The 57,671-nt window shown below is 42.3% G+C and carries 55 protein-coding genes and 1 tRNA gene (1 of these 56 running past the window's edge); 16 read left to right on the top strand and 40 right to left on the bottom strand.

The features are described 5' to 3' along the window. Together hcr and hcp are read right to left on the bottom strand one after the other, a co-directional pair. Nucleotides 1-658, bottom strand: partial view of an NADH oxidoreductase gene (gene hcr / locus PROVALCAL_RS17740; RefSeq protein ID WP_039862374.1) — the 5' portion only. It extends 347 nt beyond the left edge of the window; 658 of the gene's 1,005 nt are visible here — the first part of the coding sequence; it begins with the start codon at nucleotides 656-658; its stop codon lies off the left edge, out of view. A 51-nt stretch (nucleotides 659-709) separates the two neighbouring features. Continuing rightward, complete coding sequence (hcp, locus tag PROVALCAL_RS17735) at nucleotides 710-2,362, bottom strand: hydroxylamine reductase (RefSeq protein WP_039862372.1); 1,653 nt, start codon at nucleotides 2,360-2,362, stop codon at nucleotides 710-712. A gap of 285 nt (nucleotides 2,363-2,647) precedes the next feature. Between hcp and clcA the strand changes: the two genes are divergently transcribed. Continuing rightward, nucleotides 2,648-4,036: a H(+)/Cl(-) exchange transporter ClcA gene (gene clcA, locus PROVALCAL_RS17730; protein WP_006660723.1), complete on the top strand. Its 1,389-nt coding sequence runs from the start codon at nucleotides 2,648-2,650 to the stop codon at nucleotides 4,034-4,036. Between the two features lie 53 nt (nucleotides 4,037-4,089). On the opposite strand, the gene tehB is transcribed toward clcA, so the two are convergent. The 5 genes from tehB to PROVALCAL_RS17705 form a co-directional block, all read right to left on the bottom strand. Then, nucleotides 4,090-4,977 (bottom strand): SAM-dependent methyltransferase TehB, encoded by an 888-nt coding sequence (tehB, locus tag PROVALCAL_RS17725; RefSeq protein WP_006660722.1) that lies wholly within the window; start codon nucleotides 4,975-4,977, stop codon nucleotides 4,090-4,092. Between the two features lie 112 nt (nucleotides 4,978-5,089). Further along, nucleotides 5,090-6,169, bottom strand: coding sequence for a linear amide C-N hydrolase (locus PROVALCAL_RS17720; RefSeq protein WP_006661130.1), 1,080 nt, complete (start codon nucleotides 6,167-6,169; stop codon nucleotides 5,090-5,092). 225 nt (nucleotides 6,170-6,394) lie between these two features. Then, nucleotides 6,395-7,168 carry a hypothetical protein gene (locus PROVALCAL_RS17715; RefSeq protein WP_036961790.1) on the bottom strand — a complete coding sequence of 258 codons (774 nt, stop codon included), beginning with the start codon at nucleotides 7,166-7,168 and terminating at the stop codon, nucleotides 6,395-6,397. A gap of 278 nt (nucleotides 7,169-7,446) precedes the next feature. Next, on the bottom strand, nucleotides 7,447-8,025 hold the full coding sequence (locus PROVALCAL_RS17710; RefSeq protein WP_006660719.1) for a YceI family protein: 579 nt from the start codon (nucleotides 8,023-8,025) through the stop codon (nucleotides 7,447-7,449). A gap of 13 nt (nucleotides 8,026-8,038) precedes the next feature. Continuing rightward, nucleotides 8,039-8,596 carry a cytochrome b gene (locus PROVALCAL_RS17705; RefSeq protein WP_006660718.1) on the bottom strand — a complete coding sequence of 186 codons (558 nt, stop codon included), beginning with the start codon at nucleotides 8,594-8,596 and terminating at the stop codon, nucleotides 8,039-8,041. Nucleotides 8,597-9,028: 432 nt separating this feature from the next. Between PROVALCAL_RS17705 and PROVALCAL_RS17700 the strand changes: the two genes are divergently transcribed. Continuing rightward, entirely contained in the window at nucleotides 9,029-9,658 is a 630-nt protein-coding gene (locus tag PROVALCAL_RS17700) for a glutathione S-transferase family protein (RefSeq protein ID WP_006660717.1), read from the top strand. A 155-nt stretch (nucleotides 9,659-9,813) separates the two neighbouring features. Here the strand turns inward: PROVALCAL_RS17700 and PROVALCAL_RS17695 are convergent, their stop codons facing one another. Further along, entirely contained in the window at nucleotides 9,814-10,434 is a 621-nt protein-coding gene (locus tag PROVALCAL_RS17695; RefSeq protein WP_006660716.1) for a malonate decarboxylase holo-ACP synthase, read from the bottom strand. 223 nt (nucleotides 10,435-10,657) lie between these two features. On the opposite strand from PROVALCAL_RS17695, the gene PROVALCAL_RS17690 reads away from it, so the two are divergent. Next, nucleotides 10,658-11,635: an FUSC family protein gene (locus PROVALCAL_RS17690; RefSeq protein WP_006660715.1), complete on the top strand. Its 978-nt coding sequence runs from the start codon at nucleotides 10,658-10,660 to the stop codon at nucleotides 11,633-11,635. A 56-nt stretch (nucleotides 11,636-11,691) separates the two neighbouring features. Here PROVALCAL_RS17690 and PROVALCAL_RS17685 read toward each other — a convergent pair whose 3' ends face one another. Beyond that, nucleotides 11,692-12,384, bottom strand: a complete 693-nt coding sequence (locus tag PROVALCAL_RS17685) for a DAPG hydrolase family protein (protein ID WP_006660714.1) — start codon at nucleotides 12,382-12,384, stop codon at nucleotides 11,692-11,694. A gap of 104 nt (nucleotides 12,385-12,488) precedes the next feature. Here PROVALCAL_RS17685 and PROVALCAL_RS17680 point away from each other — a divergent pair, with 104 nt between their 5' ends. Next, entirely contained in the window at nucleotides 12,489-13,124 is a 636-nt protein-coding gene (locus tag PROVALCAL_RS17680; RefSeq protein WP_006660713.1) for a TetR/AcrR family transcriptional regulator, read from the top strand. Between the two features lie 88 nt (nucleotides 13,125-13,212). Continuing rightward, entirely contained in the window at nucleotides 13,213-13,854 is a 642-nt protein-coding gene (locus tag PROVALCAL_RS17675) for an NAD(P)-dependent oxidoreductase (RefSeq protein ID WP_006660712.1), read from the top strand. A 469-nt stretch (nucleotides 13,855-14,323) separates the two neighbouring features. Here the strand turns inward: PROVALCAL_RS17675 and PROVALCAL_RS17670 are convergent, their stop codons facing one another. Further along, nucleotides 14,324-14,578, bottom strand: a complete 255-nt coding sequence (locus PROVALCAL_RS17670; RefSeq protein ID WP_006660711.1) for a helix-turn-helix domain-containing protein — start codon at nucleotides 14,576-14,578, stop codon at nucleotides 14,324-14,326. 961 nt (nucleotides 14,579-15,539) lie between these two features. Here PROVALCAL_RS17670 and PROVALCAL_RS17665 point away from each other — a divergent pair. Next, a complete protein-coding gene (locus tag PROVALCAL_RS17665; protein ID WP_039862368.1) occupies nucleotides 15,540-16,424 on the top strand; it encodes a helix-turn-helix domain-containing protein in 885 nt (294 codons plus the stop codon). Nucleotides 16,425-16,497: 73 nt separating this feature from the next. Here the strand turns inward: PROVALCAL_RS17665 and PROVALCAL_RS17660 are convergent, their stop codons facing one another. From PROVALCAL_RS17660 to napF, 15 genes are all read right to left on the bottom strand, one after another. Further along, nucleotides 16,498-18,543, bottom strand: coding sequence for a TonB-dependent copper receptor (locus PROVALCAL_RS17660; protein WP_039862367.1), 2,046 nt, complete (start codon nucleotides 18,541-18,543; stop codon nucleotides 16,498-16,500). 181 nt (nucleotides 18,544-18,724) lie between these two features. Then, nucleotides 18,725-19,153 carry a DUF2946 domain-containing protein gene (locus PROVALCAL_RS17655; RefSeq protein ID WP_036978501.1) on the bottom strand — a complete coding sequence of 143 codons (429 nt, stop codon included), beginning with the start codon at nucleotides 19,151-19,153 and terminating at the stop codon, nucleotides 18,725-18,727. Nucleotides 19,154-19,549: 396 nt separating this feature from the next. After that, on the bottom strand, nucleotides 19,550-20,626 hold the full coding sequence (locus tag PROVALCAL_RS17650) for a cytochrome c-type biogenesis protein CcmH (protein ID WP_006660707.1): 1,077 nt from the start codon (nucleotides 20,624-20,626) through the stop codon (nucleotides 19,550-19,552). After that, nucleotides 20,623-21,180: a thiol:disulfide interchange protein DsbE gene (dsbE, locus tag PROVALCAL_RS17645; protein WP_006660706.1), complete on the bottom strand. Its 558-nt coding sequence runs from the start codon at nucleotides 21,178-21,180 to the stop codon at nucleotides 20,623-20,625. The genes PROVALCAL_RS17650 and dsbE overlap by 4 nt, the downstream gene beginning before the upstream one ends. Next, entirely contained in the window at nucleotides 21,177-23,108 is a 1,932-nt protein-coding gene (locus tag PROVALCAL_RS17640) for a heme lyase CcmF/NrfE family subunit (protein ID WP_006660705.1), read from the bottom strand. The genes dsbE and PROVALCAL_RS17640 overlap by 4 nt, the downstream gene beginning before the upstream one ends. Further along, nucleotides 23,105-23,584, bottom strand: coding sequence for a cytochrome c maturation protein CcmE (ccmE, locus tag PROVALCAL_RS17635; RefSeq protein WP_006661119.1), 480 nt, complete (start codon nucleotides 23,582-23,584; stop codon nucleotides 23,105-23,107). The genes PROVALCAL_RS17640 and ccmE overlap by 4 nt, the downstream gene beginning before the upstream one ends. Then, a complete protein-coding gene (gene ccmD, locus PROVALCAL_RS17630) occupies nucleotides 23,581-23,793 on the bottom strand; it encodes a heme exporter protein CcmD (protein ID WP_006660703.1) in 213 nt (70 codons plus the stop codon). The genes ccmE and ccmD overlap by 4 nt, the downstream gene beginning before the upstream one ends. After that, a complete protein-coding gene (locus tag PROVALCAL_RS17625; protein ID WP_006660701.1) occupies nucleotides 23,786-24,529 on the bottom strand; it encodes a heme ABC transporter permease in 744 nt (247 codons plus the stop codon). Before PROVALCAL_RS17625 ends, ccmD begins: the two co-directional genes overlap by 8 nt. A 137-nt stretch (nucleotides 24,530-24,666) precedes the next feature. Beyond that, nucleotides 24,667-25,269, bottom strand: a complete 603-nt coding sequence (napC, locus tag PROVALCAL_RS17620; protein ID WP_006660700.1) for a cytochrome c-type protein NapC — start codon at nucleotides 25,267-25,269, stop codon at nucleotides 24,667-24,669. A gap of 9 nt (nucleotides 25,270-25,278) precedes the next feature. Beyond that, entirely contained in the window at nucleotides 25,279-25,728 is a 450-nt protein-coding gene (gene napB / locus PROVALCAL_RS17615; RefSeq protein WP_006660699.1) for a nitrate reductase cytochrome c-type subunit, read from the bottom strand. Further along, entirely contained in the window at nucleotides 25,725-26,588 is an 864-nt protein-coding gene (napH, locus tag PROVALCAL_RS17610) for a quinol dehydrogenase ferredoxin subunit NapH (RefSeq protein ID WP_006660698.1), read from the bottom strand. The genes napB and napH overlap by 4 nt, the downstream gene beginning before the upstream one ends. After that, on the bottom strand, nucleotides 26,575-27,270 hold the full coding sequence (gene napG, locus PROVALCAL_RS17605; RefSeq protein WP_006660697.1) for a ferredoxin-type protein NapG: 696 nt from the start codon (nucleotides 27,268-27,270) through the stop codon (nucleotides 26,575-26,577). Before napG ends, napH begins: the two co-directional genes overlap by 14 nt. 6 nt (nucleotides 27,271-27,276) lie before the next feature. Beyond that, nucleotides 27,277-29,763 carry a nitrate reductase catalytic subunit NapA gene (gene napA, locus PROVALCAL_RS17600; RefSeq protein ID WP_006660696.1) on the bottom strand — a complete coding sequence of 829 codons (2,487 nt, stop codon included), beginning with the start codon at nucleotides 29,761-29,763 and terminating at the stop codon, nucleotides 27,277-27,279. Continuing rightward, nucleotides 29,760-30,023 (bottom strand): chaperone NapD, encoded by a 264-nt coding sequence (gene napD / locus PROVALCAL_RS17595; protein ID WP_036952105.1) that lies wholly within the window; start codon nucleotides 30,021-30,023, stop codon nucleotides 29,760-29,762. Before napD ends, napA begins: the two co-directional genes overlap by 4 nt. Next, on the bottom strand, nucleotides 30,013-30,504 hold the full coding sequence (gene napF, locus PROVALCAL_RS17590) for a ferredoxin-type protein NapF (RefSeq protein ID WP_006660694.1): 492 nt from the start codon (nucleotides 30,502-30,504) through the stop codon (nucleotides 30,013-30,015). Before napF ends, napD begins: the two co-directional genes overlap by 11 nt. 757 nt (nucleotides 30,505-31,261) lie before the next feature. On the opposite strand from napF, the gene nrfA reads away from it, so the two are divergent. The 7 genes from nrfA (at nucleotide 31,262) to PROVALCAL_RS17555 (ending at nucleotide 38,306) form a co-directional block, all read left to right on the top strand. Next, nucleotides 31,262-32,695: an ammonia-forming nitrite reductase cytochrome c552 subunit gene (gene nrfA / locus PROVALCAL_RS17585; protein WP_006661113.1), complete on the top strand. Its 1,434-nt coding sequence runs from the start codon at nucleotides 31,262-31,264 to the stop codon at nucleotides 32,693-32,695. Nucleotides 32,696-32,740: 45 nt separating this feature from the next. Beyond that, a complete protein-coding gene (gene nrfB, locus PROVALCAL_RS17580; protein WP_006660692.1) occupies nucleotides 32,741-33,313 on the top strand; it encodes a cytochrome c nitrite reductase pentaheme subunit in 573 nt (190 codons plus the stop codon). Continuing rightward, nucleotides 33,310-33,981, top strand: a complete 672-nt coding sequence (gene nrfC / locus PROVALCAL_RS17575) for a cytochrome c nitrite reductase Fe-S protein (RefSeq protein WP_006660691.1) — start codon at nucleotides 33,310-33,312, stop codon at nucleotides 33,979-33,981. The genes nrfB and nrfC overlap by 4 nt, the downstream gene beginning before the upstream one ends. Then, the gene (gene nrfD / locus PROVALCAL_RS17570; RefSeq protein WP_006660690.1) at nucleotides 33,978-34,934 is read left to right on the top strand and encodes a cytochrome c nitrite reductase subunit NrfD; all 957 of its coding nucleotides are present in this window, start codon (nucleotides 33,978-33,980) and stop codon (nucleotides 34,932-34,934) included. Before nrfC ends, nrfD begins: the two co-directional genes overlap by 4 nt. A 22-nt stretch (nucleotides 34,935-34,956) precedes the next feature. After that, complete coding sequence (locus PROVALCAL_RS17565; RefSeq protein ID WP_039862364.1) at nucleotides 34,957-36,738, top strand: heme lyase CcmF/NrfE family subunit; 1,782 nt, start codon at nucleotides 34,957-34,959, stop codon at nucleotides 36,736-36,738. Next, entirely contained in the window at nucleotides 36,731-37,804 is a 1,074-nt protein-coding gene (gene nrfF / locus PROVALCAL_RS17560) for a heme lyase NrfEFG subunit NrfF (protein ID WP_006660688.1), read from the top strand. Before PROVALCAL_RS17565 ends, nrfF begins: the two co-directional genes overlap by 8 nt. Before the next feature lie 100 nt (nucleotides 37,805-37,904). Next, nucleotides 37,905-38,306: a hypothetical protein gene (locus PROVALCAL_RS17555; RefSeq protein ID WP_006660687.1), complete on the top strand. Its 402-nt coding sequence runs from the start codon at nucleotides 37,905-37,907 to the stop codon at nucleotides 38,304-38,306. 36 nt (nucleotides 38,307-38,342) lie between these two features. Here the strand turns inward: PROVALCAL_RS17555 and PROVALCAL_RS19415 are convergent, their stop codons facing one another. Beyond that, nucleotides 38,343-38,600, bottom strand: a complete 258-nt coding sequence (locus PROVALCAL_RS19415) for a GDCCVxC domain-containing (seleno)protein (RefSeq protein ID WP_006660686.1) — start codon at nucleotides 38,598-38,600, stop codon at nucleotides 38,343-38,345. A 192-nt stretch (nucleotides 38,601-38,792) separates the two neighbouring features. Here PROVALCAL_RS19415 and yegD point away from each other — a divergent pair, with 192 nt between their 5' ends. Beyond that, complete coding sequence (yegD, locus tag PROVALCAL_RS17550; protein WP_006660685.1) at nucleotides 38,793-40,145, top strand: molecular chaperone; 1,353 nt, start codon at nucleotides 38,793-38,795, stop codon at nucleotides 40,143-40,145. A 41-nt stretch (nucleotides 40,146-40,186) separates the two neighbouring features. Here yegD and PROVALCAL_RS17545 read toward each other — a convergent pair whose 3' ends face one another. The 13 genes from PROVALCAL_RS17545 to PROVALCAL_RS17485 form a co-directional block, all read right to left on the bottom strand. Further along, on the bottom strand, nucleotides 40,187-40,858 hold the full coding sequence (locus PROVALCAL_RS17545) for an ABC transporter ATP-binding protein (protein ID WP_006660684.1): 672 nt from the start codon (nucleotides 40,856-40,858) through the stop codon (nucleotides 40,187-40,189). A gap of 30 nt (nucleotides 40,859-40,888) precedes the next feature. Then, nucleotides 40,889-42,592: an ABC transporter permease gene (locus tag PROVALCAL_RS17540; RefSeq protein ID WP_036961708.1), complete on the bottom strand. Its 1,704-nt coding sequence runs from the start codon at nucleotides 42,590-42,592 to the stop codon at nucleotides 40,889-40,891. Continuing rightward, nucleotides 42,576-43,622, bottom strand: a complete 1,047-nt coding sequence (locus tag PROVALCAL_RS17535) for a Fe(3+) ABC transporter substrate-binding protein (RefSeq protein ID WP_036961787.1) — start codon at nucleotides 43,620-43,622, stop codon at nucleotides 42,576-42,578. The genes PROVALCAL_RS17540 and PROVALCAL_RS17535 overlap by 17 nt, the downstream gene beginning before the upstream one ends. Before the next feature lie 297 nt (nucleotides 43,623-43,919). After that, on the bottom strand, nucleotides 43,920-44,846 hold the full coding sequence (locus PROVALCAL_RS17530) for a fimbrial protein (RefSeq protein ID WP_392397800.1): 927 nt from the start codon (nucleotides 44,844-44,846) through the stop codon (nucleotides 43,920-43,922). A 23-nt stretch (nucleotides 44,847-44,869) separates the two neighbouring features. Further along, the gene (fimG, locus tag PROVALCAL_RS17525; RefSeq protein ID WP_006661103.1) at nucleotides 44,870-45,379 is read right to left on the bottom strand and encodes a type 1 fimbrial minor subunit FimG; all 510 of its coding nucleotides are present in this window, start codon (nucleotides 45,377-45,379) and stop codon (nucleotides 44,870-44,872) included. 15 nt (nucleotides 45,380-45,394) lie between these two features. Next, the gene (fimF, locus tag PROVALCAL_RS17520) at nucleotides 45,395-45,979 is read right to left on the bottom strand and encodes a type 1 fimbrial adaptor subunit FimF (RefSeq protein ID WP_226890306.1); all 585 of its coding nucleotides are present in this window, start codon (nucleotides 45,977-45,979) and stop codon (nucleotides 45,395-45,397) included. Continuing rightward, entirely contained in the window at nucleotides 45,942-48,578 is a 2,637-nt protein-coding gene (locus PROVALCAL_RS17515) for a fimbrial biogenesis usher protein (RefSeq protein WP_006660678.1), read from the bottom strand. Before PROVALCAL_RS17515 ends, fimF begins: the two co-directional genes overlap by 38 nt. Before the next feature lie 86 nt (nucleotides 48,579-48,664). Beyond that, nucleotides 48,665-49,363, bottom strand: coding sequence for a fimbria/pilus periplasmic chaperone (locus PROVALCAL_RS17510; protein WP_006660677.1), 699 nt, complete (start codon nucleotides 49,361-49,363; stop codon nucleotides 48,665-48,667). Nucleotides 49,364-49,426: 63 nt separating this feature from the next. Next, nucleotides 49,427-49,963, bottom strand: a complete 537-nt coding sequence (locus PROVALCAL_RS17505; RefSeq protein ID WP_006660676.1) for a fimbrial protein — start codon at nucleotides 49,961-49,963, stop codon at nucleotides 49,427-49,429. A gap of 77 nt (nucleotides 49,964-50,040) precedes the next feature. Continuing rightward, a complete protein-coding gene (fimA, locus tag PROVALCAL_RS17500; RefSeq protein WP_006660675.1) occupies nucleotides 50,041-50,589 on the bottom strand; it encodes a type 1 fimbrial major subunit FimA in 549 nt (182 codons plus the stop codon). Between the two features lie 145 nt (nucleotides 50,590-50,734). Then, on the bottom strand, nucleotides 50,735-51,010 hold the full coding sequence (locus tag PROVALCAL_RS17495) for a helix-turn-helix domain-containing protein (protein ID WP_006660674.1): 276 nt from the start codon (nucleotides 51,008-51,010) through the stop codon (nucleotides 50,735-50,737). A gap of 1,078 nt (nucleotides 51,011-52,088) precedes the next feature. Beyond that, nucleotides 52,089-54,377 carry an FdhF/YdeP family oxidoreductase gene (locus PROVALCAL_RS17490; RefSeq protein WP_006661099.1) on the bottom strand — a complete coding sequence of 763 codons (2,289 nt, stop codon included), beginning with the start codon at nucleotides 54,375-54,377 and terminating at the stop codon, nucleotides 52,089-52,091. 567 nt (nucleotides 54,378-54,944) lie between these two features. Next, nucleotides 54,945-55,021: transfer RNA gene (locus PROVALCAL_RS17485), tRNA-Arg, on the bottom strand. Nucleotides 55,022-55,209: 188 nt separating this feature from the next. Between PROVALCAL_RS17485 and folD the strand changes: the two genes are divergently transcribed. Together folD and ybcJ are read left to right on the top strand one after the other, a co-directional pair. Beyond that, nucleotides 55,210-56,067 (top strand): bifunctional methylenetetrahydrofolate dehydrogenase/methenyltetrahydrofolate cyclohydrolase FolD, encoded by an 858-nt coding sequence (gene folD / locus PROVALCAL_RS17480; RefSeq protein ID WP_006660671.1) that lies wholly within the window; start codon nucleotides 55,210-55,212, stop codon nucleotides 56,065-56,067. 17 nt (nucleotides 56,068-56,084) lie between these two features. Further along, nucleotides 56,085-56,297, top strand: a complete 213-nt coding sequence (gene ybcJ, locus PROVALCAL_RS17475) for a ribosome-associated protein YbcJ (RefSeq protein WP_006660670.1) — start codon at nucleotides 56,085-56,087, stop codon at nucleotides 56,295-56,297. A 64-nt stretch (nucleotides 56,298-56,361) separates the two neighbouring features. Here ybcJ and PROVALCAL_RS17470 read toward each other — a convergent pair whose 3' ends face one another. Beyond that, nucleotides 56,362-57,420, bottom strand: a complete 1,059-nt coding sequence (locus tag PROVALCAL_RS17470; RefSeq protein ID WP_039862359.1) for a protein-tyrosine phosphatase family protein — start codon at nucleotides 57,418-57,420, stop codon at nucleotides 56,362-56,364. Between the last annotated feature and the right edge of the window lie 251 nt (nucleotides 57,421-57,671).

Raw genomic sequence — 57,671 nt, 5'->3', positions numbered from 1 at the left:
GAACATTTTTCATATAAGGAACGGGTCCACAGGTCATCACCACTCGCTCATGAATATCCGGCACTAACTCCAGCAATTTCTCTTGGCTTAAGCGACCTTGTGCAACTCCCCCGTTATCCGGTGTTTCCGGCATGATGCAAAGCTGTAAACGCTGAGGATATTGCTGAACCAATTTTTGCCATTCACTCGCAAAGATAACCTGCTTTTCATCACGAACATTAAACAGCACTTTGACATTTGTTTCTGGTCGATTCGCCATCAACCAGCGGGTCATCGACATAATCGGAGTGACACCGCAACCTGCCGCCAGCATTAAGTATTGGTTGCTTTGCACATTTGCACAGGTAAATTCACCTTGCGCCTCAGATAACCACAGGTAATCCCCTGGTTTCACTTCCCCCGTCAGCCAACAAGAGCCTGCACCCTCGTCTAATCGCCTCACGGTAATGGAGATAAAACGGCTTTGTCCCGGAGATGAAGACAAGGTATAAGCGCGCATGACTTCATCACTGTTTTTGATACTCACGAGCGCATATTGCCCCGGTTCGTATTGGTAAAAATCATGATTAATTAAGTTAATAGTCCAAACATCAGAGGTTTCTTGCACAATTGAGTGAATTTGCATTCTGTTTGGACATAAGCTTGTTGGCATGGTCATGAGTGACTCCTTGCAAGGAGGAAGCCCCTTCCTCCTTGGTTTCCTTCCGTTTTATGCAGGCAGAATTTCCGCCAAATCTTGTTCAACCGTGGTAATGCTGCGCATACCAAATTTTTCATTCAGAATATTCAGCAAGTTTTCAGTTAAGAAGCCTGGCGCGGTTGGTCCGGTATAAATATTTTTCACCCCCAAAGCCAGCAAGGTTAACAAAATAACAATCGCTTTTTGCTCAAACCAAGAAAGGATCAGGCTCAGCGGTAAATCATTCACACCACAACCTAATTTCTCTGCTAAGTTCACCGCTAACATAATGGCGGAATAAGCATCGTTACATTGACCCACATCCAGCAAGCGTGGTAAGCCTTCTAAGGTACCAAAATCCAGTTTATTGAAGCGGTATTTACCACATGCCAATGTCAAGATGAGGCAGTCTTTTGGTACGCTACGTGCGAAATCTGTGTAGTAACTGCGCTCACCACGGCTACCATCACAACCGCCGACTAAGAATACATGACGCAGTTTTTTCTGAGCCACTAAGTCAATCACTGCATCTGCGGCGCCAAGTAATGTCTGACGACCAAAACCAACAGTAATTTTGTGTTCAATTTCTGTGTATGGGAAGCCTGACATTTGCTGAGCTTGAGCAATCATGTCAGCAAAACTGTCTCCTGTGATGTGTTTGGCACCTGGCCAGCCCACAATACTGCGAGTCCAAATACGGTCTTTATATTCACCAACATCAGGGTCGATAATACAGTTAGAGGTCATTAATACAGGACCTGGGAATTTGGCAAATTCCACTTGTTGATTTTGCCAACCGCTGCCGTAGTTACCGACTAAGTGTGAATATTTTTTCAGTTCAGGATAACCGTGAGCAGGTAACATTTCACCATGGGTGTAAATATTGACGCCGGTTCCTTCAGTTTGTTCTAACAGCATTTTTAAATCTTTCAGGTCATGACCTGAAATCAAAATACATTTACCTGCTACAGGGCGTACATTCACTTCAGTTGGCACCGGATGACCAAACTCGCTAGTCTCACCTGCATCCAAAATTTCCATGATTTTGAAGTTCATCATGCCGATAGCCATCGCATTATCAAGCAGCTCATTCATGTCTGCAGGTAACGTTCCTAACCACGCCATTATTTCATGGTATTGGGCATAAATTTGATTATCAAATTGCCCCAGAACGTGAGCATGTTCCATATACGCCGCTGCCCCTTTTAGACCATACAGGCACAGCATTCGTAAACCATGAATATCATCACCAATTTGGGCTTTATCAATATCTAATGCAAATTGTGCCGCTTGTTGTTGCAGTGATTGAATATCTTGCCCTGCTAGTTGCAGGTTAATCAGTGGGTGATTAAATGCCACTGCGCTATTCACAGATAGGCAGTGTTTGACTAATTTATCGCGCAGATAAATCGCTTCACGGGCATAACCGATAATACGTTCAGAATCGAAATTCACGTTAGTTAAGGTCGAGAAAAAGGCACGCGGAGCAAAACTGTCCACATCATGATCGATAATGCCCAATTCACGCGCTACCACTGCACTTGCAGATAGGCTTTGCAGTACCGCGACTAATAAATCTTGCAAGTCTGAAGTTTCAGCGGTTTTTCCGCACATACCTTGCGAATAAGCGCAACCATTGGTTGCTGGAGTTCTAATTGTTTGTTCACATTGCACACAATACATGGAGAAAACCTCTTAAGTTGCATTTCATATACAACATTAAGATTACCCCTTTTATTTAAATAAAAAAGTGCCTTGAGATCCTATCTAACGGTTTGTTGATCTACATTAAGCTTTACTGTAAATAAGAATTATTCAATAGCGTACAATTATCCGTTCTACCTACCCAACTGCATTTTTCACTGGGGTTTCAAAACAGTATTGCTATACTATGAACAATTGTTTTTGTGTATAAGTTACTATTCATAAGTTATTGTTGTTAAATCATTTTAAGAGAATCAAAAAGCGATGATGCAGGCTAATTCGACTCCAAAATCAGACAACAAAACCCATTTTAGTTTTTTACGCCACCTAAAAGAATCTGATAAAACACCACTCAAAGTGCTTGTTTTAGCAGCTATTATTGGTGCTGTCGTTGGACTGATTGGTTCCCTATTTATGCTGGGTACGGAGTGGGTCAGTCATATTCGAGTCTCTTCCGTCAATCAGTACGTCACCAATAAATGGTTGATAATCCCCGCCATGTTCGTTGCCTCCGCGCTGTTAGCTATGCTCGGCTATTATTTGGTCAAGCGTTTTTCTCCAGAATCGGGTGGCTCAGGGATCCCTGAAATCGAAGGGGCATTGCAAGATTTACGTCCGGTACGATGGTGGCGAGTAATCCCCGTTAAATTTATCGGAGGATTGGGTACACTGGGTTCAGGCATGGTCCTTGGACGTGAAGGTCCTACCGTGCAACTCGGGGCGAACATTAGCCAAATGTTTTATGATTTATTTCGCCTTAAAGATAATGAATCTCGTCATACATTATTGGCGGCTGGTGCCGCTGCGGGTCTTTCCACCGCATTTAATGCGCCATTAGCTGGAATATTATTTATCATTGAAGAGATGCGCCCGCAGTTTAAATACAGCTTAATTTCCATCAAAGCGGTGTTTATTGGTGCAGTGACTGCCACCATCGTTTATCGGTTGATTAATGGCGAAGCCGCCGTACTGAATATTGGTCAATTCTCAGCAGCCCCAATGGAAACACTGTGGTTATATCTGATTTTGGGCATGCTATTTGGTGTCGTAGGAATTGCCTTTAACCGCTTCTTGCTCTATCTACAAAGCCGGTTTTTAGCGTTTTATCAAAACAAAATCTCACGATTCGTCCTGATGGGTGGACTGATTGGTGGCAGCTGTGGTGCTATCGGTGTATTTGCACCTGAAGTTGTGGGTGGTGGTTATAGCGTTATCCATCAAATGGTGGCTAATAGCTTCACAATCACTCTACTAATGGTGTTTTTTGCGCTGAGATTTTTAACCTCAACAATCAGCTTTAGCTCTGGCGCGCCGGGAGGGATTTTCTCACCATTATTAGCGCTTGGTACACTATTTGGTGGAATTTATGGTTACGCGGCACTTGAACTATTCCCTAACTATTCTATCGAAGTGGGTACTTTTGCGATTGCCGGGATGGGCGCGCTATTTGCCGCCACCGTACGTGCACCATTGACGGGCATTGTATTAGTCTTAGAAATGACCAGTAACTATCAACTTATCTTACCCATGATTATCACCTGTATTGGTGCCACGATGGTAGCGCAATTCCTTGGCGGTCGCCCTCTTTATTCCGTCCTACTGGAAAAGACATTAGAGCGCAGTGAAAAACAAGCTACCGCCTCAAATGCCTAAAGCAGATGTCAAAATGGGTTGCCTAAGCAACCCATTTTATCTTCAATCAATGACTATTTTTTCTTGGCAATCAGCGTTGCAAAGTTCAGTTTGATTCGGTTACCTTGCGCATCCGTTCTATGCAGATGACCTGGGTTTTCATTGTATTTTAAAATTTCCCAGTCTTGATAATACTGCTGCAATTCACCCGGTTTTAAGAAGCACGTGAATGGCACCCTATCCAGTGGCGCATCCGGCGTTTCTACCGCACATACCACGATGTTAATTCCGCCAGATAGCGTGTGTGATTGCATATCAGCCACAATATCAGCGATTTTGTCCCGTTGCAGGAACATCAACACCACCGTCGAAATAATCAGGTCATAATCACCTTGGATTTGGTGAGTATTAATGTCATATAAGGCAGTATGGATATTTTCAATACCCGATTGCTGTTTAACCGTTTCAATAGCTTGAATATGATTTTGGTTAATATCAACGGCGGTAACATCATAGTCTTGCTGAGCAAGGTAGAAACTATTGCGACCACGACCAGAGCCTAAATCCAAAACCTTACAAGGTTTAGCCAAGTTATTCTCACAAAGATAACGAACTTCTGAATGCGGGATACTGAGGTCATGCTGCTTATAAAACGCGATTTCAGGTCGGCATAAAAAAGAGAGCTGGCAACGTAAATCATCACTACAATCGGCAATACGATGCCAGACTTGCGGCTGGATCACTGGAGGCTGATTTTGTGTATCGAATGTAAATTTCTGCTCACTACCATCGTCACCAAAAATAATGAAATCGAGGGAACCTTGTAACACCTTCAATTGAGCGAACGTATCTTCTTTGGTGTTATGGCGGTCTTGAAACATTAATGGAATAGAAGCCTTGTCCCAAACAGGCATCGTTTTGTAGCACACTAAATCAGTCATGGAATCACCCTTAAGTTGCATTTTAAATACATCTTATGACGTTGAATTGAATAGTGCAACGTTTTCATGAATTGAAAAATGATGAATTGATATGTATCAACCCCCTGACATTCAGGAGGTTGATACCAAGATGTTAATAACCCAACTGTGCTGCACTCAACCCTAAAAATTCAAACGGTTTAGCATCAACATATTGCGCCGTCGCATCTCCTGAATAGATATGGCTTTGCTCTTCACCTAACTCTAATTTTTTCACTTTTCCAGTATCGCTGGAAAAATCAATTTTCTTTAAATCTGTCCAAAAAATATTCGGTGTTAATGCAGATTCGAAGAAGTAAAGTTGACGCTTATGGTCAACCAAAGTACGCCAACGAGTTGAAGAGATCTCTGGGGATTGCTCTGAACTTAGACCATAAGGAACTGAAACATTGCGGATCACCCCAAACACACTCGCAACCGCTTTATTCGGTGTGGTTTTTTGTGGAATCGCATTGATATAGAACTGTGCTCGAGCAAAACGATCCGCTGAGCGGTTCGTTCCAGGTAACATCACCGTTCCACCAATCCCTTGCCAGTATTCTTGCATCGCTAGCTGTTTATCATAGGTTGGTGAGTTTGTCATAACTTGGTATTTACGACTATGGTGAATAACTTGTTTGCCATCAATGTATTCGATGATCGCGCTGTCGCCACTGGCATCCGAAAGGGATAAATGCAGTGTTGCTAAGCGATTTTGTCCCGGCACTTTATCCGTGGCGACAATCAATGGTGTTTTTTCTAATGCGGCAACGGCTTCCTCGACAGTGGCATAATTATCCAACATATATTGTGCCCACAGTGAAATAGAGAGTGCAGGCTTTTTATTGTCGAGCTCTGGATATTTAGATTCAGCCAACCACAACAAGTTAGCGACTAACCCTTTCTCGTTGATGCCATCTGTTGTCGAAATATCGTAACCTGAGGCAATCACGCTGCCATATTTGGATTTCCATTTGAGTGATTGAGGTCCTGCCACGCCATTTCGTTCCATGCCACGTGGGAAAATCCATAAATTGGTACCGATATCGTATTTCCAATCCATGGTTCTGCCAGTCATGATCTGCTGGTCTTCCCCGAGATAAACAACTCGAGTACAAGCCTGAGAAACCATGGCTGGAACATAGATTGCGGCGATGGTTAAGAGCGTAACAATGCTTTTCTTCACAAATCGCATCTTGCCTCCAAATGGTATTAAATTGATAGCGTAGCTAAGCCACACAAATGATAGACCACGCGAATAAAAATCCGACATTGATTTATGCAGTATATCGCTTTAGGGGTGTTATTTGAGCATAGATATTGCAACAAAATGCAACAAGGATTAACACCCTATACCAAACTCGATGAGTTTTACAGTGTGTTAATCCTATCAGTAATTCATTGCAGAGGTAGTCAGTAACTATTTTTTCGCAGGAGAGAACCAAGAACGCAATAATGCCGCTTTTGTCTGAGTGTCTGGAATGCTCAATGCCGAGTCATATAGACTGATCGAGATTTGGCATACTGTGGCTGGCGATTTTTTCCCTGCATTCACATCAACCAACATCGAAACATCATTTCCATACTTGGCGGTTAACTCAGCCCTGAGAGCCCCCATCATTTGTTGGTATTTTTCTGGGGATAACGGTGCATGCTCCTTGCCTGCTTCACTGGAAATCAGTAATGCATTAATCGCACTGACTTGTTTTAGCAATACATCTTGGCTTTTCTGAGGAGGGATAATGTCTGCAGAATCTCTTAATTGCGGAAATAATGCGTCGTAACACATTTTCCCTGATGGATCTTGTTCTAACAATGACTTGATATTATCGTTTACTTTCGCAGTGAAGTTAATGACAGTTTCATCAGACGCATAAGGCATACGCTCCACCACTAATTTCATTGATTGGCTGACAACTTGATCAAGTAACTGACGACGCAAATCTTCATTCGCAGGATCGTATTGAGACATTAAATGCTCAAAATTCTGATAAGTCATCGGACTCAATTTTTTGATCGTCACTAAAATGGGCAGTTCTTTTTCAACTTGAGCAATTGCTTCGGAGTGAATTTCGCTATTACTTTCCGTCGATAGCACGTTATTGTCTTTACTTAACCAGTAAAAACCCAGCGCAAAAATAATAAAAATAATGCTAACGACTAGTGCGGTTTTGCGTGAACTATTTGTATTCAAAGTGACTCTGCCTTTTAACAATAAAACCAATACTCAACCTAAGCCTACCTGACATTGCTAACCACTATTAACTTTAGTCAGTGTAATAAGACTCAGCAATAAACTCATTACGATTATTTTAGACGTGGACGAGATAATATCGCTATAGGAATAGGCGTAAATATAGAGTAAAAGTTAGGTGTTTAGCACTACGAATCAAATTAAAAACAAAAAACCGCAGATGCCTATTTAAACATCTACGGTTTAAGAAGTTGATAACAGTGACTCAAAAAAATGAATTACTTAACTTGAACACCTTCAACAGACAGCATTAATTCAACTTCTTGAGATTTTGGACCTAAGTCAGATTTGATATTAAACTCTTTCAGTTTAATGTTTCCTTTCGCTTCAAAACCTGCACGGTAACCACCCCAAGGATCTTTACCTTCACCCGTTAATTTTGCATCCAATGTGATGGGTTTTGTCACACCATTTAATGTGAAATCCCCTGTCACGAGGTATTTATCACCCTCTTTTTTCACTGCAGTCGAAACAAACTTCGCTTCTGGGAATTTAGCTGCGTTTAAGAAATCAGGGCTACGTAAGTGCTTATCGCGCTCTGCGTGGTTGGTATCGATGCTGCCAGTTTTGATGGTCACTTCTACTTTATCTTTCGCTGGATCTTTGGCGTCATAGGTAAAGTTACCATCGAAATCTTTAAAGCTACCGTATAACCAGCTGTAACCTAAGTGTTGGATACGGAACTCAATAAACCCGTGCTGCCCTTGTTTATCAAATTGGTAATTTTCTGCCAATGCAGATCCTGCTGATAATAGTAAAGTACCCGCAGCAAGACCTAAAATAGATTTCTTCAACATAACTCTCTCCACGTTATTTATCGGGATTAAAACCCAATATTCTTTTTAAAGTAATATCACCATCTAAGAAATGGTGTTTTAAAGCTGCAAATGCATGCAGAATTGATAGCAAAACAACAGCCCAAGCTAAATAAAGGTGAATTTCACCCGCGGTATCAGCCTGTTCTGCTGCACCTGTAAATAATGCAGGCACATCAAACCAGCCAAATACACTTATTGCTTGTCCATCTGCGGTTGAAATTAAATAACCGCTGATCAAAATCGAGAATAAAATAATATAAATTAAAAGCTGAACCGTAATTGAAGCAAATTTAGTTAATTTACTATAACTTGCTAACGGTTTAGGTGGCGGAGAAATGAATCGCCAAACCACACGAAAAAGCATAATAAAGAATAGCAACATTCCTATGCTTTTATGTATTTCAGGGGCTTGATGGTACCAGGTATCATAGTAACCTAGAGACACCATCCATAAGCCTAATGCAAACATTCCATATACGACAATTGCGACCAACCAATGAATGAGCAGCGACAGATGCCCATAACGCGTGGTGTTATTCTTCCATTGCATAATTTAAAAACCATATAGTTTTAAAGGTAATTACTTGTTTTACCAAGTAGGAATAATCATAAGGTTAATCAGGCTTTATTCCTATCCCAAAGTTAAACAAATATTTTGTCGAAGATATTCAAATAGTATCACCATCATTATGAAATAATAGATGAATTCTATTTTTCTTATTACAAGCGTAAAGCTTTAATAAAGAATCTTCTATTTATGTAAATACATGCTCATAATAAATTTTCTAATTTTTTAATCTGTTGATTCTTTATAGCGCATCTTAATATGATAGATGAATTTGTTATAAATATAGTCCAGCCTTTCTAAAATAAGTAGGCGATTTTTTCTTTTTATGAATAAATCACATTAATCCTTCCCAATCATGATTAAATTGATAATCTATTTATCGGTTACTTATCCATCACTTTAAGAGGCTGACGTATGTATACACTCTGGATTGCTAACAAAAATTACTCTTCATGGTCCTTAAGACCGTGGATCTTATTAAAAGCATTGCAGATCCCTTTTGAAGAAAATCTCTGTTTCTTCGAAAACGGCAAAAGTAGCCACGAAAAATTTCGTCGTTTCTCCCCTTCTGGATTAGTTCCTTGCCTCATCGATGGCGACAAAACTGTTTGGGATTCTCTTGCTATTTGTGAATATGTTGCTGAAGATTTCCCCCAAGTTTGGCCAACAGAAAAATCAGCAAGAGCATGGGCTCGCTGTGCTAGTGCAGAGATGCATTCAGGGTTTACAGCGTTACGCCAACAATGTCCTATGGACGTCATTCGAAATGAACCACTTCCTGAAATTTCCCATGACTTACAAGGAAATCTCAATCGCCTTCAGCAATTATGGAAAGAAGGATTTGATACATTTGGTGGACCGTGGCTAGCAGGAAAGAATTTTACCGCAGTGGATGCATTTTTCGCCCCGATCGCTTTTCGGATCCAGAGTTACCAACTTCCTGTGAATTCACAGACTCAGCAATGGGTCGAACGTATTCTTGCATTACCCGCGATGCAAGCATGGAAACAATCTGCAGAATTAGAGCCTCACATCCAGCACTAACGTTTTTAATAGGGTTATCACTAACCCTATTAAACCACTAGTTTTACTTGTGTCTTTTTGATTACTAAAAAAACACCTGCACGAGCATCAAAATTAATTTTCGAACAAATAGAACAAAAACAAACCTATAATGTGCTATTTTCTCCACAACTTGACTATAAATTGTCATCCCATGGATCTGCGGTCATCACATCCCCTGTCGGCGTATGGAGTGTCACCTGATCATTTTTAAACCATTCGGCTAAAGAGAATCCGCCTTTAGGCGTTTCTACATGAATATCAATAGGACAATAAGGTGTATTCGCTTTGATGGCAAACTGCGCAAAGTCTTCTTTTTGCTGCCGTGTTGGGCAGCGGATCACCACATCAAGGTCACAATCCGCCAGCATGCTTTGAATGTCCGTCGCCAACGTGTAAGCACAGCTACCCGTCACTCCCCATTTCCAAGGCCAATTATGCTGTGAAATAAGGAGTAAAACTTGAATAGGCGGCAAAGCAATAAACATCGAACGCTGTAGTTCAATTGAATTTGAAACGAGAGATTCCACATTCATAATGTGAGTAATCGCAGATTTTGAGATTTGAGTAGTAACCCGTTGATGAGGTTTAATACCTCGGATAGCAACCGTGAGTTGGTTATTATCTGCTTTTTCTCGGTACACAATAAGGGGTAGCTTACTATTCCATTGTGTTTTAACCCATTCAGGTAAAGTATCAAGAGGGACATCGCTATTACTACCGACCCAAACAAAATCATGGGGATTAATTATTTGCATTTATTCTTCCTTATCATGACGACAATTGCTCTAGCACCCCGCTATTATGCATTTTTTCTGTTCGATGAATACAATCACTCACATTCAACAGGAATAATTGCACCATAAAGCAGGAAAAAAGATACGTTATTGACGGCTAACATTTGTCTTCACATAACGGTATGTTATCATCGAATACTCTTAATAATTAAAGAGTTAGACAACGAATTTTGAGCATCATAATATGAAGAAAATCCCTGCTATCCATGACGGTATTCTGTTCAGTAGCTGCTTAGTTTTAAGTGCCCTTACTGCACTCGCTCTGATCGATGTTCAAGCCGCAATGTGGGCCGCCTTTTCGACGCTCTATTCATTCAACTTATTTAATGCAGCCAAAGAGTATAAAAATTATCTTTATACTGCATTTTGGTTATGCATGATTTTAGTTGCTATCTATATTGGTGATACCTTGCGCTTGGGAACGGGCTTTTACATTTATCTGGCTATTTTCTCATTCATTTATTATCAGCTTTATGGCACAGACCCCATCATGGATTTAACGATGAAATTCATGATTATTATGTCCACAATTGGCACTATTCTGCCTGAAATATCGAAAAGCCTAACCCTGGGCTTTTTAATTGGCAGTGGCGTAACCCTGATTACTTACTATGTACTCAGCCATAAAATGACTCGTCACTCCATTATTACGCCATTGGTTGTAGAAAAAAATCTATTCACACTACGCAAAAATATTATTCCGCGATCAATGACCTATGCAATCGGCTTGCTATTATCTTTAGCTCTCCCTCGTATGATTGACTTAGGACATTTCTATTGGACATTGCTAACCTTTGTTTTTGTATTACACCCTAAGTCTGAAAGTATCGTGCGTATCACATTCCAACGTGTGGCTGGCAGCTTAATTTCCGTGTTGTTCCTATTTCTCTTATTTAATACGCCGTTGATGCCGTATATCGGACTCGTTGCTATTTTAGTCTTCGCATTTTTACTCCCAATGAGTTTCCATCACGGCTATACCTTTATGACTTTTGTTGTCACCAGCTTAATTCTTTCTGTACTTGAGCAAGTGGTTTATTGGCGTCATCCCGCCTACACCTTATTATTTGATCGCGTTCTAGAAACCGCTCTTGGTGGTGCTATCGCTATTATCACCAGTATTATTTTGAAATTATTTAGAGAAAAAAGCCCAGAAAGCTAGCGCTACTCGGAGTTATAACGCTCACTCTCTAGGATTTATTTATACCTCGCCCTACCTCACCATGGTAATGGTACATTCTCCCCATTTGCGTGCTCACCGTAATACAAAGACGGTAAAAAGCGAGACAAGTAGGTAAATTCGTTATAGCAATGGCGCATCAGCTCTAGCCCTATGTCGTCGGATAACTGTGTTCGAGGATCGCTAAGAGATGCCCCCAATAAGAAACGACTGCGTAATACACAACCAAATTCAGTGTCGCGGACTAAGTGCATCATTTTTCCATCAATAGGATAACCCTGCGAGTCCATTTCAACTTGCTCACCAAAGCCAATAGAAGAACACACTGCGCCAGAAATATGTCCATCCTTGATTGCTTTTTCAAAAGCTGAAGCATCAAAAAAGTCGGTCGGTTCTCTAAATTTCAGTTTTGCTGCTACCGGTGGAATAGCGCCGAGAGATTCAATGGCGTGAATGGAAGCACCAATAAAGCTCTCCCCTTTTTTCCATTTTTCATCCCACCCATAATGGGCAACATGGTCATGAGGGTGCCACCATCGAATATGTTGTGTCGTCTCAAAAAAGGTAAACCACCATGCCAACATTCTTCCTTTGCAACCATACAAATCTGTACGTACTGCCACGGTTAGTAAGCCATTTTCATCTCGTTCAATGCCCATTTCCATGCGTAAAGGATTAGGTAACAATAGCTGATTAACATCACTTACTGCCCATGTTTGATTTGTCTTCATGATGATCTACCTATATTAATTTATTAGGAAACTTATTTTGTTTCCTAATTAGTTTTAAGCTAAAATGAAATAATGTCAAGCTAGATAGATAAGGTCAGCCATTTATGCCAAATAACACCGAGAGCAAACAAACGCGTGGTCGCCCAAGTGTTCCTGAGGTCATTCTTAAAGAAAAAATCATGAATGCGGCGCTAGATTCGCTACTCGAAGATGGATACCAACTAACCAGTATTGATAACGTGGCTAAGCGAGCAGGCGTCGCCAAAAAAACCATCTATCGATTTATTGAAAATCGCGAAGCGCTCATAGAAAGAGTGGTTCTTAGCTGGACGGATAGCTTTGTCCCTCTCTTTGAACAAACCGCTACCACTCGGGATGAATTATTTCACTTGTTGCAAAATAACTTAGAACTCATTGGCAAAACCGTACTTTCCCAAAAAGCCGTTGGGCTATATCGCTTGTTGCAAACTGAATTCTTACATAAAGACGTGTTACTCGAAAAATACCAACAAAATGGGATTGAACGTAGTCGTCAATTACTGACTCAATGGTTAGCTCACCACGCTCAAGAAAAAATCATCGCACACCATGATTTTACGATTATCAGTGACCTTATCCTGTCCATGGCTATTGCTGAACCATTGAGACAAATTTCGTTGGGGCTTTCCCCCGCAGGGTTAACTTCACCATTGAAGCAACGAATCCAGCATGTCATCGATTTTTGCCGCTCGATAACTTAGAGAAAAACAACCAAATAAATTTTCATGCTCTATACTTTCATTAACATTCATCAAGCCTGTTCAATGAAAAAGGCAGCTGGAGCGAAAAATGAAAATATCTATTCTTGGCGCTACGGGTTTTGTTGGTAAAGCATTGGTCTCGGAAGCATTAATGCGCCAACATCAAGTCACTGCGATTTCTCGCCACAGTAATCAGCTTCCACAACATGCTCATTTAATTGCTGAATCTGGCGATATCTTAGATGTGCCATGGCTAACATCTCGACTTAAAGGTCAAGATGCAGTGATCAGCGCATTTAATGGTGGTTGGAGTAATCCTAATCTGTACAGTGATACTGTTGCAGGCAATAATGCCATTTTAGAGGCTGTTAAAAAGGCAGGCGTAAAACGGTTTGTCGTGGTAGGTGGCGCGGGAAGCCTAGAAATTGCTCCTGGTGTCTTACTATTAGATTCACCTGATTTTCCTGCTAACATCCGACCTGGCGCTCAAGCCGTGAAAGAGTTTAAAACCACATTGGAATCTATTGATACGTTGGATTGGACCTTTGTCTCGCCTGCTGCAATGCTTGAAGCAGGTGCAAGAACAGAAACCTTTCGTCTCGGTGGTAAACAATTATTAATGAATGGCAATACACCGGCAAAAATATCAGTGCAAGATTTAGCCGTTGCTATATTAGATGAAGTGGAGCATCCACAGTTTATACGCCAGCAATTTACAGCAGCATATTAGCGGTCAAAAAGTGGATAGCGAATAAATCATGACAAAATGTATCAATTTATTTGGTAAGCATTAAAACCAATTAAATTATTAACCCCAATAAAATGGGTATATTCGCGTAAGGATAAATATAGTGACTTACTCGTAATAGAACAATTTAAGATTATTATTATTTAAATAAAGTAAAATTTGGTAACCATTACAAATGAGACTTAAGTATTACTCATTCACAGTGAGACAAGCGTTTTATTTAACCTTGAATGTTATAATGCGACACTCACGTTATGATAATTAAAAGCCATTCATTAAGCCGGAAGAAACCATCTATATTAGTAAAATAGATAGATAACCTCTTCCGGTTAGATGATTAGAGTCATGGTGTCTCTTTTAAAAATTGTATTGAAATAAAAAACTCATTCATTCCTAAGTTTTATTTTACTTTTATATAAACGATTTAAAAAACTCTAACTCACTGAGATAGTTAGTGAATTGTACTACGGACTCCACTATTTACATTCACGACACCGTATAAAAATGATGCAGGTTCTAGGTTAAATAAATACGCGAACTGAAAAAGAGAATCAACATCAATGCAGCTTTCACCACTTTCGAAACGATTCATTTCATCCTCAGAAATACCTATTAGATCGGCCGCTTGCTGAAGGCTCATTTTATGGCTTTCTCTTTGCATGCGGATTTTGATCCCTAGTTTTTTTGCAATTTCACTTTCATTCATAAACGCTCCTTTTACTATAGATTGAATATCAATTATGAGGGCAAGTAAATTATCATTACGTCAATTTTAATTAATTGACCTGAATTAATAAAATATGACATACATCACGTCACTTAATGACACTCATAAATAGATAAATTTCATTTAAACCTGTAATTGGTTGATTTAAAATACAAATAAAACCAATAATCCTTGTAATTTAAAAATAAAATCGTGATATTAATCACATCAAATTCAGATTAATACCTGTGTATATTTACTTATTTAACTCATCAAATAATGAGCTTCATCTTTAATTACTCATTTAATGATAGTCAATTACATTGCTTATATTACAAAATCACAAAAACAATGATCAAGGATTATCTTCACTTTTTTCCAATAATGACAGATTACGTTTATACACTTAAATGTACTCTTATATTTAAATCATCAAGTAATGACATATTTACTTAAACCATAAGTAATAGAATAATAATAACCGACTAAACCCTCTATCACTATCAGAATAAACTTTTATCATTTACTTAACCTTTCAACATTAATCAAAGAATTCTTAAAAAAATGCATATTGATGAATAATAATTGAATTTCTTACTTACATCCTGAATCGAGTAACCTTTTGAATATTTAGTTTAATTTTATTTATGATTTAACCACTTTTGTTCTCTGTATGTGAATATTCTTTTCTTTGCATAACAGCTGATTTAACAAAAAATGCGTTATGTGCAATCAAAAATTCAGCATAGTCTTAAGTCTGCTGTCAGTTTAATAAGCCAACTTTCCCTGCATTTAATGGGCTCTTCTGTAATTAAAACTTACCTAACTTCACATTGCTTATAAAAAAGTTGTCAGTAAACATGCTATCCTACATACAATTACGATGATTTTTATCTAAATTTAATGCTCAGATTTGGCGCTTAAAATAACGCCTGTTGCAAAAGTGACTGGAAAGGTAACCATGCTACAAGAAAGTGTTATCAGGGAAATCATTCTCTGGATCGAACAAAATTTAGAGTCGCGACTCTCTCTCGATACTGTTGCTGATAAATCTGGGTACACTAAATGGCACTTTCAACGATTATTTAAAACCCAAACAGGTCTCGCATTAGGTGCCTACATTCGTGCCCGTCGTTTATCTTGCTCCGCAGTAGCTCTACGTTTAACTAACGATAGCATCATGGATATTTCACTTCGCTATCGCTTTGACTCACAACAAACCTTTTGCCGCGCATTTAAAAAGCAGTTTGGCGTGACTCCCTCAGAGTACCGAAAACGAACAGGCTGGCATATCGAAGGTTTTCGGCTGCCATTACGTGAAAGTAAAGAACTTGAAGCCCATGTGCAATTGGTTGAGTTAAAAGACATTCATTTAGTTGGTATGACTCATCGTTATACTCAAGGTATTAATGAATGGAATTTAAAAACTGAGGAATTACGACGTCAGTATTGGAAAAACTTTTTAGATAAAAATAAGCTTGTAGCCCAAAATTTGTATGCTATCCATGGAGTTGACACAACTTCTGATGAAGAAGGTCGCTTTCTCTATTCCACGGCATTTGAAGAAAATGCTCTTGAAGTCATACCGCCATTGACTAAAAAACTCATGGTTCCCGCAGGGAATTACTTGCAGATTAAATTTAAAGGTAGCCTTCAAGGTACTGACTACAATGACATTATCTATACTGTTTATGGAAAAGTGCTGGCAGAAATGGACATCGCCCGAGGTTTAGGGGCTGATATTGAACACTATGCGTTAAAATCAGCGCCGACTTATGAGGACTTTGTTAGCCACCCTCATGATTACATCCAAGAACTTAATTACTATATTCCTGTTATCGTATAGAAAATCATAATCTATTTGACTAACAACCCGTTTTTACACGGGTTGTTAATTTAATGATGCATCACTAAGTCGATTAGAACGTCACGTTTAATTTCCCCCAGAACGTTCTACCTGGCTCATTAACAGGGCTATTGGATGAGTACCCAAACCCACTATTTCCCGCCAAGTTCAAATGCTCGCTGTAAGTTTTATCAAAGAGATTATCGACACCTGTGCTTAATTTCATATTTTCATTGATACGATATGCTGCATTCATCGAAAAGACGGTGAACCCAGCACTTTCACTAAAGTCTTTACCGACGACGTTACCTTCATTGATTGCAACTCGATCCTGACGGCTAACCATACGAACTAACCCAGTCGTCGTCCAATCCCCCTTTTCCCATGTTAAACCTAACCGGCTTTCCAAAGGTGGCATTTGAGGCAACGCACGCCCATCCGTTCTATTTCTCCCCCATGAGTATGCAAGGCTAGCGTCCGCTTTCCATTCATCACTCAATTGGTAAGCCACGCCCATCTCACCGCCCATGATCATGGCATTAACGTTCTCGACTTGGCTCATTCTGGCGTTTGTTGGACTATAACGGAATAAAATAAAGTCATCCACACGACCTATATAAGCAGAGACCCATGCATTAGCTTTCTCATCACTGTATTTAGCGCCGATATCTAGCTGAGTTGTTTTTTCTGTTTTGACGTTATCAAAAACATTTTTGTCACCATTGGGTCCCATTTTAGGTGAGAAGAGCTCCCAATAATCAGGGAATCTTTCCGTATATCCCACGCCGGCATACAACATCACCGGGGTCTTCGGTAAGGCATGCTCATAACGAACAAAACCTGCTGGCATGACGGTATTACGACCTGAAGAGCCCACTCCAGTATAATTATCAACCAGCACTCGGTCTAAACGCCCACCCCCGATCACTTTACCTTGCTCACTCGCGACCCAAGTCACCTCACTAAAGAGACCATAGTCTTGGAATTCAGCGTCTTTTTTCCAGCTATTATTGTTATTTTTTCGGTGCTTATTGGTTTGCATGTCAGCGCCAGCACGCAGTTCATAGTCGCTCCACAACCACGTCCCCATTACGCGGCCGCCCATGGTTTCACGATCAACACGCATTTTCATTGGCATGTTCATCATCATTCCATGACCGCCATGCCCGCCTCCCATGTGTCCACCACCTGAACCTATACCACTTGTTGGGCTACGTAATGAATAGTTATCCATAATATGGTCTGCGTAGTTGTAATAGACATTCCCTTCGACTTTATCGAGCACATCACCAATGTTGCTCTTTTCAAAACGCAGCCCTAAGCTTTCGCGTTTAAATTGGGAGCCATCCATTCCACGCCCAGCATAGCGGGCTTCACCATCGCCTTTCCCTGCAGAAAGTTCGAGTAGCGTATACTCATCAGGAGTCCAACCCACGGCGACATCAGTGTTCCATTTATCCCATTTCGATGGCACTTTATCCCCATTGCCATCCTTATAATCATCAGAACGAGATTTATTGCCAATCAGACGCACATAACCCTTTTCATTTCCTAAGCTAATATCTGCGTTGCCATCCCAACGGTGGTTTGATGCGGTTAACGCACTGGCATTACCTTGAATCCCCGCCGCTGTAAAAATAGGTTTTTCACGTTCAAAGCGCACCGTACCTGCAGAGTTTCCAGGTCCCCATAAAACTGTTTGTGGTCCTTTCACCATGGTTAGCAAATCGAAGTTTTCTGGAGAAATATAGGATGTAGGAGCATCCATACGAGAAGGACACGCACCCAACATTTCACTGTCATTTGTCATAATTTTAAGGCGAGAGCCAAACATACCCCGGAAAACAGGGTCACCATTCGTGCCACCATTACGAATTTGAGAAAAGCCGGGGATAGTTTTCAAATAGTCAGAACCATCACTCGCAGGTACGGGCTGTCTTGGTGTTTTTGGCGAGGTTGAAATCATTAAGGGTGAATCCACAGGCGCAGTCACAATCATCACAGAACTATTACTGATAGACGATTGTTTCTCTTCTTCTTTTGCAAAAGTCGATGTGGAAGTGATAGCCGTGACCACCAATACTGCGACAGGTGAAAATTTATAATTCATTGAGTTCATTTTTTGCCTATTTTTATCTGTTTCTGACCGCTTTTAATTCAATGTACACGTCATCATTAGCTATTTTTTGGCAATAGCTTAACCTCCTGAAAATGAAGCTCAAATTTCAGGATCGGCAACGTGACTTTATGCATTGAAAGCAAAAGCAGTTTTAAATTACGTTAAATAAAGAAATGAAAAATTAATAAGCAGTAGGTGGAGCACGAGCTAAATGTAATGACCACGGACGAAAAAGTCGTAATTGGATACAACGCTCGAAAGGAACAAAGATGGCGAGTGTCGCTAATTGGCGAATTATCGCAGCAACAAATAGAACTAAAAATGGGAAGTGAACTAATAACTGGCAATAACCACAAGCAATATCTTCCATAGGTGATTGCCCGACACCCGTCATCAGCATGTGATTCATTGCACCGCTGTCTTCACAACCTTCAGACAATGGCATTTCATGATGCTGATGCATCGAATGCTCGGCCATTTCCCCCTGCCTCACCGTGCAACTGTTCATCTGTGACATTGATTTTGATATCAATGGTGCAACAAATAACATCGCAATAGCGAGTAAAGCAAGATAAGCGGCAAATTGTCGAATAACGTGACGTAAATGCAACGGTTTTCCGGTGTTTCACAACCAATAGATGGGCGCAGATTGTATCTTAATTGGAGGTCTATTGTTATTATTTTTTGCCATTATTGTTAAGGTGAAACAGAGCTCTCAATTCATATGAAAAAAATAACTTCACCGAGTTAAGAACTGCCCTCTAAGCATCCGTTAGTTTTTATCTATGTGTCATCCAACTCGTTATTTACTTACCAACACACCACCGTCCACATACAATGCCCCCCTGTCATGAAGCATGCTGCCCACAGATCGCAGCAATATCCGTATTAAGCGGCATAATCCACAGTACACCCTAAAGAAAAATGCCAACCCGCATCACTGATTGGCATTTCTCGATCTGACCAAACATTGAACATCGTTAATCATCGATGCCCAAGTGCTTCATTACTTTCCTTCTGGCGCATCTTTCTTCTCATGCAACATCATTAAAGATTGCTCGATACTTTTCTCAATAATGCCTCGGCGCTGATCATTTTCAGGCAGTAGCTTTAACATCATTTGCCAAGCGGAAATCGCTTCAGGGTAACGTGCTTGCTCAAATGCATTGAAAGCAAACAAGCTCAACGCTTTGACGTTAGTCCGGTTTTTAGCAATCAGCTTTTTGAGCAATTCATTGCCTTCTTGGTTATCACTTTGATCAGAAGAACGGGTTAATACCTCAGCATAACCGAGCGCTACGGCATCATCGTCTGGTGATAAACGATAAGCACGACCATAAGCATCGGTTGCCATGGTGGCATTACCTAGCACCATCCCGATACGCCCTAACATCACCCACCCTTCAATATTTTGCGGGTCTTCCTGTAAACGCGTACGCAGCCCAAGAGCCAAACGCTCCATTTCTTCATTATTCAGGGGAAGCTCATTGGCATTTAACGCTCTATCTAACAGCGCTGGTGCTTGCTGGTAAGCGATATTCCAATCTTTAACCTTACTGTAGTTGCCGACTTGGTAATATGCGGCTCCTGCCACACCCAGCGCAATCACGATACCCGGAAGGTATACCCAAGCGCTCGCACGGCTAGCTTCCGGTAATAATGCATCATCGTCATCAGACTGAGCAACTTGACTGGCTCTCACGCGTTTTTTAGAGCGCGCATAAATCAGCCATCCCCCCACCCCGATAGCAACGAAAGGTAATCCCCATAACATCACAGTCAGCGGTGTTAAGGGTGGGTTATATGTCACAAAATAGCCATAACGAGCCACCATATAATCGATGATTTCATCACGACTTTTCCCCTCTTGCATCAGCTCATACACTTTCTGACGCAAGTCGAGTGCTATCATTGAATTCGAGTCTGCAATACTGTTGTTCTGGCATTTTGGACAACGCAACTCTTCCGTCAATTTACGAAATTGTTGCTCTTGCTGCTCATTCTCGAAAGTGAACACTTCCGTAGACGCGAAACTGACGCCAGCACTCAATGCCCACATCATCAAGGCAATCACGTATTTCATTGAGTTGCCTCCTTGCTATAACGGTCCCACAATGGCTTCAATTCATTTTGCCAAACGCGCTCATCAACCGCGCCAGCATGGCGATAACGAATAATACCTTGCCCATCAATTAAAAAGGTCTCTGGCGCACCGTACACCCCCAAATCAAGTCCAAGCATACCTTGCCCATCGAATAAACTTAGCGCGTAAGGGTTACCCAATTCACGCAGCCAAACAATGGCCTTTTGGCGATCATCTTTGTAATTTAATCCCACAACACGAATACCCTGTGATGCTAGTTGGTTCAAATACTGATGCTCAGCACGGCACGTTGGGCACCATGTTGCCCAAACGTTCAATAAAATTGGCTGTCCTTGAATAAGGGCTTTTGTGTCATATTCTTGTCCCGGATTCTCCAAAGACTCCAAACGGAACACTGGCACGGGTTTGCCAATTAAAGCCGATTCTAGCAAACGAGGGTCATCCCCTTCTGCATTACGCACCAATTGCCACAACAGCACGGCAGCAATCGCCGCAAAAATAACAAAAGGAATTAAAAATACTTTGCGATTCATACAGATTCCCCTTGTAACTTGCGACGACGATAACGCGGATCAAACAGGCAACACAATGCGCCCACTGCCATTAGCACGCCACCAGACCAAATCCAACGAACAAATGGTTTATAGTACAAGCGTAATGTCCACACATTCGGAGAAATCTCTTCCCCCAGCGCTGCATACAGGTCACGAGTAAAGCCACCATCGATAGCCGCTTCCGTCATCACTGCACGGCTAGTGCTGTAAAAACGTTTCTCTGGGTGTAATGTCGTCAGCACTTTGTCATTTTCTTTTACGGTGATGGTACCAATCACGCCTTGGTAGTTTGGACCATCCGCTTCATGTACCCCGTTGAATACGAAGGTATATGCACGAATAGCAATGCTATCGTCCGGCTTCATTTTCACATCACGTTCAATACTGTAATTTTGACTAAAGGCGATACCCACGATGGTCACTGCCAAACCAAGGTGTGCCAGAACCATTCCCCAATAACTGGAAGTCAATTTGATTTTTTTACTGATGCGCACTTTCATTTCGGCAAAAGCCAAAATCACAATCCAGCATGCCATCATCAAGCCCAATACTGTCAGCGCTTCCACTCTGTCTTGCATTAACCAAGGCAGCAGGAAAGAGAGAATTAGCGTAAGCACTAATGCAATTATCAACAATTTACGGATAGCCGCTGGGCGGTCACGACCCCAACGTACTAGTGGTCCAATACCTAATAACAAGGCAAATGGCACCATTAACGCGATAAACATAGTGTTGAAGAACGGCTCACCAATCGAAATCGTCCCCAAGCCAATTTGCTTATGGACCAACGGCAGTAACGTCCCTAACAACACCACCAGCATTGCTGCTGTTAGAATCACGTTATTTCCCAGTAACAGGGACTCCCGAGACCATAATGCGTTATTGACCTTAGAACGCACTTTATGACCCCGTATCGCGAATACTAATAGCGAACCGCCAATCACTAGCACCATAAAGGCAAGAATAAACAACCCACGAGCAGGATCGGAAGCGAAGGCATGCACCGAGACCAAGACGCCTGAGCGGACTAAGAACGTACCGAGTAAACAGAGGGAGAAAGCAAAGATTGACAGTAACAATGACCACGCTTTAAAAGTGGCTCTCTGCTCTGTCACTGACAATGAGTGAATCAAAGCCGTACCGACTAACCATGGCATGAATGAGGCGTTCTCTACCGGATCCCAGAACCACCAGCCCCCCCAGCCTAATTCGTAATAGGCCCATGCGGAGCCCAACATAATACCCAGCGTTAAGAAGAACCATGCTGCTAATGTCCAAGGGCGTGCAAAACGCGTAAAAGAGCTATCTAAACGCCCGCTGAGTAACGCTGCTATCGCAAAGGCAAAGGCCACTGAGAAGCCGACATATCCCATATACAGTAGCGGAGGATGGAAAATTAACCCAGGATCTTGCAACAGAGGATTTAAGTCACGCCCTTCTATTGGGAATGCGGGTAACGTCCGCGAAAATGGGTTTGAGGTAAAAATAATGAATAGCAAGAAACCGACACTGACCATCCCCATAATGGCCAGCACTCGCGCCACAATATCGAGAGGCATACGGTAACTGCACAGTGCCACCGCGAATGTCCAGCCGCTCATTAATAACACCCATAGCAGTAGAGACCCTTCATGGGCACCCCATGTGGCAGCGACTCGATACCAAATTGGCAATTGCGTGTTGGAGTTATTAGCCACATAAGTGACAGAGAAGTCATTCACCACAAAGGCATTAACCAGAACTAAAAATGCCCCTGCGAGACAAAGAAATAGCAACCATGCTAATGGTCTAGATGCTGCCATTAAGCGGGTATCATTACGTGACACCCCCCATAATGGATAAAAAGAAAGTAATACGGCGATCCCTAATGATAAACACAGCAGGATATTACCAATCTCTGGGATCATGATGCATTGTCCTTATACATTGCAGCAGGACGTTTATGGTTTTCTTGCATAGCTTGCTCAACCTCTGGCGGCGTATAGTTTTCATCGTGTTTCGCTAACACTTCTTTCGCCATCACATGGTTATTCGGCTCTAACTCGCCTTGAACAACGACGCCTTGTCCTTCCTTAAATAAGTCAGGCAAGATACCGTCATAGCTCACATCAATTTCAGCTTCTGCATCATACACAGTAAAAGTCACTTTCAGGGAATCAGGGTCACGCACAACAGAGCCTGGCATCACCATGCCACCAACCCGCAAACGCTGCCCAACTTCAGGTACCTTATGGGTTTCCCGTTTACCATAAATCACTTCGCCTGGAGTATAAAACAGGTCAATACTGGAACTTAAAGCGTATAACACCAATGAAAATGTAAGCCCAACACCTAAAATAATCGATGATACTAACCACAATCGGTTACGGCGACGAATATTCACATCCCCTCCCTGCGCGCTCTGGCAGCTTTTTGTCTTGCTTCACGCGCTTGTTGCTGAACAATTGCGTTAAAAATCATTTTTCGTTGAATGTAGGTATGGATACACAGCGCCACTAACGGCAAAAGGGTTAGCGCAACGGCTAACCAGACATAAAATCCATAACCACCCATGGCGATGAAATCTCCCCAAGAGGTAAAAGCACTATTCATGGTGGTTTCCTCGCTTCATGACTAATTCCAGTACCCAAGGTCGATTTCGTTCTAATATTAACAGTTGGCTACGCAAACGAATTAGCGTTAATGAAATAAACAGGAATAAATATCCTAAAATAGCTAAACGCAATGGTGTACGCATCGCAGGATTAATGCTTTCTTGCATACGCGTAGAAGGTTGATGCAACGTTTGCCACCATTCCACGGAGTAGTGAATAATCGGTAAATTAATCACGCCAATTAACACTAAAATTGCCGCCGCTTTCCCCGCGGTACGGCGATCATCAAAGGCATGCCATAAGGCAATCACCCCGACATAGAGAAATAATAAGATCAATTCAGACGTCAAGCGTGCATCCCATACCCACCAAGCCCCCCACATCGGTTTTCCCCATGTGGCTCCCGTGACTAATGCGATAAAGGTAAATACAGCACCAACAGGTGCCATGGCGGCAATCGCTAACTCCGAAATTTTCATCTGCCACACAAGCCCCACAAAGGCAGTAATCGCCATTGTGGCATAAATGCCCATTGACCACATTGCAGCAGGGACGTGAATATACATGATCCGGTAGCTATCACTCTGTGTTTTGTCGGTTGGTGCAAAACCAAAGCCCCAAACCCAGCCGACAGCCAGAAAGATCACACTTAACACAATAAACCATGGAGCAAGCCGCCCACATAATCGATATAGGTTCATTGGAATCGCTAATTGGTGAAGCTTTTTCCACATAGTTTAATAGCCCCGATTTGTCTCGCAAAAATGCTGTGCTCTAATATTAGCTACAATACACAAAAACCACGTAATTTTATTGATTTATCACAAATACAACTTAGGCTAGTTAGCCAAATGACCAACTAGCCTATTTTCTAGAAGCCTGGTTCGACTTCCCGCATATCCGGTAGTTTATGCGCAATACCCTTATGGCAATCAATACATGTTTTTCCGTCTTTTAAAGCTTGGTCATGCATTTTTGCTGCCACGCTTTTTTGAGCGGTGAAGTCCATATAATCGAAGTTATGGCAATTACGACATTCTTGGGAATTATTATCCTTCATCCGTCGCCATTCGTTCTGTGCCATCTCTAAACGGTGAGCCTCAAATTTTTGAGGCGTATCAATCACGCCAAAAATCTTACCGTATAACTCTTTACTGGCTTTGATTTTTCTTACCATTTTAGGCACAAACTCGTGCGGTACGTGGCAATCAGGACATGTTGCTCTCACACCACTACGGTTCGTATAGTGGATGGTATCCATATACTCTTCATAGACGTTCTCACGCATTTCATGGCAGCTAATACAGAACTCTTCTGTGTTGGCTTTTTCCATTCCGGTGTTAAAACCGCCCCAGAAAATAACCCCACCGACGAAACCGATAATCAACAACGTTCCCAATGCTAAGCGGCTTGGGCGCCACCACCATTGCCAAATCCGGCGGATGAATCCCGGTTTATCACTTTTATTTGTCATGTCTGCCCCTTATTTCCCAAAGCCTTTAGATGGGGTAAAGGTATTATCGATAATCGGCGCAGTATCAGATTGAGGAACATGACACTGTAAGCAGAAATAACGATTCGGAGCCACTTCGCCTAACACTTTACCAGATGCATCCATAAAGTGAGTTGGGCTAATACGTGGTGCACCTGTAGTGCGATAGTTTTCAACACCGTGGCATTGTAAACAACGGTTAGTGTTAGTGGTAATTTGATACCCTTCAACACTATGAGGGATCATAGGTGGCTGGTTAACGTAGTTCAGCGCCATCTTTTCCTGCTCTTTAGGAATATGAATGCCACTTTCTGGTGTACCTGACACTTCTGGTGATTGAGCCAGATCGACGCCATTCGCCGACCATGCAAAACTGCTCACGACAACGGCCATACCCGCTATCCAACGGCTTAACGTTCTTTTCAGGACAGGGTTTTTCATGATTTAGCTCCCGAACTCCATTTTAGTGTTATTTTAAAAACGTCCTCAGAACAGACATCAATACAGCGACCACATGTCGTGCAGTCTTTCGCTGTGATCTGCGCTGGGGCTTGTTTATCAAGAACCGGAACGCGCAAAACTTGCGGTTCAGGGCAAACGTGGAAACAGTCCATGCAGCGATTACACTGCTCTTTTTTGTGGGCGGTCACCACTAAAGCCCCTTTACAGCCAGCCACACCATACAGCGCGCCTAGCGGGCATAAATGACCACACCAACCGTGTTCCACGACCAATAAATCAAATAGAAACAGTGCAATTAAAACTAAAGCGCCACTGCCAAAACCAAAAATCAGGCTGCGACCCATCAAAGAAACGGGGTTAATCCATTCCCATAGTAACGTTCCAGTTAATGCTGAACCCAGTAAAATAACACCCAGCAAAACATAGCGAATGTAACGAGGGATAGTAGCGGATTGGTTGAATTCGAATTTCCGGCGTAACCATGCCGCTGCATCCGTCACCGGATTAACAGGACATACCCAACTACAGAAAACACGTTTTCCTAACAGGGCATACACCCCGAAAACAATCCCAGCACCGATTAATGCAGAAATTCCCGGTAAGTAACCACTTGCTAAGCTTTCAAGAGTAATTAGCGGATCCGTTAGCGGGATCGTGTCGAGCAATAAACTGCTACTGTAATTACCATGCAAGATCCACACGCCAAACCATGGACCACTTAAAAACATGGCTAATACTAACAGTTGGCTTGTGCGTCTTAGCACCAACCATTTATGGCTTCCCCACCACCCTTTTTTCGCCAGAGCCTCACGTCCGGCATCGTGCTTACGATTTGCCATTGCTTCCCTCCAGCCAACCAAAACGGTAATGGTGACCTAATTCCCCTTTTGCTAGCGATCGCGGTAATACCTTGATTGCCGACTCTTCGAGCACACACGCTTGCTCACACTTACCACATCCAGTGCAGTAATTACTGTTCACAGTAGGTAAGAAACGTGCATGTTTACCCGTTCGATGGTTTTGCTCAAGTTCCAGTGTGATAGCTTCGTCAATGACAGGGCAAACTCGATAACACACATCACATCGTAACCCTTGAAAATTTAAGCAGTTTTCTTGATCGAGTAATACTGCCAACCCCATGCGTGCATCATTAATAGATGCAATATCCTTATCCAAGGCACCACTTGGGCACACTTTGGCACAAGGAATGTCTTCACACATTTCACAAGGATTTTCACGAGCAACAAAATACGGTGTTCCAGCTGCCATGCCTGACGCCAATGTCGCGAGTTTCAACATGTCATAAGGACAAGCCTGCACACATTGACCACAGCGCACACAAGCACTTGCAAAGGCACTTTCATCTAAAGCTCCCGGCGGGCGAAGATGGACTCCACTCGCTCGGGAGATTTGTTGCTGCAGCCCCAGTACCACACCAACAGCTGCCAGTCCACCCGCTGCGCGAGCAACATCACGCAAAAAACGGCGGCGACTATTCTGGGAACCCGGTTTCTGGGACATACGCAATTACACCTTTTCCAGTTTAACGGCACATTTCTTATAATCCGTCTCTTTCGATAACGGATCCGTTGCATCCAAAGTGAGGTTATTCACTAACTGAGATGCATCGAAGAATGCCATATAAATCAAACCTTTTGGTGGACGGTTACGACCACGGGTTTCCACCGTTGAAAGCACTTCACCACGGCGAGAAAGCACTTTGACTTTATCCCCACGACGCAAGTCTTTCGCTTTTGCATCCAATGGATTCATAAACACCACGGACTCAGGGAAAGCACGGTGCAACTCAGGGACACGGCGAGTCATACTTCCGGTATGCCAATGCTCAAGAACACGCCCAGTCGATAACCATAAATCGTACTCTTCATCTGGCGCTTCTGCCGCTGGCTCAAATGGCAGCGCAAAGATCACCGCTTTACCATCTGGTTTACCGTAGAATTGGAAACCTTGTCCGGCTTTAACGTAAGGGTCATTACCTTCGCTATAACGCCACTGAGTTTCTTTACCGTCCACAACTGGCCAACGAATACCGCGTGCTTTGTGGTATGCATCAAAGTCAGCTAAGTCATGACCATGACCACGACCAAAGCTCGCATATTCTTCAAACAGCCCTTTTTGCAGGTAGAAACCTAATTCACGAGACTCATCATTCAGTTGGTCTGCTGCCAATTCCGTAATTGGGAATTTAGCTACTGACTCGTTAGCAAACAGAATGTCGTACAGGGTTTTACCGCGGTATTCTGGTTTCTTCGCCAATAACTCTTCCGGCCAGACATCTTCTGCTTTAAAACGGCGAGAGAACAACACCATCTGCATTAAGTCAGATTTAGCCTCACCCGGTGCAGGAACTTGTTGACGCCAGAATTGAGTACGGCGTTCAGCGTTACCGTAAGCGCCTTCTTTTTCTACCCACATTGCTGTTGGTAAAATTAAGTCTGCAGACAGTGCGCTGACTGTTGGGTATGGGTCAGAGACCACAATAAAGTTACGAGGGTCACGCCAACCAGGCATGCGCTCTTCATTAATATTTGGACCCGCCTGCATATTGTTGTTACACATCACCCAATAGAAATTGAGTTTGCCATCTTTTAAGGCACGGTCTTGAGCAACCGCATGTAATCCCACTTTTTCAGGAATAGTTCCCGCTGGTAATTTCCAAACGTTTTCGACTTTTTCACGGTGTTTTTCGTTAGTGACCACCATGTCAGCAGGCAGACGGTGAGAGAACGTTCCCACTTCACGCGCAGTACCGCAAGCTGATGGTTGACCGGTTAAGGAGAACGGTCCACAGCCTGGTTGAGAAATTTTACCTGTCAGCAGGTGCAGGTTATACGCTAAGTTATTCGCCCAAACACCACGAGTATGCTGGTTGAAGCCCATCGTCCAGTAAGAAACCACTTTCACGTTTGGATCTGCGTACAGTTTCGCTAACGCTTCTAACTGGTCTTTTGGTACACCGGTCATTTCTGCCGTTTTATCGAGAGTATATTCCGCAACAAACGCTTTATACTCTTCAAACGTCATTGGATCAGACGCATCCGAACCAGGGTTTTTGGCTTGTTTCTCTAATGGGTGCGTTGGACGTAAGCCATAACCAATGTCAGTCACGCCACGGCGTAAGTTAACGTGTTTATCAAGGAAGTCCTGATTCACCGCATTATTTTGAATAATGTAGTTCGCGATGTAGTTGAGGATCACTAAGTCAGATTGTGGCGTAAAGACGATACCGTTATCTGCGAGCTCAAAACTACGGTGTTTAAATGTAGATAACACCGCAACGCGTACATCTGGGTTGGATAAACGACGGTTGGTAATGCGTGACCATAAAATTGGGTGCATTTCCGCCATGTTCGAACCCCACAGCACAAAAGCATCGGCATGTTCGATATCATCGTAACAGCCCATTGGCTCATCCATACCAAAAGTACGCATAAAGCCAACAACCGCAGATGCCATACAGTGACGCGCATTCGGGTCTAAGTTATTTGAACGGAAGCCACCTTTGAACAGTTTGGAAGCGGCGTAACCTTCCCATACAGTCCATTGCCCTGAACCAAACATCCCGATAGCTTCAGGACCTTTCTCTTTCAGGGTCGTTTTAACCTTCTCTTCCATCACATCGAAGGCTTTTTCCCATGTAATTGGCGTAAATTCACCGTTTTTATCGTACTCACCGTCTTTCATACGCAGAAGCGGTTGAGTTAAACGGTCTTTTCCGTACATGATTTTTGGTAAGAAGTAACCTTTAATACAGTTCAAACCACGGTTAACTGGCGCTTCAGGATCACCTTGGCTCGCCACAATACGACCGTTTTGTGTTCCAACTAAGACCCCACAGCCTGTACCGCAGAAGCGACAAGGTGCTTTGTCCCATTTGATGCTTTCTTGCTGACCAACCACTGCTTTCGCAATACTTGGTACGCCAACACCTGCCGCCGCAGCAGCGGCCGCTATCGCATTGGCTTTCATAAAGCTACGACGACTAAGTTTCATACTTTTTCCTCACATTGCTCATCCTGCTGGTGATAAACCAGTGAAACATCCAATACACCATCGATATCACGGATAAAATCGATAGTATCTAAAAGCGTTTTGCTGTCTTCCCCTTCTACAACCACAATTAACTTGCCATTTTCAGGCGAGGAAATAGCCACTTCGCAGTTGGGTTCTTGGTGTAATTCATCTGTCACAGCTGGAATGCGTTCACTTTTGACTTGAACAATCAAACTGCAAACTTGCCAGTTATTGTGCATCTTCATGCTCCATGGTAATGGCTGATACAGGACATCCCGCGACACAAGCGCCACAACCTGTACAGCCCTGCATATCTATTTTTGGCTGATAAATACCGGCCAGTGATGGACGAAAGGCAATCACTTGAGGCTCACAGCTGTCTTCACAGCGACGACATTCAATGGATTTGTACGCCAGACAGAGCTGCCCAATGGAAATCTTGATGCTCCAAGGCTGGGTATCTTGAGGAAGGAATATGGGTTCAGGACAGGCTTCTGCACATGCATAACAAAACGTGCATTCGCCACGCTGAAAATCGACCATGGGATAGCCACCAGGACCTGGTTGCAAAATCGCGGTTTCACAACTCTCGATACACTGGTTACAGCGAGTACACAGTTCAATAAAACGTGCCTCACTACCACTCCATGGTGGTCGAATTACGGGTGCGGCATTACGCCAAGCCCCCGTTAAAACTCCCCGACGGGTGATATCAACCATGTTTGTTTCCTTTACATTGCCCAACCAAAAACTGCTAAAAGAATCTGATAAACCGTACTTTTTATATGATTATTATCGTAAATATTAATTAGCTAACTATCAAAAATACATACTACCTAGTAGGTAATCTAATTTTCTGCATTATTATAGAAAAAGTAGTCATTCTTTGAGGTTTTACATCATCCGTGAAATGCAAATATCAAGAAATAAGGATTCAGGGCTGTTTTATAATTATTCATTAACATTTCATAAATATGATTTGCGAAATTAAACCTTATTTTTAATAGTCGATTTTATAATTAATGAAAATTAATACCACTAAAGTGGTATATGATGAGCACTTTTGCAAAAAACTATATTTACTTTTTTTGATTTTACGCACGTTTTAATTCAAAAATTGACCAGACCATTTACGAATTATATTGAATTTAGATTAATTTATTATAGATTTCAGTCAGATAAAAAACAACCTCAGGCAAATGACAATCATTCCCATTTAAAATGGTAAATTTACATAATTCTTTTAAAAAACCAAATTAGATATTTTTTTATTTATTAAATTCCCGCCATTTTAATTATTTCTCTTCGATTAAAAAGTAAACTCATTTTAATTATTGATCAAAGACAATATTTTTTGTGTGGTTTTTTGCTAATTATATAAGTTGGCGATTGTCTGATAGCAACAGTGCGATTGCTATCAATTATAAAAATAAATACAGCTAATGGGATGGCTGGCTTAAAAACACTCGAGGCCCTTATGGCAAAGATAAGAAATAATGCACTGTACCTACTTAGTGTGCTTGCAGGAATATTTCTGTTTACCTCTGTACAGGCACAAACTGAAACTAAAGATTCCGTAACAACCATTAACGCTCGAAACGAAACTTTCGAGGCAGCTCACCCAGATCAGTACCATTCATGGCGAGCCACCTCTGAGCAGTCACAACGGGAAGATGCGCTGGCTGAAGATCCCCGCTTAGTCATTCTATGGGCTGGGTATCCTTTCTCTCGTGACTATAATAAACCGCGTGGTCACGCTTATGCCATCATCGACGTGCGCGAAACACTTCGTACTGGTGCCCCGAAAAATGCGGAAGATGGTCCCCTTCCTATGGCATGTTGGAGCTGTAAAAGCCCTGACGTCGCAAGGCTCATTCAAGAACATGGCGAAGATGGCTATTTTAAAGGGAAATGGGCGAAAGGTGGCCCTGAAGTTGTTAACGTACTCGGTTGTGCAGATTGCCATAAGACAGACTCACCAGAGTTTGCAAAAGGCAAACCAGAACTCACACTTTCCCGTCCGTACGCTGAGCGCGCAATGGAAGCCATTGGAAAACCATTCGACAAAGCAAGTCGCTTCGACCAACAATCCATGGTATGCGGTCAATGCCACGTAGAATACTACTTCTCAGGTGAAACCAAAGCGGTGAAATTCCCTTGGGATAACGGAACCAAAGTCGAAGACATGGAGGTGTACTACGATAATATTGCCTTCTCTGACTGGACAAACTCCCTTTCTAAAGCCCCAATGCTCAAAGCACAACACCCTGAATATGAAACTTGGAGCGCAGGTATTCACGGCAAGAACAATGTCACTTGTATTGACTGTCATATGCCGAAATTACAAAACGAAAAAGGTGAACTGTACACCAGCCATAAAATTGGCAATCCATTCGATAACTTTGATCAAACCTGTAGTAGCTGCCATACACAAAGCAAGGAACAACTCCAAAGTATCGTTGCTGAGCGTAAAAAAGCGATTCAGGAGATGAAAATCAAAGTGGAAGATCAGTTAGTACGCGCTCACTTTGAAGCGAAAGCCGCTTGGGATGCAGGTGCAACAGATGCAGAAATGAAAGATATCCTAGCTGATATCCGTCATGCGCAGTGGCGCTGGGATTTAGCTATTGCATCTCATGGTATTCACATGCATGCCCCTGATGAAGGGTTACGTATGTTAGGTGGGGCGATGGACAAAGCCGCAGATGCTCGAACTAAGCTCGCGCGCTTACTGGGTTCAAAAGGCATTACTCATGAAATTGCGATCCCTGATATCTCCACTAAAGAGAAAGCGCAACAAGCCATTGGCTTGGATATGCAAAAAATTAACGCCGACAAACAAGAGTTTTTAAAGACTGTGGTGCCTGAATGGGATGCACAGGCTCGTAAAAACGACCTGTTAGCCAAATAACCACCCACCCCAGTTCGCTGGGGTGCGACAACCAATGGAGTGAATATGGGCGTACTACGTTCGTTATTAACTGCTGGGGTGCTGGCGTCAGGCTTGTTATGGGCAATATCAGCGTCTGCAACACCACAAATGGCTGAAGAAGCCAGCAAGGATGGTCGCTGGCAGGTCACGCAACAGCGTAACCCAGATAATGCCTGCCTAGATTGCCATAAACCTGATAAAGAAGGCATGCATGGCACACATGCCGAGGTCATCAACCCGAATAATAATTTGCCGGTTACCTGTACCAATTGCCATGGCAAACCAGGTCCTAACCACCGTGAAGGCGTCAAGGATGTCATGCGGTTTAATGAGCCAATGTACAGCGTGGAACAGCAAAATAGCGTTTGTTTATCTTGCCACCTACCGGAACAGCTGCAAAAAGCGTTTTGGCCACATGATGTTCACGTTACCAAAGTCGCCTGTGCTAGCTGCCATGACTTGCACCCAAAACAAGACATGATGAAAGAGTTAAACGATAAAGGTAAGGTCAAAATCTGTGTAGATTGCCATTCAGATCAGCGAGATAACCCGAACTTTAATCCCGCTGCGGTCAATGTCCTTAAGGAGCAGCCATGAGTTGTTCTCGTCGTCAATTCATAATCTATTCAGGCGCACTGGCGGCGGTAGGCGGTGTGGCGGGGCATTCCCTCGCCAATACCATGAAGGTTGACGGGGTGCGTTATGGCATGATCCACGATGAAACACTGTGTATCGGCTGTACTGCCTGCATGGATGCATGTCGGGAAGTCAACCAAGTTCCAGAAGGCGTATCACGATTGACGATTATTCGCAGTGAACCAATCGGTCAATTTCCCGATATCAAATATCGTTTCTTCCGCCACTCTTGCCAGCACTGTGAACACGCTCCTTGTGTCGATGTTTGCCCAACCGGTGCCTCATTTATCGATAAAACAACGGGGATCGTGGATGTTAACCCTGACCTCTGTGTCGGCTGCCAATACTGTATCGCAGCCTGCCCTTATCGCGTCAGATTTATTCACCCTATTAGCAAAACCGCCGACAAGTGTGATTTTTGCCGTAAAACCAATCTCAAAAATGGAAAACAGCCCGCTTGTGTGGAAGCGTGCCCAACCAAAGCACTGGTATTCGGCAATTTAGATGACCCAAACAGCGCGGTTTCGTTAATGCTCAATGAAAAACCGACTTATCGATTCAAAATTGCGCTAGGGACTAAACCGAAAATGTACCGTGTTCCCTTTAAATACGGGGAGGTAAGCCAATGACAACCGCTTCCGCTTTCCATTTTGAATCCTTAGTTTGGGACTGGCCAATCGCCGTTTACCTCTTTCTGATTGGTATCTCTGCGGGCCTCGTCGTGCTGGCGGTTTTGATGCGCCAATATGTGCCTAACTCAGCCACCAGCACGAGCACAATCATGCGTACTACGCTGGTTTTAGCACCAACAACCATTATTCTTGGTTTATTGATCCTCATTTTTCACCTAACCCGTCCATGGACGTTCTGGAAATTGATGTTTCATTACAGCCCAACCTCCGTAATGTCTATGGGGGTCATGCTATTCCAAGTCTACATGGCGGTACTCGTCGTTTGGCTCGCTAAAATTTATGAGCAAGAGTTAATCGGATTACAACAAAAATGGCTACCTAAACTGACCATTTTGCCTCGGGTCTTAGGTTGGTTAAGCCGAGTCATGCGCGGGTTAGATATCGCTATGCTGGTTTTGGCGGTTTTATTGGGTGCTTATACCGGGTTCTTGCTATCTGCACTCAAATCCTATCCGTTCTTAAACAACCCGATACTACCGGCACTCTTCTTATTTTCGGGAATTTCGTCGGGGCTTGCCGTCAGCTTATTGGCTATCGCCCTGCGCTACCGTCAAAATATCCATAACCCAGAAACGGCCTTTTTGCATCGCGTAGAAAGTTTTGTAGTATGGTTAGAAATATTTTTACTAGCGGCATTCTTCGTCGGGCTGGCATTAGGCGATGACGGTAAACTACGCTCATTAGTCGCCGCGTTAGGTGGCGGTTTTTGGACGTGGTGGTTCTGGCTGGGTGTTGTGGGAATTGGCTTTATAATTCCTCTAGCCTTAAAGAAATGGCAACAAAAAGGCAGCCAAGCCTTTCGGGTTTTCGTGGTCAGTGGCGCTAGCTTAATTGGCGTATTTTTCCTGCGTTTCTTTGTGCTATACGCAGGGCAATTGACCGTCGCATAACCAAGCTAAATAAAGGTGATACTTGGAACTTTTCCTCCCCGAAATCGGGTTTATCAGTTTGCTACTGGCGCTGTGTATCACCAGTTATCACACCCTGCTGGGGTTTATTGGCGTTTTCCAGCACGTCCCAAGGCAAATGTCTCAGGGCGTGCTGTGGATCTCTTTGCAGTTCGCCTGTTTGCTCGTCGCATTTTTATGTTTAACTGCCAGCTTTGTTCTCAGTGATTTTTCTGTTGTTTATGTAGCACAGCATAGCCATAGTTTATCGCCACTGATGATCAAAATTGCTGCCGTCTGGGGTGGGCACGAAGGCTCATTATTACTTTGGGTGCTATTTTTCTCAGGTTGGAGTACCTTATTTGCATGGCGCTACCGCCGCCAAAACAGTGCATTTTTTCCTTTAACCCTCTGCCTTTCAGCCGCCATATGCACCGCTTTATTGCTGTTTGTCGTGTTCTATTCCAATCCATTTGAACGCTTATTTCCTCCTGCGATCGAAGGACGCGACCTCAACCCCATGTTGCAACATTGGGGACTAATTTTACATCCTCCCCTACTTTATCTTGGTTACAGCGGATTCATGTTGGTTGCCGCGTTAGTATTAGCCGCATTAATCGCCCCCCCAATGAAACAACCTGATGACGCAAGTCAGACCATTGCTCAACTGTGCTGGCGCTTTGCTGTTCCTAGTTGGTGTATACTCACTAGCGGTATCATCCTTGGTTCATGGTGGGCATACAGTGAATTAGGCTGGGGAGGATGGTGGTTTTGGGATCCTGTTGAGAATGCCTCTTTACTCCCTTGGCTTTCTGCCACGGCACTCTTGCATAGTTTATCGCTCACTCGACGGACGGGACGCTATCGCCATTGGAGTATGCTACTGGCGATAATGACCTTGATTTTGGCACTGCTTGGTACGCTCATTGTCCGTTCAGGGATCTTAATCTCCGTTCACGCCTTTGCCCTCGATAATGTGCGTGCCGCTCCGCTGTTTTTGCTCTTTAGTTTCTTAAGCCTTGGGGCGCTTTTTATTTATGGCTGGAAAGCCAAATTTCCCCCTCGTGACACCCAACGTAAAACATCGCGAGAAATCTATTTATTACTCACGCTCATCGTGTTTACTGCCGTTTTAGGCATTGTGCTCACTGGCACACTGTATCCAATGATTTATGGGCTACTGGGACTGGGTAAAATTTCAGTGGGTGCGCCTTATTTTAATCAGGCTTTACTGCCTTTTGGCTTAATCATGCTCGTGCTTATCGTGATATCGACATTCGGATATCGCCATATCACACACCAAGGCCACCATACATTACGTCAACGCTTCCTTCTTATTTTGAATCAAAAACTCCCCGCAATTGTCTCACACACTGGCGTTATTCTGTTCGCTATTGGTCTCGCCCTTTCAGCCACACAAAAAACAGAAACCAGCCAAAATATTGCCGTTGGGCAATCTATCTTTGTCGGTGGTTATCAGTTTCAATTTAAAGAATTACAATTGTCTGCCGAATCTAACTACACCACAGAAAAAGCCATTATCCATGTCAGCCAAAATTCAAAAAGTGGCTTTGATATTATAACGGAACGCCGGCTGTATATGGCTCGCCAGCAACTGATGATTGAGCCTGGGATTAGCTGGGGCTGGTTACGTTCTTGGTATGTGGTTCTGGGGGAAAAAACCGGTGATGACCGCTATGCCATGCGCTTTTATGTACAAGAAGGAATTCAGTGGATTTGGGGTGGTGGATTTATCATGTGTATTGGGGTACTGATAGGCTGGTTTAGGGAGCGTAAACATGCTTAAAATCATAGTCACGTTGCTCCTTTTGCTCAGTTCAATGAGCGTGCATGCACAAATTGTAGATACATGGGCATTTAACTCCAGCGAAGAACAGGAAAAATCCTTACACATAGCCTCACAATTACGCTGCCCACAATGTCAAAATCAAAACTTATTAGAATCTAATGCGCCAACCGCCGTCAGTATGCGTCATCAAGTATTTAAAATGGTTGCAGAAGGAAAAAACGAATCACAAATAAAACACTATATGACTGAACGCTATGGTGACTTTGTTTTATATAACCCACCGTTAAAATCCAGCACGCTTTTATTATGGTTACTGCCTTTATTCGCTGGCTTAGTTATTATTTTTATTCTGTGGAAAGCAGTAAAAAATAACAAAAAGACAAATAATACTGTTCCTACATTTATAACAGGATACAATCAGACTCACTCTGATACACAGTTATTAACAGACATAAATAATAAAAAAATATCCCAATATCCCTATTGGAATAGGATGAGTAATGTCGGTCTTGTCATGTTAATCTTCTTTATGATAGCGGGATATTTTTTATTTCCACGATTCAACTCAACGCTTGATCTGTATCAACGACAAAATGACCCTATTCAGCAATTTACGCCTCTAGAACAAGAGAGTCAGGCGCTAATACGCTTACAAGACGATATCCGCCAATCTCCTGAAAACAGTGAACTTTGGGCCGTTTTAGGTGAGTATTACCTCTACCAAAATAGCTATGATAATGCTTTAACCGCTTATGGCTATGCACTCAAATATCGGGGAGAAAATGCGCAACTCTATGCAGCAATGGCGACCGTGATGTATTACCAAGCGGGGCAAGTGGTTACAAATGACACACAAAAAATGATAGACAAAGCATTAAGTCTAGATAAAAATGAAGTGACCGCATTGATGTTATTAGCCTCAGATGCTTTTATCAATGCCAACTACACAACGGCGATTAGTATCTGGCAAAACTTACTTGATAGTAATAATCCTAGACTCAATCGTGCTCAAATTATTGAAGCCATTCACATGGCTAAATTAATGGAAAAAAGTGGAAAGTAATGAATAAAAAATAAAGCTTACTGAGCTTTATTATCTTTCTACATCCTTGATTGATAAAAAATAATAATAAGTTTAAATATTATAATTTAGAAAAAATATCATGACGAATAAGATGCTTGCTATCTCAGTGATTATTCTTATTGCAGGAGGATCGTTTCTTGCAGGAGTAATGACTAACTATACACCTGATTTAGATGTAATTAAGAAGTCAGAGAAGGCTGTCGAAGACCTTTTAAACTTCCCTAAAACAGTCGAATTTAAAGATGTTAAATACCATATAGTAAGGGAAACATTAGATCACGGTACGCTTGGCTATGTTTGTGGTCAAGTTCTCGTTTTTGATGCAAAAAACAGCTATACCTATAAACGTTTTATGGTAAAAACCTACCTGAATAAAGACGGCAGAAATATAGTTTCTATTCCGCTATTAGACAGAGACGAAATGGAGTTTCCACTCAAAGAATTTAATTATTTATGGCGTAAAAATTGCCAAAGTCGATAATTATACTTAATTGAATATTATCTATTACTGATGAAATTAATTATTCTTATCATTATCCTGTTTGTAGCAACATGAAAGTTTTCCTGTCATATTCGCCTCTTGGATAGGTGGACATTTTACCGTGCCATAAGAACAGAAAACACAGCAGTCGCCCTCTAATGGCTTCAATAATACGCCACAGTGAGTACATTCATAAAACCATTGGCAAGCATCCGTTGGCATTTCTTCTACTTTAGAAAATCCGCATTTTGGGCACGTAATTTCGGACATTAATTCAATATTCACTTGGCTCATGTTACATCCTAAAAAATATCCGTTTCTACTGTTCAAATATTTTATCTCATCTCATTAACCTTATTTTTGCGCTAAGTTAGCTTTGCAGTCGCTTCTATCGCCAAAAATAAAATGCGGTTCCAATAGCATTTCCTGCAAGGTTGATATAAAGTTTTCCACTTTTTTTAAAGCACCCTAAATTTTGGAGGCGAGATGTTTATTGGTTTTGACTACGGAACGTCCAACTGTTCCGTCGCAATCATGAAAGATGGCACCCCACAATTGCTACCCCTTGAAGGTAGCCACTTTTATATTCCATCGACCCTGTGCGCACCGACAAGAGAATCGGTTTCAGAGCATTTATTTCGCCATTTGAATATCTCCCCTTCAGATTCTGTAGGGCAGCAGATCCTACGACGCTCTATCGCGTTTAACCAAGATGAAGGCATTGAATTAGAACCCGAAGATATTGTCTTTGGGCAAGCTGCATTGGACCTATACCTTAGCGATCCCCGCGATGTTTACTATGTTAAATCGCCAAAATCTTTTTTAGGGGCATCGGGTTTACACGAAACACAGGTCAGCTTCTTTGAAGATTTAGTGTGTGCCATGATGGCAAATATTAAACACACTGCTGAAGCCTCAACTCAACAAACAATAACTGACACCGTGATTGGTCGCCCGATCAACTTCCATGGTCGTGGTGGCGAGCTTGCCAACCAGCAAGCAGAAACTATCTTATTAAAAGCCGCCAAACGTGCTGGATTTAAAAATATTGCATTTCAATTTGAGCCTGTTGCTGCGGGTTTGGAATATGAAGCGACTCTCACTCAAGACCAAACCATACTCGTTGTGGATATTGGTGGGGGAACCACCGACTGCTCACTGATCCAGATGGGACCGAGTTATCAGGGTAGCCAAGACCGAACCCAATCGTTGTTGGCGCACAGCGGTCAGCGGGTTGGCGGAAACGATCTGGATATTTTCATTGCCTTAAAACAGCTAATGCAGCTATTTGGTATGGAAAGCCAGTATCAGTCAGGGATCAAAATGCCACTGTTGCAATTTTGGAACCCGATTGCGATTAACAATGTTGAAGCACAAAAAGAGTTTTATTCCCGAGCGAACCTCAATGCTTTAATTCGCTTGCAGCAAGAGGCTCAAGAACCCGCACTACTCGCACGCTTACTTGAGGTTTATCATCAAACGTTAGGTTACAGCATTGTACGTAAAGCAGAAGAAGCCAAGATTGCTTTATCCGATGAACCGAATTACTTAGCCAGAATTGCACTGTCGAAAGAGCTACTCGAAGTGAATATTGGGCGTGACCAACTCATTGATGCGATTGAATCACCAAAAACCAAAATGATTGAATTAGTGAAAGAAGCGGTCACACAAGGCGGTGTACAGCCCGATGCCATTTTTGTCACAGGGGGGAGTGCTCGTTCACCTATCTTACATCAGGCAATTCAAGAACAACTCCCAAATATCCCAATTGTGCGTGGAGATGACTTTGGTTCCGTAACTGCGGGTCTAGCTCGCTGGGCACAAACCTGTTTTAAATAAGTTTATTCGCCAATGCCGCCTTCGCGGCATTGGATTCTTCGTTACTCTTCGAGCAATCGCCCTTCTTTTAAGTAACAAATTTTATTCGCCATCAGCTGAGCTTCATCTTCGCTATGAGTCACCAGTAATGCCGTTTGCCCTGCCGCACGTAAAATATCTCGGACTTCTTGTCCTAAACGTTTCCGGCTATCAGGGTCAAGGCTAGAAAGCGGTTCATCCAGTAACAATACCGCCGGCTGTGGGGCTAATGCTCTCGCTAACGCGATACGCTGTTGTTGCCCGCCAGACATTTCATGCGGGTAGCGCTCAGCGAGTGTACTCAGTTCCACCAGATTTAAAAGCTGCTGGACCCGAGCTTGCTGCTGATCTTTAGGTTGTTTTCTTAAGCCAAACGCCACATTCTGCGCCGCCGTTAAATGTGGAAACAATGCGTAATCTTGAAAGACCATCCCGACATTGCGCTGTTCAGGGGGTAAGTGAATATGTGGACCCGCAACACATCGTCCGCCCACATGGATAGTCCCTTTTTCAACTGGTTCAAACCCAGCAATAGCACGCAACGCCGTGGTTTTACCACACCCTGAAGCCCCTAATAAACAACCGATCTCACCCGCTGCAATATGCAAAGAGAAACCATTAAGTACATGGTTACGTTGATGTTTATTGCCGTAAGAGACATACACATTATCAAGAACTAAGGTTGAATCTGACACCGAATACGTTCCTTAACATAATGATTTTTATTAAGAAGACTGCTTTGACTGAGACGATGTGAGTTGGCTACGCGCCAATAAAATCACAGGTAATGTTCCCGCCAATACGATCAATAATGCTGCAATTGCCCCTTCCTCATAAGTGCCACGAGCCGCTTCCGCATACAATGAAGTTGCCAATGTTTCAAAATTCACAGGGCGTAAAAGTAATGTGGTCGGCAGCTCTTTCATTGCATCCGCAAATACCAATAGCGCACTGGTGACAAGCGCCGGACGTAATAGCGGAAGGTGCACACGAAAGAATGTTCGCAGCTCGCTTTCCCCTAGCAGCCGTGAGGCTTGTTCCATACTTGGCGGAATTCGGGTTAAACCCGCATCAATCGCACCAATGGAAATTGCCATAAATCGAATTGAGCAGCAGATAACCAATAAAATTCCCGTAGATAACAGCGGTAATCCTCGAAAATCCAATAGTTCCGCAAGAAAATTATCTAGCGCCATACCCGGAGTTAATAAGCCAATCGCCAACACGGTCCCGGGCACCGCATAGCCCAGCGAAGCAACTTTCATTAAGGTTCGACGCCATTCTTGAGACGAACCAGAAATCGCGCTCGCTCTGGCATACCACGCCACAACAATACTCACCAACGTCACAACAACGGTGACACCCACCGCCAGCAATAATGAATTTTGTAATGACTGCAACAGGCTGCTTGAAATTGTCATGCTGTCACTGATGCGTTTAATACTTTCCCATCCCAAGAAAAGAGCTGGCGCTAAAAAGCCTAATACGACGGGTAGCGCGGTGACGCACGTAGCTAATATGGCTCGCCATCCCGTCAATCGTGATGGCAAGATCCCACGCATTTGCCGTCCAGTACTGTAACGCTGATTTTTTCGACCGTAATATTCTAATGCTAACAACAAGATAATCACGGTTAACATCGAGCAGGCGATTTGCGCCGCAGCGGGTAGATCTGAGCGAGTCACCCACGTGGTGTACACCGTCACGGTGAGCGTATTCACACCCAAAAATTCCGATGCACCGATGTCATTAAGCGTTTCAAGCAAAGCAAGACTCGTTCCCACTACTAACGCGGGGCGCGCCATGGGCAATGCCACGCGAAAAAAGGTCCCTGTAGAACTGAGCCCAAGCGTTCGCGCCGCTTCCAATAAATGGGCGGGCTGGCTCATAAACATCGCCCGCATGGTCAGGTAAACATACGGATAAAGCACCAAACCCAGCAGCAAAATGGCGCCCGTCATCGAACGGAGATCAGGAAGGCGGAATTGGCGTGGAGAGTCATAGCCTAATACGCTACGGATAAACTCTTGAATAGGTCCAATAGGGTGTAGCAGGTCTAGCCATGCAAACGCCACAATATAGGTTGGCATTGCAAGAGGTAACAGCAGAGCCCAGCTAAACAACTTACGACCGGGAAAATCAAATGCCGTCACCAGCCATGCACAACCGGCACCAATGGTCATGACCATCGCGCCGACACCCAGCAACAAAACTACCGTATTCAAAGTTGCATCGGGTAACACATAACGCATCAAGTGTTCCCAATGATCTAACCCTGAGCTTGCTGCAAGACCCAATAAAAACAATAAAGGGGTCAGAACGCCAAGCGTAATGACCACCACAGAAAGTGTTAATGGCGAAAAACCAACGCGCGACAACCTGAAGGTGCCGCGCGCAGAGGTTGAGCCAGTATTATTGATCGAATCCAACTTTATCTACCAACTGGCTCGCTTGTTTACGGTATTTCACAATTTCGGTCAGTGGGAGAGTATCCACATTGATTTCACCGATCGCGTTATTGATGGTGGCATCTAATGGCACCCCTTTACGAATTGGGTATTCATAGTTTGCTTGAGCATACAGCTGTTGAGCTGGAACAGAAACCAGGTATTCCATCAGTTTAACGGCTTGCTCTTTATGTGGAGCATTACGCGCGACTGCTGCACCAGTGATGTTGACGTGTGTTCCACCATTGGTAAAGGTAGGCTGAACCACTTTGATAGCATCCCCCCATTTACGTGCGTCAGTGCCCTCTTTGGCATTTTTCATGTGACCCACATAATAAGAGTTAGCTAAACCGACATCACAGATACCGCCAAGAATATCACGCGCAACATCGCGGTCACCGCCTGTCGCTTTGCGTGCTAAGTTAGCTTTCACACCGCGTAACCAAGCTTCCGTTTTTGCTTCGCCGTCGTGGGCAATCATTGCAGCCACTAACGCCGTGTTATAAGGATGCTGACCTGCGCGGATACAAATTTTGTCTTTCCATTTTGGATCGGCTAAATCTTCATAGGTGATGCTCTTTAGCGGTAAATCTTTCTCTGCATACAGCACACGAGCACGCATCGATAAGCCAAACCATTGGTTATCTTTGTCACGTAATGAGGCAGGAATTGCATCAGTCAATGTTTTTGATTCAACAGGCTGAGTCACACCTGCTTCAACTAAATCGATAAGGTTCCCAGCGTCCACCGTCATTAATAAGTCAGCTGGCGAATTTTTACCTTCCGCTTTAACGCGCTCTAACATACCGTCTTTGACATAGACAGTGTTGACGTCAATAGCTGTTTCTTTGGTAAAGGCATCCAAAAGTGGCTGGATCAAACCCGGCTCACGCGTGGTGTATAACGTTAGGGAATCTTTTGCCATGGCAGGCAGTGCGCAGGTAACAATAAGCGATGAGGCCAGCGTAACTAAACGAGTTTTATTACGCAAAAAATACAGTTTTTTCAACATTTTGCTATCTTCTCCGAGGTGAAGTGATGCTTGAATTAGTTTATTGAGTATTTTTAACTGGTCGAAAAAAAGTATATTGATAATAAATCTCGTTTGCAAACTATTTTCATTCATTAATAATTATCGTTAATAACTATTGAAATTTATTTATATTTTATTATTTAAGATTCATTTTTAATGAATCGTTTTCCTGCGAGCATAAAAAAAGCATCTTAACGACGCCTAATCAACAAATATAATAATGAAAAGGCTCACGATATTCCATCATGAGCCTTTTCGTCTCTCTAGATTAAGTCACTAATCATACATAAACGTCACACCAATCACGGACTGCACTTTCCCTGCGGTGACCTGACCTTGAGTTCTAGAATATCGCGCGCTTAGCCCTAAGTTCACCGCTGAACTTCCTACTCGACCTAACTGCACGTTTTGGTTTGCAGGGATAGCATTACCATTGCGAACCATTTGAATTCCTACCCCTTTTGCAGCATTAGCGCCAGACAGTGTATTAGCAAAAATATTGCTGCTCGTATCCGTTGTACCGGTTAAATAATAGGAGATATTTTGGCTCGAAGCGCAATAGATAGATAACGGTACCGGCTGAGCACTTCCCGGATATTCCGGTAAATTGACGACCACATTACGCGAAGAAACATCACAACCACCAATTGGTACGACAACATCATTGTTAGCATACAAATTCCATGTAAAGGTTGATGTATTGACGTTCCCTCCTCCCACTATGTTGGAGCCAACTTGATACATCACCAATGTCGCAAAGTGGGTTCCTCGGTTAACCACTACACCACCCGCCGCAGAAATGGGGGTTAAATATAATTGAGTATTCCATGCAGTGTAATTGCCTGATTGAAAATCCTGCTGGTGAGTTGGGCTAGTCAAAGGGAACGTATAGCTTGAGCCATAATATCGTAATGAGCCTCGAAAGTTATTTAATACCCCACCATAAGCGGAACCACGGATCATATTCACTTGGTCACGTCGCGCTGATGGGTCATCGTTCTTACAAAATATTGAATTCGACAAATCGACCACTAAGTTTTGACCAGCTTGAACACTTGGCTGCAAGTTAACATACGCATTGGCGGTCACTGGGCTTTGTGTGTAGCTTAAAACGTTCCCTGTTGAGTCATAACAGGTAAACGCATATGCCGATGAAGCCCCGACAAAATAGATAAATAAGTTAAGAAAAATTAATCTAATCATATATTTTATATTCATAAAATGACTCACAGATAAGTGTAAGTGACATCAATCGCCGCTTGGATAGTGCCTTGTGTCGCACCACCTTTCACCGATATCGCCCTCACCTGTAAAGGAAAGCTAGTTGAAAGCGTTGCATCGCTCACCGATACGCGCTTTTGCGCACCGTTATTTAAATTATTGCCCGATGTATCTTGAAGTTGCAGCTGAATATTTCCTGCCGTGCCCTGATTTTTGTAGTATCCCACCGTGTCGGCAACACCTTTGAATGTCGCCATTACCACCGATGTTCCTACCGGACAATTGACCAAATCTAATGACACCGAATGCCATTCAGATGCAGAACCTGGGGAAACCAAATTGAATGTGTACAGATCGCCCAGTTCCACATTGGCAGTCGATGTTGAGACCGTGCAAGGTTTTGCCACGACACTGCCATTAACAGTTACAGTCACATCAGCCGCTTGCGTGGAAGTGATTGAAGCAGACAGCAACCCCAATAGTAGTGCCGTCGTCACCGTTGATTTATACGTCATCATCGCATCCTTTATTTACTGGAATTCGAGCGTAAACGTTGCCGTTGCTCGAATATGTCCCGCAGTGACTGGCAATTTTGACGCCATTAAACGTGCATTAAAATTGAGTGTATTGGCTTTTCCTGCGACTAATGGCGTCCATACAATGTTATTAGAGTCCGCATTGAGGACTAATGGATTCTTGGCACTATCCAAAATTTGAATCCCAGCTCCTGTTGCATTCGAGCTACCCGGTTCTATAGCAAGTAAGCTTTTATTATTTAAATCAGCGATACCAACAAACCCAACTTTTACCGCAGTCACCGCCGAACCACATGGCGTCAGTTCAATACGAAAAGGCACAGTAGGCGTCACTTCCCCTACGGAGTGCAGCTGTTTCACCGCATTGAGCAGTAAATCCACCACTTGATTTTGCGATCCAGGTGCTACCGCACAGGTATTATCCTTCACATTACCTTTAATAATAATGGTGCTATCCGCCGCAAAGGCACTGGTGCACAGGAGCAAAGAGGTCAGTATTGAGCTAAAAAATACTTTCGATTTATCAAACACAATTGGCTCCTTATTGGCACTCGGCACGATACTTACTGAGGATTTCATATTGGCTTTCCTCTGGCAGTGTGTAATTAACCGTACACTGAGCATCAGCCCCTTCCCCCCAACGTGCGATTAATCGACCCGTTAGCGGTAACCCCGTTAAATAAACTTGCCCATCTTCCGCCACAATACTGCCACCACCACTTTCATCAGAAGAGACGACGGAACCAAACGGTACTGGTTTTCCATGTCTCATCAACGTCATGAGAACTTTTATCCCAACTTTAGGTTGGAAATCAGCGCGAACCACAGCACCACGGGTTGGCACCACATTCATGACCGGATCATCAAGATCCACGTTATTCGCCAGTGTATTCGTATTCAGTGCAATACGGTTTTCACGGTACTCGGTGGCATAAGGCAATACAGCATAACCACGCCAGTCTGTCTCAACGCCCGTCTGGTTTTCAACTTTGACATGTCCCGCGCCCGGCGCTTTAACTAGCACGACAGTATCGTTCATCGGTTGACTCAATGTCAGCCCGTTTTCATGCGCTAAGATCCCGCCACTTACGCCGTAATAAACTTGGCGGATATTATCGGCATAGCTATAACCGACGTTGGCATTTCCATAAGCTCCACGATAGTTCAAAGAGGTATACCCTGTTCCCGAAGACTTACCATCGCCGCCCCCTGCATATCCTGCTTGAACGCTATAACTTAAGTTATTATCTTCCAGCAATGTGCCGTAAATACCTGCCGTATTGTTCACTCGTCCTTTTAGATCGTGTGAGACGTTATAACTTGCACTCGCATTACGCCAAATTGATTGGCTATCTGAACGTAACCAATGGCTAAACGGAATATTCACGTTCAATGCCAACATTTGGTCGTTACCTTCCTGCCATGAGTTTTTAGATAAGCTATAACTTAGGCCCCAACTAATACCTTGAATTAGGGTGTTGATACCAACCTGTAACTGTTTATCTGCCTTGTTCGTATTCCAATACGTCTCATGGCTTCCCGTCACATACATGGTGGATTGCTCACCCAATTGTTGCGTTAAGGTCAGCTGAATTTTTTCACGCTTGTTATACGCCAAGTTGTAATAGTCACTGAACTTAGGTGTAACGTAGATAACCCCGTCTTGAGTCGCAAGATTGTACCCTGACATGCGCTTATACGTGGTATCAGCAAATGAGTAATACCCTTTCGTTGAATACCGATAACCTGCTAACTGGATAATCGTTCCGGTTTCACTCATTGACTTGTTATACAAGAAACGGATTGACTGACCTTGATGGTTACTGTCATCCGGTAACTTGGCATTCGCATGAGTAATATCGATAGACAATGCCCCAAAAACACCAATATTTTTCCCGATACCTGCGTTAAATGACTGGTAACGATTGGCTAACTGAGTTCCACCATACAGCGTCCAGCCATAGGACAAACCATGCAACAGTGTGGTTTGTAAAAAGGTTGGTTTCTCCTGATTACCACTCCCTGAACGGTAATCCCCCACGGTCACGGCATATTGGGTATGCCCTTCACGTTGTAATAACGGCACCGAAGCGTAAGGTACGGTATAGCTTTGTACCGAGCCATCAGCCTCAGTGATCGTCACGTGTAAGTCGCCGCTATTCCCTGCGGCATAGAGATCATTAATCACAAACGGTCCAGGCGGAAACGTATTGCGATAGATCTCATAACCATTTTGCTTAATGGAGACATCCGCTGTACCACGGGCGATCCCACGGATCACTGGCGCAAATCCTTTTTGGCTTTCGGGCAACATATTGTCGTCCGAAGCGAGTTGAATACCACGGAAGTTAACGCTATCGAAAATTTCGCCAGGCGTGTAGCTATCACCAATCGTTAGACGGGAACGAATCACATTGATACCACGCTCAAGATAGGTATTGATATGTTCCCAGCGAGTTTCACTATTTGCTGTGCCTGAGCTGTGGCTCCATGTGGAGTTATCCCGTAATCGCCATGCGCCAAAGTTTAAACCACTTTGTAGATTCAAATAGTTATAGCTACTGTTCTTTCCGTCTTGGTTACGAGCACTGCTTCCCGTCAGGCTATAGTTTAAAATTCCTGCCGTGATCCCTGAATCCCAAAGCTCCGGAGGAATAAAACCTCGTGCTTTGTCTTTCATAAACAGTTGTGGAACAGTGATATATAATCGTTGCAAACCGACATCAAATCTCGCCGTTGAATCCTTCACGGTGGATGATAATGGTTCACAGGTATCTTTCGGTTTTGTTGTTAATTCTGGAATCGATAGCGTATTGATCCCCATTTTTGCCAGCTCATCAGGGGTAAAACAAGGGGATAATTGTTTATCATTTTTATCCAGAACAAAACGCACATCTCGCGTCAGTAAATACCCGTCATTAAGATAGACATCGACACGGTAAGTACCTTCAGGCACTTCTTGCCCTTGTTCAAATGCAGATAAATCTGCGACTGCCGAAGGGTCATCCGCTAAGAAACGAGGGTTAAAATACAACTCTGCCGTCGCCCATGTTGGATAAAGGCATGCACCTATCAAGAATGCCAGCGGAACCAAAGGAAAACGGCGCTCGAATCTGCATCCCAAAAATGATCCTTTTTTTGAAATTAATTGCCCTTTTACAGATGCCAGATGTGACATGCTCCCTCCGCTCAACAATGTTGCTCAGCAAATTTTCCAATTTGGAATGATGTTTAATTATTTTCGAGAAATAAAAACGTACGTTTTTACTGCATTTTTCCTGTCATTTTCGGCGTTAGTGCGCCGTAATCATTAATGGTTTGGTAGCTAATGGCACCATTTCCATTGGAAGGAACATTTACTGACGCATCACCAAATGGCGGAACAAGTACGTTATCCAATTTCGCTGATCCGATTTTTAAATCGGTGACAGTCGCAAAATAAGGCGTTGGGTTAACCACAATCAATGAGCTACCTTGGCGCTTAAAACGTAATTCTTCAGCCACTTTATCTGGTGCAATAGAGAGACCTGTAGGACGGTAATACAATTTAATGCGGCTAATAATCGCTAACTGTAACGTGTTTTCGCTCATGTTCGCTTTGTCCATTGCTGGAATCGCTTTCACATTCAGCCAAAACAGTGTTTCTCTATCTTTCGGCAGTTGGTTATTGGTCGCATCAATAATGCGCAGTGTATTTTCTTTAACACCTTTCATCGTGAAAAGAGGCGGTGTAATTGCAAATTGGCTATCTTTTTGACCATTGGCATTTTCGACCCATGACTGGATAAGAAAAACGCCTTTTTCATCATTGTTGGTCACGGCAAGTTGAACCTGCTTTTGATCCGCAGGATAAATCACTCGCGTTGCACCTAATGCAACACCTGCATAAACCTGAGTGGACACGGTCGAACAGAGTAAAAGTAATAAGGCGGTAATGAACTTATATGTTTTTCTGGTTTTCATGTTTACATCTGTCCTTTTTTACTAAAAAATTAAATAAATATGTCACTGGCTTTTTCGATATTTTTATTCATAAGTCAGTGAGAAGAGTGCTTGTGTATTCGCTTTTCCGCCCATGATGTTCTCGCTTGTCGAGCGATACTTCGCAACAAAATGCAATGTCATATCCCCATCACGCAGATTTGCCACTTTACGTGGAGCACTATTCACCGGAATTAAGGTATTTTTTGAATCAAAAATGGCTACTCCCACACCTTTCGCGGTGTTAGGTCCATCACCGATGGAAAAAATATCTGGGTTCCTTTCATTAGCCACACCGTTGAAGGTTATGGATACATACTCGCTAACTGCATTGCTACACTCTCGGAGGTGAAGATCAAACGCAGTCGGTGCTGAATCTTGACCTGGAGCCTTGAATGCATTAGTGCGCACTTGCCCCATATTCACGACTAAATTACGGTCTGAAGTTTCAACAGTGCAGCCTTCCGCAATTAACTCCCCTTGAAAGCGCATCCCGCCACCAGGAAGTTGGACTTTCCATTTATTTCCAGCTTGCAAAAATGGAGAAAACAGAAGGAGTGAAACTGCCAGCAGCTCTCTCATAAACTTCCACCTTTTGGTTCGTGAATAAAAGCCATCCTTGGCTTATCAAATGGGATATCCCTAATCCTTTTTAATGATTACTCGTATTGAACTGCGAAGGTTGCATCTGCGTTAGCAACACCAGCAGTTGTTGCACCCAGTGCAAAGTAACGTGCTTGGAATGGTAGTACGTTTGCACCATCATTCAGCGTGATAGGGCTGCTGAATGTTGCGCCATCCAGACCCAGAGGTGCGCTTTGACCATCTAAAATTTGGATACCAACGTTAGTTGCCGCACCTGAAGCTGAAGAAGCAACAGATAAAACAGTTGGGTTAGCTGCATTCGCTGCAACACCGGTAAATGCTACTTTTGCAGAAGTTGCAACAGTGGTGTCACAGTCGTTTAATTGAATGTTGAAACCTACAGAACCACTGGTATCACCTAATTTAGCTAATTTAGCAGTACGAACTTGGCCCAGACGAACAGTTTGCTCTACAGAACCAGCATCAACAGCACACGCTGCATTCACTAGCTCACCTTTAAAGTGTACCTGACCGCCGTTAACGGTTGTGGTTGCAGCCATTGCAGCAACTGAACCTAAAGATAAAGCTGAAATAACAACAAGTGCTAGTGATTTAACTTTCATAATATTTCCTTATGTTTATTTATTAAGTACATCTTGATAGAAAAAAATACAGACTTCATGACACCATAATTGAAACGATCGAATTTAATTAAATTACAAAGAGTAATTTAATTAAATTTGAATTGTTTTTAAGATTAAGACGCTATCACTCTATTTTCGAGTTTTTATAGACGCTAGAATCAAATAAATACTTCATTTTCTCAAAAAAAACATCGATATCTCGACTACTCATTTCAAGTGCATTAAATAATATAATAAGCTTATCAAATGATATATTATTCACGCCGTTTTCATAACGAGATATTTGTTGTTGGCTAACATTAATACGTTTCGCCAATTCACTTCCTGTTAATCCTGTACGCCTACGGTAGTCTTTTAACATCCTGCCAATATTATTTGATAGCTGTTCAGATTCTCGCATTTCAAACCTCTCAGATCATATTTCGCTGATTATTTTTATATATTATCGATAAAGGCAAATACTCTTCAGCTGTTATTAAGTTATAGAATTAGATGAGCGGTTAAAAATTGTTTTTTTCGATCGAAAAGGTAGGATTTGATATACGCAGGCTATCAATCAAGATTTTTAATTCATTTAAATCAATAAATAATCAAATATGAGTAAATATTTAACTATTCAAAATCAGATAGTTATAAAAAAACAAAATTATCGAAATAAAATATTAAAGATATTTGTTTAAATAAAATAAGCCCCATATAACACGGGAAACATGTGAAATAGAAACAATAATTTACAATAAGAACCAATATATAAAAACAAGAATACTAACTATTTAAAAATAAGAATCTCTTGTATCACAATTAATTCGCGTAGCTAAAAATAAAAACCAATCAAAAAAAGATAATCGGTATAGGATTACAAAAAAAAACATAAAATAAGCACATTAAAAGAAACAAATCGGTATATTTCACAAATTCTGGAAGCTAAAGCCAAATAATCTCGAAGAAAAACATAAAACTGAATTCATTATAGCTGAATATAGGAATATTCCTAGCAACAGAAAAATAAATATGTAAATAATTATTACCACGGGCTTCTTACCTTTAATTCGAGTTTTCCATCATAAGATTTAATTAAATTTTAAACATTTTATAACTTAAATAATTAAACTTTCCTAAAAAACATCAGTGAGCGTATTCATGAATTATCATATCTTTATTTAATCGTTTATTTGCCTCAAATCGTTAAGCTAATCACTCACGATACACATTAAAAATAGTTTAGATATCGTAATGTATTTGTTCAGCATAAATACTAAGTAATATTGAATAGATTATTTATAAAGCGCCTAGGAAAGCCGGCTCGTCAATGCCATATGCATTTAGTCGCTAACATTAGAGGATGACTGGATAAGAAAAGCAGTAAAGATGTTCGGCTTAGCAGAAGGGAAATCGACATCATTTAGACAAAATCGTTGATGTGCCTTTAGAGGGAAAAATAAACCACCCCCTATAGGGGTGGTTAAAATGTAAAATCATTAGGATGCAACACTTGCCTTCTCTAAAATGACTGGAATATTTTTATACGCCGGAATACCACATTGAGGATCAAAGTTATCGAGCGCTATCAAGTTATTTGCTTCTGGAAAATAAGTGGCAACACAACGATCAGCCATATCATAGATAACCACTTTTAGATTATCTAAACGACGTTTAGTCCTCTTTTGCTGTTTATCCAAGGCAATAACATTGACCCTATCACCCGCAGATAATTTTTGTTTTTTTGCCTGAGCTTCACTGATAAAGATGACGTCTCTCTGACCAAAAACGCCACGATAGCGGTCATTCATTCCATAAATTGTCGTATTGTACTGGTCATGGCTACGTATAGTTGCCAACACTAGTTCGCTATGTGTCGCAGACTCCGGATCCTCAATAACACCTTCCGTTGTTATAAAGTTTGCCTTACCTGATTGCGTTAACCACCTACGTTGAGCCGCTGCATTTGTTAAATGAAAACCGCCAGGAATTCGGATTCTTTTATTGTAATCTTCAAAACCTGGTAACACGGCTTCCATTGCATCACGAATTTTATCGTAATCATCAATGAAATCATCCCACTCGACTTTTGAGTTAGGGATTGTTGCTTTGGCAAGACCAGCAACAATTGCACATTCTGATTTTAAATATGGGCTAGCCGGTTTTAGTTTGCCATGTGAAGCATGTACCATTGACATAGAATCCTCAACTGTAATGCTTTGTGGACCTGACTTTTGAATATCAACTTCTGTACGACCTAATACCGGAAATAAAAATGTATGCTTTGCCGTCAACAAATGTGACCGATTAAGTTTGGTTCCAATATGAACAGCCATATCAAGTTTTTTCATTCCACTGTAGCACGCATCTTTATCCGGCATAGCAACAGCAAGGTTTCCCCCCATACAGATCAATGCATTTACTTTTCCTTCAGAGATTGCTTGCATGCTAGCCACGGCAGCGTGACCAAAAGCGATAGGAGGTTTAAAACCAAAGCGTTGCTCAATTTTATCGATAAAAGATTGGCTTGGTTTTTCGGTTATTCCGACGGTACGGTCGCCTTGCACATTAGAATGCCCCCTTAATGGACAAATTCCCGCACCATCCCGACCAATATTACCTTTCAATAATAAAAGATTGATGAGTTGCTGAATATTTTGAGTGCCATGCTGATGCTGCGTAATTCCCATGCCATAACAAATAATGGTGTTTTTTGCTTCAATATAAAGTTGAGCAATTTGCTCTATTTCATCGCGAGTCATGCCACTCACAGATAAAATATCATCCCAAGAAGTAGACAACACATCTTGCTTAAGTTTATCGAAACCAACGGTATGGGTACTTATAAATTCATTATCTAATATAGGCGCTTGACCTTTTGCTACCGCCGCATCGTGATACTCAATAATAGTGCGAATGACACCTTTAATTAATGCAGTATCTCCACCGATCCTAACTTTATAGTAATATCCCGCTAGAGGTGTGGACTCTAGCGTCAACATTTCAATTGGATCTTGCGGATAAGTAAATCGTTCTAATCCTCTTTCTTTCAAAGGATTAATTGCGATAATTTTGGCACCTCGTTTTGATACCTCACGAAGTGAACTGAGCATACGAGGATGATTAGTCCCTGGGTTGTGCCCAATACAAATCACTAAATCAGCCTTGTCAAAATCTTCAAGTAATACAGTCCCTTTACCCACACCTATTGAAGCTGCGAGACCAACACTTGTCGGCTCATGGCACATATTTGAGCAATCTGGAAAATTGTTAGTTCCATATTCTCTGGCAAAAAGCTGATATAAAAACGCCGCTTCATTTGACGTTCGACCTGAAGTATAAAACTCAACAGAATTAGGATCTGAGTAACTTGATAACCGCTGACCTATTTGAGCAAAAGCATCGTTCCATTCAATTTTTTCATAGCAATCTGTTTGCGCATTATATTTCATTGGATGAGTTAGACGACCTTCATTTTCCAAGTCGTAATCATCCCACGTTAACAGTTCACTCACTGTGTGTTTCGCAAAAAACTCAAGTGTCGTTCTCTTTGCTGTGGCTTCCCATGCCATCGCTTTTGCACCATTCTCACAAACATCAAATGATGCACTATGTTTAGGATCTGGCCACGCACAACCAGGACAGTCAAAACCTTGAGGCTTATTCATTTCAAACATAGTAATAATGTCGGGTACAACATCCATCTGCTCGCGTATAGCTTCAGCGACAGCTTTAACTGCCCCCCAACCTGCTGCAGGTCCAGTGTAATCTTCGATTTTTTCTTTCATTTTCATTACTCTTTTAAATTTAAATGTAACAAGAAATAAACTTTATTTTATTGCAGTGTCATTATGATTAATATTGAGCGACTAATTCCGACTTATCTTTTTATGAATATAATTCAAAAATAAAATCTTATTTCATAGATAACATATCAAATAGGATTAGTAATAATAAGGAATTATCATCCATTAATACTTTTTAATTCACTTGTTGCAGATAAAAATTCTAAAAAATCATTAAAATGATTAAACATCAATTAATTAAAGACTATTACTGCACTCACATTCTTACTTTATTTAAAAAACAGGACACTTTAACAATAAAATATAATCCAATTAATGAAGTGTTAAATAACAAAATGAACAGTTAGAAATTATATGGTTGAGTTTAAGCAGAAACTGCCGTATTCGTCATCGAACAAAGATATCGATAGCCAATTTTAGGTAACACGGGCGAATTACCTTATAGTTGAATAGGGAGACGTTAATTGAACGAAGAAAGGTTAAAATCAGCTAATTTACTGAATTTCAGGCATAAAAAAAGACATCGATTGATGTCCATTGACTTCGAAATGGTACGCCCTACAGGATTCGAACCTGTGACCTACGGCTTAGAAGGCCGTTGCTCTATCCAACTGAGCTAAGGGCGCATTATGTGCGCAGACAGCCTATCTGGCTGATGGCGTTGAATTATACGGTTGCTGAGCGCCGAGTCAATGGGTTTTCACTACTAAAATAACGATATGGTTACTTTATATAACAGATAGACCTGACATTACGAACAAGTTCTGACAAAATAGAGCCATCCCCCGCGTCTCATATATGGATTAAGTTACAGATGTTAGCAAAAATTATTGATGGGAAAACGATTGCGCAAGCAATTAGACAGGAAGTTGCTCAAAAAGTACAAACTCGTATTGCCAATGGTAAACGAGCACCGGGTCTTGCCGTGATTCTGGTAGGCGCTAACCCTGCGTCTCAAATTTACGTTGGCAGCAAGCGACGTGCCTGCGAAGAAGTTGGCTTTCTATCTCGCTCTTATGATTTACCAGACACGACCACTGAAGCCGAGCTTCTCAAACTTATCGATGACTTAAACCAAGACACTGACATTGATGGTATTTTAGTTCAATTACCACTCCCAGCGGGTATTGATAACGTTAAAGTGATTGAGCGAATTCACCCTGACAAAGACGTAGACGGCTTCCATCCATATAACGTAGGTCGTTTATGTCAACGAGCGCCTCGCTTACGCCCATGCACACCAAGAGGGATTGTGACCCTACTTGAGCGTTATGATATTAATACTTACGGTTTAAATGCCGTTATCATTGGCGCATCAAATATTGTTGGTCGTCCAATGAGCCTTGAATTATTATTAGCAGGCTGTACCACCACCGTTACCCACCGCTTCACTAAAGATCTCGAACAGCATGTCCGCAATGCAGATTTGCTCGTTGTCGCTGTCGGTAAACCTAATTTTATTCCGGGTGAGTGGATCAAACCAGGCGCTATTGTTATTGATGTGGGTATTAACCGCTTAGAAAATGGCAAGGTGACCGGTGATGTTGATTTTGATGAGGCATCAAAACGCGCTGCATGGATCACTCCAGTACCGGGCGGTGTTGGACCTATGACCGTGGCAACTCTGATCCAAAACACGTTACAGGCGTGCGAAGAGTACCACGATATTTAATGTAATTTGGAGTCACAATGGATATTTTTCATCTTGATGGTCATCCCCACATTGAGCTATGCGACCTATTAAAAATTGAAGGTTGGGCTGAAAGTGGCGCAATGGCAAAAGCAATGATTGCTGATGGCTTAGTGCAAGTTGATGGCGTTGTTGAAACGCGTAAACGCTGCAAAATTGTCGCAGGAAAAATTGTTTCCATGGGAAGCGAACAAATTCAAATTCAAGAATAGTTAGCCTAGGTAAGCTGAAAAATATCAGCTTACCTCCTCCTATCTGAGAAAGCACTTCAGAGTATTATTTCAGGTATTTCTGCAAATCAACCAGAGTATTGTATTGAGCCTCTGTCTGTACCATATCCATATTCCCTGATGTCCTGAGTCCAACCACAATGTCATCCACGGTCAATCTATTATCTTTTTTTGTTAATTGCATCGCCGCGGCTAAAACACCTGTGCGCCCTATCCCTGCTTTACAATGAATAACTGGAAGAGGTTTATTCCTCCCTTCAATATCTACACCCTGATATTTTTTTAATTTAATCAAACTGCCATGGGTCAGTATATCCACCATGCGACTCAATTTTTTCAATTCGCTCGTTGTGATCGTTTTTCCATCATCCCAATTAATAATATGAATAACGGGCAAATTATGGGCTCGACCCCGCCCTTTAATCTCCAATTTATATTGGCTAAACATTAGCGGCATCTTATCTTTTTGATCGACATTTTTATCTACCCGATAATTTACCCGCAACCTCAATGAGGTTACTTCAATGTCACCATATTGTTTTGAACCCATAAAATAGGCAGGTAGCCTCTGTTCTGCTCCAAACGAAGTATTAATTTCACTTTTTGAAGATAACACAACCAGCAATGGCGCTTTATTTTCCATCAACATGGTCAAATGGTTTTCAATCGCTTGAGTTTCGTTTTTAGGATACTGGCAGCGTATCGCAAGATTATCGCCTTTGATCTGTAATCGATTTGCCGATAATAAAATTCGTTGATAGGCTTTATTTAAAATCGATATCTGCGTTTGCTTCGCACTCCCAATATTCGGATACCGTTGTCCTCTATCTTGAGTGTCATATTCAATGTTTTTTTCATTTATCGATAACTGTGTTTTTTCTTTCAATTTATCAAATTCAGACTGTTTGGGAACAAGAGATATATTCAGTTTTAATTTAGGGCGCTTATTCAATGAGACTTTAGGATTTACCACAACCGAGCTAGTTTGTGGCGTGTTTTTGACTGCATTAAGCTCAGTCAAAACTGGGTGATTGACTGCTACGGAAGTCGATGGAGTCGCAACTGCTTGTATCATTGCAGGGCGAGTTGACGTTATCGGGAACATAATTATCCTTACTATGTCATTAAAAGAATACAACTCGATTCATTGAACAGTATTCATTCCTTCTCCTTACCTCGCTTGCACATTTAGCGGTTGAATTCATGAAAAAAACCCACCAAAAACAGATCATTTTTAGTGGGTTTTATTCTTATTTGTTAGCCTGATTAACCTGAATTCTCTAAATTATTCGAATTGTAGCAAGGCGCCAATCCCTAGGAGCATACATAAGTATGTGACCCGAGTAGCCGGGTGAC

Source organism: Providencia alcalifaciens DSM 30120 (assembly GCF_000173415.1).
GTDB classification, from domain to species: Bacteria; Pseudomonadota; Gammaproteobacteria; order Enterobacterales; family Enterobacteriaceae; genus Providencia; species Providencia alcalifaciens.
This window is presented reverse-complemented; position numbering and strand designations above follow the sequence as displayed.

Excerpts from the sequence above, each read along its gene's own strand:
- hcp (WP_039862372.1), bottom strand. The coding sequence starts at position 2,362 with ATGTATTGTGTGCAATGTGAACAAACAATTAGAACTCCAGCAACCAAT.
- clcA (WP_006660723.1), top strand. The coding sequence starts at position 2,648 with ATGATGCAGGCTAATTCGACTCCAAAATCAGACAACAAAACCCATTTT.
- tehB (WP_006660722.1), bottom strand. The coding sequence starts at position 4,977 with ATGCAACTTAAGGGTGATTCCATGACTGATTTAGTGTGCTACAAAACG.
- PROVALCAL_RS17720 (WP_006661130.1), bottom strand. The coding sequence starts at position 6,169 with ATGCGATTTGTGAAGAAAAGCATTGTTACGCTCTTAACCATCGCCGCA.
- PROVALCAL_RS17710 (WP_006660719.1), bottom strand. The coding sequence starts at position 8,025 with ATGTTGAAGAAATCTATTTTAGGTCTTGCTGCGGGTACTTTACTATTA.
- PROVALCAL_RS17705 (WP_006660718.1), bottom strand. The coding sequence starts at position 8,596 with ATGCAATGGAAGAATAACACCACGCGTTATGGGCATCTGTCGCTGCTC.
- PROVALCAL_RS17700 (WP_006660717.1), top strand. The coding sequence starts at position 9,029 with ATGTATACACTCTGGATTGCTAACAAAAATTACTCTTCATGGTCCTTA.
- PROVALCAL_RS17695 (WP_006660716.1), bottom strand. The coding sequence starts at position 10,434 with ATGCAAATAATTAATCCCCATGATTTTGTTTGGGTCGGTAGTAATAGC.
- PROVALCAL_RS17690 (WP_006660715.1), top strand. The coding sequence starts at position 10,658 with ATGAAGAAAATCCCTGCTATCCATGACGGTATTCTGTTCAGTAGCTGC.
- PROVALCAL_RS17685 (WP_006660714.1), bottom strand. The coding sequence starts at position 12,384 with ATGAAGACAAATCAAACATGGGCAGTAAGTGATGTTAATCAGCTATTG.
- PROVALCAL_RS17680 (WP_006660713.1), top strand. The coding sequence starts at position 12,489 with ATGCCAAATAACACCGAGAGCAAACAAACGCGTGGTCGCCCAAGTGTT.
- PROVALCAL_RS17675 (WP_006660712.1), top strand. The coding sequence starts at position 13,213 with ATGAAAATATCTATTCTTGGCGCTACGGGTTTTGTTGGTAAAGCATTG.
- PROVALCAL_RS17670 (WP_006660711.1), bottom strand. The coding sequence starts at position 14,578 with ATGAATGAAAGTGAAATTGCAAAAAAACTAGGGATCAAAATCCGCATG.
- PROVALCAL_RS17665 (WP_039862368.1), top strand. The coding sequence starts at position 15,540 with ATGCTACAAGAAAGTGTTATCAGGGAAATCATTCTCTGGATCGAACAA.
- PROVALCAL_RS17660 (WP_039862367.1), bottom strand. The coding sequence starts at position 18,543 with ATGAACTCAATGAATTATAAATTTTCACCTGTCGCAGTATTGGTGGTC.
- PROVALCAL_RS17650 (WP_006660707.1), bottom strand. The coding sequence starts at position 20,626 with ATGAAATACGTGATTGCCTTGATGATGTGGGCATTGAGTGCTGGCGTC.
- dsbE (WP_006660706.1), bottom strand. The coding sequence starts at position 21,180 with ATGAATCGCAAAGTATTTTTAATTCCTTTTGTTATTTTTGCGGCGATT.
- PROVALCAL_RS17640 (WP_006660705.1), bottom strand. The coding sequence starts at position 23,108 with ATGATCCCAGAGATTGGTAATATCCTGCTGTGTTTATCATTAGGGATC.
- ccmD (WP_006660703.1), bottom strand. The coding sequence starts at position 23,793 with ATGAATAGTGCTTTTACCTCTTGGGGAGATTTCATCGCCATGGGTGGT.
- PROVALCAL_RS17625 (WP_006660701.1), bottom strand. The coding sequence starts at position 24,529 with ATGTGGAAAAAGCTTCACCAATTAGCGATTCCAATGAACCTATATCGA.
- napC (WP_006660700.1), bottom strand. The coding sequence starts at position 25,269 with ATGACAAATAAAAGTGATAAACCGGGATTCATCCGCCGGATTTGGCAA.
- napB (WP_006660699.1), bottom strand. The coding sequence starts at position 25,728 with ATGAAAAACCCTGTCCTGAAAAGAACGTTAAGCCGTTGGATAGCGGGT.
- napH (WP_006660698.1), bottom strand. The coding sequence starts at position 26,588 with ATGGCAAATCGTAAGCACGATGCCGGACGTGAGGCTCTGGCGAAAAAA.
- napG (WP_006660697.1), bottom strand. The coding sequence starts at position 27,270 with ATGTCCCAGAAACCGGGTTCCCAGAATAGTCGCCGCCGTTTTTTGCGT.
- napA (WP_006660696.1), bottom strand. The coding sequence starts at position 29,763 with ATGAAACTTAGTCGTCGTAGCTTTATGAAAGCCAATGCGATAGCGGCC.
- napD (WP_036952105.1), bottom strand. The coding sequence starts at position 30,023 with ATGCACAATAACTGGCAAGTTTGCAGTTTGATTGTTCAAGTCAAAAGT.
- napF (WP_006660694.1), bottom strand. The coding sequence starts at position 30,504 with ATGGTTGATATCACCCGTCGGGGAGTTTTAACGGGGGCTTGGCGTAAT.
- nrfA (WP_006661113.1), top strand. The coding sequence starts at position 31,262 with ATGGCAAAGATAAGAAATAATGCACTGTACCTACTTAGTGTGCTTGCA.
- nrfB (WP_006660692.1), top strand. The coding sequence starts at position 32,741 with ATGGGCGTACTACGTTCGTTATTAACTGCTGGGGTGCTGGCGTCAGGC.
- nrfC (WP_006660691.1), top strand. The coding sequence starts at position 33,310 with ATGAGTTGTTCTCGTCGTCAATTCATAATCTATTCAGGCGCACTGGCG.
- nrfD (WP_006660690.1), top strand. The coding sequence starts at position 33,978 with ATGACAACCGCTTCCGCTTTCCATTTTGAATCCTTAGTTTGGGACTGG.
- nrfF (WP_006660688.1), top strand. The coding sequence starts at position 36,731 with ATGCTTAAAATCATAGTCACGTTGCTCCTTTTGCTCAGTTCAATGAGC.
- PROVALCAL_RS17555 (WP_006660687.1), top strand. The coding sequence starts at position 37,905 with ATGACGAATAAGATGCTTGCTATCTCAGTGATTATTCTTATTGCAGGA.
- PROVALCAL_RS19415 (WP_006660686.1), bottom strand. The coding sequence starts at position 38,600 with ATGAGCCAAGTGAATATTGAATTAATGTCCGAAATTACGTGCCCAAAA.
- yegD (WP_006660685.1), top strand. The coding sequence starts at position 38,793 with ATGTTTATTGGTTTTGACTACGGAACGTCCAACTGTTCCGTCGCAATC.
- PROVALCAL_RS17535 (WP_036961787.1), bottom strand. The coding sequence starts at position 43,622 with ATGTTGAAAAAACTGTATTTTTTGCGTAATAAAACTCGTTTAGTTACG.
- PROVALCAL_RS17530 (WP_392397800.1), bottom strand. The coding sequence starts at position 44,846 with ATGATTAGATTAATTTTTCTTAACTTATTTATCTATTTTGTCGGGGCT.
- fimG (WP_006661103.1), bottom strand. The coding sequence starts at position 45,379 with ATGACGTATAAATCAACGGTGACGACGGCACTACTATTGGGGTTGCTG.
- fimF (WP_226890306.1), bottom strand. The coding sequence starts at position 45,979 with ATGAAATCCTCAGTAAGTATCGTGCCGAGTGCCAATAAGGAGCCAATT.
- PROVALCAL_RS17515 (WP_006660678.1), bottom strand. The coding sequence starts at position 48,578 with ATGTCACATCTGGCATCTGTAAAAGGGCAATTAATTTCAAAAAAAGGA.
- PROVALCAL_RS17510 (WP_006660677.1), bottom strand. The coding sequence starts at position 49,363 with ATGAAAACCAGAAAAACATATAAGTTCATTACCGCCTTATTACTTTTA.
- PROVALCAL_RS17505 (WP_006660676.1), bottom strand. The coding sequence starts at position 49,963 with ATGAGAGAGCTGCTGGCAGTTTCACTCCTTCTGTTTTCTCCATTTTTG.
- fimA (WP_006660675.1), bottom strand. The coding sequence starts at position 50,589 with ATGAAAGTTAAATCACTAGCACTTGTTGTTATTTCAGCTTTATCTTTA.
- PROVALCAL_RS17495 (WP_006660674.1), bottom strand. The coding sequence starts at position 51,010 with ATGCGAGAATCTGAACAGCTATCAAATAATATTGGCAGGATGTTAAAA.
- PROVALCAL_RS17490 (WP_006661099.1), bottom strand. The coding sequence starts at position 54,377 with ATGAAAGAAAAAATCGAAGATTACACTGGACCTGCAGCAGGTTGGGGG.
- folD (WP_006660671.1), top strand. The coding sequence starts at position 55,210 with ATGTTAGCAAAAATTATTGATGGGAAAACGATTGCGCAAGCAATTAGA.
- ybcJ (WP_006660670.1), top strand. The coding sequence starts at position 56,085 with ATGGATATTTTTCATCTTGATGGTCATCCCCACATTGAGCTATGCGAC.
- PROVALCAL_RS17470 (WP_039862359.1), bottom strand. The coding sequence starts at position 57,420 with ATGTTCCCGATAACGTCAACTCGCCCTGCAATGATACAAGCAGTTGCG.